The following is a 55677-nucleotide window of genomic DNA, read 5'->3' as shown; positions in this document are numbered from 1 at the left end:
GAACGCTAAGAAATGATCTTGACCGTGAATGGTTCCTGATCTGGTGCTCTTCACGGTACCCACCGCCACCAGCGTGGCCGAGGTGGGTAGCCCGCCGGTCATGATGTAGGAAAACCCGTAGGTTCCACTCAGCTTCAGCCTGTCCGCATACCCTCTGATCAGGTGGTTTGCGGTCCTTGCCAGCACTTCCGAAAGATGATCCTGACGGTTCTTCAGGATGCCTGAAGTGGCTGGCTGTCCGTTGCTGGCTGTGAGGAGCGGAGATCAGGGCGAACCCACGGGATATCCCACATCCAGCCGACCGCGCGGGCGTGGTGGGCGGCGTCCCTCTCATGTCACGGCGCCGCGTGTCCGGCCGGCGTGCGGTGCACCGTGCGGGCCCGACCCCTGCCGTCGGGCCGGGGTTTCCGGGGGGACCCCGTATGTGACGCGGATCACGCCGTAGGGAAAACCTGCCGGCTGTGCCCCGCGTCTTGCGGGTGTGAGATCAGTGAGGAAGGCACCGGGCGAGCCGGACGAGGAGCGTCTTGTCCGGCTGGTGGCCAGGGGCGACCGCGCGGCGTTCGAGGAGCTGTACCGGCGCACCGCGCCGTGGATGGCGGTCCGGCTGCGCCGTCGCTGCGCCGACGAGCAGATCGTCGCCGAGGTCATGCAGGAGACGTACCTGGCGGTGTGGCGTGCGGCGGGCGCGTTCGCGGGCTCCTCGGTGGGCGGGACGGCCGTCGGATGGCTGTGGACGATCGCGGCACGCCGCCTCGTCGACGCCTTCCGGCGCAGGGCCCACCATGCCGAGCCGCCGCCGGCCGCTGCTCTCCCCGACGCGGCGCCCGCCACCGAGGAGGAGGCGCTCGCGGCGACCATCGACGGGGACGTCGGCGACGCGCTGCGGCGCCTGGCGCCGGAGCTCAGACAGGTACTGCAGGCCATGGTGCTCGACGGGCTGTCCGTCCGGGAGACCGCGGTCCTGCTCGGGCTGCCCGAGGGCACGGTCAAGACCCGTGCCCGCCGGGCCAGGATCGCGATGCGGGAGGCGCTGGCATGAGCGTGGAACACGCGTCGATGCGGATCATCGACGGCTACACGCGCGGCGACACGGACATCGCCGCCGACGAGGTGTGGGCCCTGGAAGCCCATCTGGAGGGGTGCGGGGCGTGCCGCGACCGGCTGTCGGCGGCCGTCACGGCCGAGGCGCCCGCTGTCGCGTCGCTCGTCGACACCGTCTGGTCCGGCCTGGAACCCCAGCTGGCCGCGGCCGCCCCGACGCCGCCACGGCGGCGCTGGTCGGCGCCGCTGTCGGCGTGGATGACGCCGGTGATGGTGCCGTGGCTGGCCATGGCCACGGGCGTGACGCTGATCGCGCTGCTGCTGGACGTGGTCGGCTCCGATCCGGGCTCGGGCTGGGGCTCCGGTGACGTGTCGCTGGTGCTGCTGCTCGCCCCGGTGCTGCCCGTGTGCGGCGTCGCGGCGTCCTGGTCACGCGGCCTGGACCCGGCCTACGAGTTGACGGCCTCCACGCCGAGGGCGGGCCTGTACTTGGTGCTGCGGCGCACCGCGTCCGTGCTCGCCGTCGTCGTCCCCGCGCTGCTGCTGGGGGGATGGGTGACGGGGGTGACGGCCGTGCAGTGGCTGCTGCCCTGTCTGGCCTTCACCTCGACGACCCTGGCGCTCGGCGGTGCCGTCGGCGTGACCCGCGCCGCCGTCGCGCTGGTGGCGGTGTGGGCCGCCGTGGTCGTGGCGCCGACCCTGGCCGCCGGCCGTACGAGCTTCGCCCTGCGGACGGGCGTGTCGCCCGTGTGGGTGCTGATCATCGGGCTCGGCATCGGTGTCGTGATCGCCCGCAGGGGCGCGTACTCCGTGCTGGGAGCCCATCGTTGACAGTCGGAAAGGACCACCACATGATGTCCGCGGTGAGCGCGGCCGACATCGCACCCACGCCGTACGCCTGGGAGATCCGGGCCACCGGGCTGAAGGTCAGGGTCGGCAGGTACCGGATGGCCGTCGACGGGCTCGACCTGTCGCTGGGCACCGGCGTGCACGGCCTCCTCGGCCCCAACGGGGCGGGCAAGACCACCCTCATCCGGGCGCTGGCCACCGTGCTGCGCCCCGCCGGGGGCACCCTGGAACTGCTCGGCGAGTCCGCGGGCGGCCCGGGCGAGCACCGCGCGCTGCGCCGCCGGATCGGTTACCTGCCGCAGGAGTTCGGCTACTACAAGCGGTTCACGGTGCGCGAGTTCGTCGAGTACATGGCGTGGCTGAAGGAGGTGCCCAAGGCGGACATCCCCGCGGCGGTGCAGCGCGCCGTGGAGCGGGTGGGCCTGGCGGACCGCGTCGACGAGCGGATGAAGGCCCTGTCGGGCGGCATGGTGCGGCGGGTGGGCATCGCCCAGGCCATCGTCAACGACCCGTCGATCCTGCTGCTGGACGAGCCGACGGTCGGCCTGGACCCGGCGCAGCGGCTGCGCTTCCGCGAGCTGCTGCAGGAGCTGGGCACGGACACCTGCGTGGTCGTCTCGACCCATCTGGTGGAGGACGTGGCCGCCGCCTGCACCGACGTGGTGCTTTTCGCCGAGGGCCGGCTGGTCTTCCAGGGCACCCCGGACGAGCTGGCCGCGGCGGGCGGCCCCGAGCACGTGGGCGACAGCCCGCTGGAGCGCGGCTACTCGGCGCTGCTGCTCCACCGCGAGGACGGCGAGCGGGGAAGGGGCACCTGGTGAACGTCCGTGTCCTGCGCATCGAGCTGAAGCGCTCCGTCGCCCCGTGGGCCGGTGCCGTGGTCCTGACGAGCGCACTGGCGTTCCTGTACCTGCTGGACGCTGCGTGGTGGAGGGGCACCACGGCGTGGACGGCCCAGTGGACGTCCCTGGCGCTGTGGACCCGCTCCCTGCTGTTCTACCTGTGGCCGCTGGCCGTGGGGCTCGGGGCGCTGCAGGGCCTGCGTGACCACCGCTCGAAGATGTACGAGCTGCTGACGAGCACGCCGCGGCCGGTCTGGCACCGCGCGGCCACGGGGGCGGGCACGACGGCGTTCACGCTGGCCTCGGCCTTTGCGCTCCTCGTCCTCGTGGGCGGGGTCCAGGTGCTCGCCAACAACGGGTACCCGCACCTCGGGTGGCTGCCGATCTCACTGGTGGGGGCACTCTCTCTCGTCGCGGGGGCCGTGCTGGGCATGGGGGCCGGGCGGGCCCTGCCGTCCGCGCTCACCCCGGCCGCTCTGGCCATGGGCGCCTTCGTGTTCACGGCCCTCATGCACATGTCGTTGGGCCGGACGGAGACGACCACGACGATGGGAATCACGAACTCGGAACCGAACCGGGTCTCCCTGCTGTCACCGGCGGTGCAGGAGGTGCGCGATGTGCTCATCACGCTCTCCGCCTCCGTGCACGTCGGGCAGACGATCTGGCTGCTCGGCATGGCCGCGACGGGCTTCGCTCTGCTGGTCGCCGCGACCTGGCGCGCTCGGCTGATCGCCCTGACGCCCGTCCTGGCGGGCGCGGCGCTCGCCCTGCTCGTCCTGCCCTCCGACCCGCGCCGGATGTATGTCCTCGATGAGGCCGCCGCGGAGTTGGTGTGCGACGGCCCGGTGTGCGTGACCAAGACGCACCAGGCACGACTCGCCGACCTCGCGGGTCCCGGTAAGGCGGCGCTGCGCCTGCTGCACGGCGCCCTAGGCGGCCAGGCGCCGGTCTCGGTCCGGGAGAACACCGCCGTACTGCCGGAAGGCTCTACGCCGCGGTGGTCCCGCGAGACCGTGCTCTTCGACTTCGACGACGAGATCATCGCCGCCGCGAAGGGCGAGGAGCTGACCTGGGCCCTGATCGCCAAAGGCATGGTGCCGGGGTGCTCCCCCGTCGGCTGGCACGGCACGGGGGGAGATGTATGGGCGCAGACCGTCGCGGTGGGCTGGGTCCTCGGGGACCTCAGGCCGCTTCCCGGCACAGAGCCGGGAAGTGCGCGCGGCGATGCCGAGACCGGCCCGGTGTGGAAGGAACTCAAGGCGCTTCCGCGGGCCGAGCAGCTCTCGCGGATCAAGGCGATGCGCGCCGCCGCGTTCTCCTGCAAGGGCGACGCGTTCGACGCGCTGAAGGGCGGTGCGTCCCGGTGAGGTGGCTGACGCTGTATGCGCGCTCGCGGCAGGTGCCCGCGTCGCTCGCCGCCATGGTGATCAGCGCCGTGGCGGTGTGGGCGCTCGCCCGGGACGGCGGGGAGGGGCCCGGTGATCCGCGGCCGGCCGTGCTCGTCCTCGCTGCGGCGGCGATGGCGGTCTCGATCGGGCTCAGCGGGCAGGACCTCGCGCTGGACCGGACCGCCGCGATCCGCTGGGTGCCCCGCAGGGCAGCGCACGTGCTGCTCGGCGGCACGGTCGTCGGCGCCGTGCTGCTGACCGTGCAGGCGATGGGCGAGGACCTGGCCACGACCGCGTTCGTCGTCCGGGACAGCGCGGGCCTGATGGGGCTGGTCGCCCTGGGCGCGACGCTCTCGGGCGGGCAGTTCGGGTGGACACTGCCGTTCGCCTGGCTGTCGTTCTCGTTCTTCGCCCCGCCTGCTACGGGTGTGCCGATGCAGGTGGCGACCTGGATGCTGCTGCCGCACGGCACGGCGGCGGGCACCTGGACGGCCCTAGTTCTCATGGTTGCCGGCACCGTGGCCTACGCCGTCGCGGGACCGAGGCGGTAGCCGGTCCGGGCTACCGGAGGCCCACCGTCCGGCCATCTCCCGGAAGACCTCAGGACTGAACCCAGCGCAAGCGGCGGATGTTCGCCGTTCTCGCTGGCTTCTGCTTCGGGCCGGGGCTGATCCAGCGTCATCGTTTTACTCGTCTGACGTCTGTATGCAAGGAGCGCGGTGCGCAGTCCGGCCCTTCAGCGGACCCACGCCTTCATGGGGTCACTGATCCAAGACTTTGTCATCAACGCGCTAAGCGGCGTACTGATCAGCATCTCGGGTCTGACGATACGGCGACTGCGCCAACGTCATGTCCGTCGGCGCAGCGAGCCAGCAGCAACGACAGACAGCACCGGCAACGAGTAGGCAGGCCGCACGCCACGGTGCGTGTCTAACCTTGTCATTTATCCGGTGCGGCGCGGATTTGTGCCACCTTGTGGTGGGCCGGTCGGCTGTACGCCTCACCAGTTGCGAGGACTCTGCCCACGTCATGACGGGTGGCCGAGCGCCGGTTCTTCGAACCTGGTGGTCGGCCGGCCCCGGGACGAGACGGTTTTGGTGCACGGGCCGGAGAGCCAGTCTTCGTACAGAGGTTCCTGAACCCCCTGCGAACACGGGCGGGTGAAGGGCGGTCCCGAGCTGGCGGTCCGCACCGAGGACCACCCTGTCGGAGGCGAGACGGCCCGGCAGGTCGAGAAGTACTTCGTGGCCGTCGTGGACCCGGAAACGGTCAACCCGGCCCAGGCCAGCCAGCCCGACGACATCCGCGCCTGGCAATGGTGGAGTCTGCACGAGATGCAGGAGACGGCCCAGACGATCTATCCGCTCGGCCTCGCAGTCCTCATCACCGACTATCTCCTCTGACGGCCAGGGAGCTGTGTTAGGTGTGTGGAGGGGAGAAAGCTCTTTGAGTGTGTGACGGAGGGTGATCACGTGCCCGCGTCAGTCCACGGAATGGCCGGTCTCGGTGCGGGAGGTGGCGGATGCGGGGCGCCATGAGTGGGTCAGAGCCGTGACGGTGAGCGCGGCGACTCCGGCCAGGCAGAGCCAGGCGAAGAGATCACCGGTCCGGTCGTAGATCGAGGTCACGCCGTGCGTGGGAACGTAGGCCACCACGGTTTGTCGGCCGGTTGTGAAGTAGTCGGTGGTGGCGAGGGCCTGGCCTTTGTTGTCGTAAGCGGTCGAGACGCCCTCCGCGTCCTGACGCACCAGCGAGTAGCCGCCCTCGATGGCTCGCAGGCTCGCCTTCTTGGTGTGCGCGCCGCCGTACGCCTTCCAGTCGTGGGAGGGAACGAGCATGATGTCGGCCCTGGTCCGCATCATGGCGGGGAAGTCGGCGTCGTAGCAGATGACATTGGCGATACGGCCGTACGGGGTGTCGGCGACGGGCACGTGGCCGTCACCGGGGGTGAACTTCTCCGAGCCGGGGATGGGATGCGCCTTCTGATAGGTCCACAGCACCTTTCCGTGGGGGTCGATGAGGATCGCCTCGTCCCTGCCGTAGGCGGGGGCGGTCGTGTTGTAGACACGGAGGCCGATCTCCAGATAGACCCCTGACCGACGGGCCTGCTCCTGCGCGTCCGTGATGGCGGCGGACTCGTGGGCCTCCTGGGTCTTGACGCCCTCCTCGGGCCAGACCACGATCTTCGCTCCGGCGGCGGCCTCGCGTCGGGTGGAGGCGAGCAGGTCGTTCTCGACGGCGGTCATCGCGGGCTGCACTGTCGAAGCGGGAGCGGCGGCGATACCTGCCGACCCGCCGGTGATCCGACCGAGCGTGTTCTTGAGGTGATCGGTCACGGTCCGGTCAGGGCTCACCCCGGCGATCCGCACGGTCGTACTCGCGGACGGACTGAAGGCGAGCCGGGCACTGCCCGTGAGCACGACGGTCAGCAGGACCGCCCCGTAGACCAAGCCGCCGCGCCACGAAGGCCGTTCCCAGATCCGGTTGACGGTGCTGGCGAAGTACGCGATCAGGAATCCGATCCCCCATGAGCCGGTGACCGAGATGATCTGCAGGAGTGGGAGGTTACCGTACTGGGTGACGGCCAGCGAACCGTAGGCCGTCCCGAATGGCGACAGCACGGTGATCAGGAACTCGCCGCCCGCGACAGCAGCGGGGAAGGCCAGGGCCGCCACCGCGGGACCCAGCCGGTTGACCAGCAGTCTGTCGGCCAGGAACGGCAGCGTCTGCAAGGCGGCGAGGGCAGCCGCGCCCGCCGCGGTCACCGGGTTGAGGCCGATCGCCGACTCCTGGATCCAGAAGACGGCGGCGGCGATGTGCGCCAGCCAGATCCACAACGCCCCGGTCCATGCGCGACTGAGGCGGGTGAAACGCAGCAGGAGCACGGGGAAGATCCAGGCCGCGGCAGCGATATCCCACCGGCCGCCCACCGCGAACAACATCGTTCCGGTGCCGAGCAGCAGGAGGAGCGGCCGCACGGCGGGCGCCGAACCTCTCTGATTCTTGGGAGCGTTGCTCGCGTTCGTCGCGCCGCGCTGAGGCCGTGCCGTTGGACTGGTCCGCCCGACAGGGGGGTTTGACACCGGGAAGTTCGTCATGGAAAAGACGCTAGGAGGGCGCATGCGCCGGCGCCTCGGTCCCGATGGCGATCTCACGAGCGGCCGCGCAACTATCGATGCACCCCTGACGGATGATCCGCCGAGCCATCGTCTTCCTCTAACCTGACGAACCGAAATGAGCACTCTCATGTATGCCGTGCCACGAGCCGTGCGGCGATGGGCAGCCGACCGGCCGCGTCTGACGGACGTGGCTCTGGGCGGTGGCATCACGCTGTTCGATGTGGCCACGGTGTTAGACCGCACACCGGAGCCGGACGGCTGGGGAGTGGCCCTGTGGGGCATGCAGACCGCTCCGCTGCTGTGGAGGCGGACGCGTCCATGCGCCGTCCTGGCGGCGATGACCGTCCTCTACGTGGTCTTCCAGATACTCAGCCCGATCCACGGCCGGATACCCGGCCCGTTCCTGCTCATGATCGGCGTGTATGGCGTGGCCCGCTACGCGACGGCCTTGGCGAGCCTGCCGGGGACGCTGCTGTGCCTCGCGTCGGCCACCGCCGCCGACGCCCTCACCGGGCACTGGCAGAGCCCGCGTCTCGGATCGCTGGAGCCGATCAGCGCCACGACGTTCGTCTTCTTCTTCACCCTTGCCTGGACCCTGGGGTACGGCAGGCGCAGGATCGGCGCCGACGCCGCACGCCTGCGTGACCTCAATCAGCGTCTCAGGGCCGAGCAGGAGCGCAACGCCCGGCAAGCGGTGGTCACCGAACGGGCCCGCATCGCGCGGGACCTGCATGACGTGGTCGCCCACCATGTGAGTGCGATCGCCGTTCTGGCGCGAGCCGCCGAGGAGGGCATGGCGAGCGGCGTTCCACCCTCCGTGGAAGCTGCAGAAGACGCGGAAGCCATGAAGAGCGTCGGTCTCATTGCGCGGACAGCTGACACAGCGCTCATTGAGATGCGCCGCCTCCTCGGATTGCTTTCGTTCCGGGAACAAGGGCTCGCGCCCGAACCGTCCTTGTCTTCGGAGCATCTTGAGCCCCTCATCGGCGCCGCGACGTCGGCGGGGTGCCGGGTGACATACGTGTCGGACCTCCGGGCGCGGACCGATCCGTCCACCGGCATGCTGATCTCGGCCTACCGGATCATCCAGGAGGCACTGACGAACGTGATCAAGCACGCTGGGCCTGTCAGCGTGCGGGTCACCGTACACGGTGACGAATCCCGCCTCACGATCGAGGTTGAGAACGACCCGGCACCACCGGGCCACCGGTCCGTTCCCGGCAGCGGCCTTGGGCTCATCGGCATGCGCGAACGTGTGGCGGCCTTCGACGGCGTGCTGCGGGCCGGCTCGCGCGAGGACGGCGGCTGGCGACTGTGCGCTGTCCTGTCCACGAAGGCGTCTCAACCGGCGGAGGAGAGCGTATGAACGTACGAGTGCTTCTTGCCGACGATCAGGAGATGGTCCGGACCGCGCTCCGGCTGGTCATCAACCGCCGTGAGGACTTGTCCGTCGTCGGCGAGTCAGCCGACGGGGAGCAGGCCGTCGCTCGCGCGATCGAACTCCAGCCGGACGTCGTGCTGATGGACGTCCGTATGCCCGGCATGACCGGGGTCGAAGCCACGCGGCGCATCGTCGCCAACTGGCCCGGACCGGGCGAGGCTCCGCGTGTCCTCGTGCTCACCACATTCGATCTGGACGAGTACGTGCACGCGGCGCTGCGGGCCGGAGCCGCCGGATTCCTGCTGAAGAACAGCCCTCCCGACCAGCTCGCCCAGGCCATTCGCGCGGTAGCAGGCGGGGAGGCCGTACTCGCCCCGAGCGTTACGCGCCGCCTCATCGACACCGTCACCGCCTTGCCTGCCGCTCTGCTGCCCAACGCCCCCGTTCACCTCGACCCCGCACCGCGCGAGGGCGGGCCTGAAGAGGCGCTGGACGGGCTGAACGCGCTGACCGAACGCGAACTTCAGGTTCTTGTCCTGGTCGCCCGAGGCATGTCCAACGCCCAGATCGCCACGGCCCTCGGCCTCAGCGAGGGGAACGTGAAGAGTCGCGTCAACCGCATCCTCACCCGTCTGGGACTGGAGAACCGTGTTCAGGCCGCACTGTTCGCCCACCAGGAGGGCCTTACCGGAAACATCCGGATGGCGATAACGCCCAGCTCTCAGCAAGCCGTAGCAGGCGGAACCGGTGACTAGTCGACTTCCTCTTGACCGCCAACTCCAGCAAGGACCACCTGGTGGGTGGGCGGGAAGGCAGGCAGGTGGAGCGGTACTTCCTCGCACGTGTCTCCGCAGCCGATGTCCACCCGGCTCGCGCCACGCAGCCCGACAACGTCCGCGAATTCCGCTGGTGGAGCGTTGCCGAACTGCGTGCCACGGCCGAGACGGTCTACCCGCTTGGCCTCGCCGATCTGGTCACCGAATTCCTCGAGCGACGGTGCACCGTGCGCCCCGTCGTCCTGACCGGATGAGCGCTTCCCACGCTGTGCGGGTGAGCAGACCGCGGTCATACTGGAAACTGCCAGGGCAGATCACTAGCTAGTTGTGTATGCCGCCGTGCTCTGCGACGTCGACGGCGTACTACGGCACTTGCCCGCTGACATGAGATCGAGCAGGTCCATGGACTGCCCGTCGGTGCGCTCGCGGCTCAGCTTACGACTGACCACGCTCTATTTGCGGAGCTGGCTGGCTCCTAGTCTGCTGGAATGCAGTGGACGACCCTGGTGGCCGCGCTCGTCGGCGCGGTCATCGCGATGGCTTCGACCATCCTCGTCGAAATGCGCAGGGACCTTGTGTAGTGCTGTGCGCGTACTGGTTGCGGCCCAGCGCGAGGCGGCGGCGCGGACCTGTGAGGGGGTGCCTGGTCTGCTGGTCCGTCGGGGCCGCAGTCCGCGTCCTTGTCAGGCTGAGGGCTTCGATTGGGGCTGGCCGCCTTGGGTGCGCAGTTGCTCGTTGATGCGCTGAGCTTCTTCGAGCTGGTCTTCGAGGATGACGATGCGGCAGGCGGCCTCTATGGCGGTGCCCTGGTCGACGAGTTCGCGGGCACGGGCGGCGATGCGCAGCTGGTAGCGAGAGTAGCGGCGGTGGCCGCCTTCGGAGCGCAAGGGAGTGATCAGGCGGTGTTCGCCGAGGGCGCGGAGGAAGGCGGGCGTGGTGCCGAGCATCTCGGCGGCCCGGCCCATGGTGTAGGCGGGGTAGTCGTCGTCGTCGAGGATGTCGGCGGGCCGGGTACTGCGAGGGGGCATAGACCTCTTCTTTCGGGGGATGCGTCGGGGGGCCCGGGTGCCGTACTGGCACCCGGGCCCCGAGCTTTCAACACCATCTACCGGCCGACTGCGCCGGCCTTCTTTGTCCGCAGGTTCCGCCTGGGAGGGCTGGACTGCAGGGATCGCGGATGCGTGACCGGGGACCACCTTCCAATCCGGGGCCTTGCGGTACCCGGGCGGACTGCTTCCTCGCCCGGGCGATCCTGATGGCGTTCTGCTCCTTACCTTCGGTTACTCGGTTGTACTGCTGGATAACGGGGGTATTGCTCGCGACCCCTTCGGGGCGCGCCCTGCTTGACCTGCATGCACGGCAGTTCCTGTCTGCCGTGCCCACTTCGACTTCCTGGGTACAGGAGAAACGGTAGCCCTGTGAATGGCCATTGTCTACCTCGGCCATGACAGATTTCCTCCGTTGCGCCTCGAAGAGTGCTTCACGGCAGGTTGTGGCTTCAGGCTCGGCTGTCTTGGTGGTTGGACCGTGCCAGCAGGCCGCGGATGGGCAGGTGGGCCGACTGAGCGTTGCGCAGCGGCCACCTGGCGCCATGGGCGGGCTCGGGGGGCGCGGGAGCTGGGCACTTCGTACATTGAAGGAGGGATCGACTGGCTGGAACACGTGTGACACCGCAGATCGACTACGTGGCGCTGTTCGCCGCCCTTCCGAGCCCGTGTCTGGCGCTCGGCACGGACCTGGTGATCGTCGATGCCAACCCGGCGTTCTGCGAGGTGACCGGACGCAGGCGGGCCGAGCTGCTCGGGCAGTACCTCTTCGACGCCTTCCCGGACCACCCCGCCGATCCGGAGGCCGACGGGGTGGCGACGCTGAAAGCCTCCCTGCACAGGGTGCTGTCCAGCGGCCAGACCGATCACATGGCGTTGCAGAAGTACGACATTCCGGTCGCCGGCAGCCCCGGGGTGTTCAAGGAGCGTTGGTGGTCCGCGATCAACGTGCCCGTGCTGGGGGCGGACGGGCAGGTCGCCTGGATCATCCACCGGTCCGAGGACATGACCGACGTCGTCCGCGCCCGCCGCGCGGCGTACCTGCCGTCGGTCAGCCCTGGCCGGGAAGCCGCCATGGAGGCCTTCGAGCCGTACGTGCCCCGGTCGACAGGATCCGGACCTGTCAGGTCCCCCTTCTCGGCGGTGCGGCGCATGCTCGCGACCTGGGTCTGAGCCGGCGGGGCGAGTACCACAAGGTGCCCAGGACGAGGACCGGCCCCGGTCGGTGGGGGTGGGCAGAGTGCGCAGTGCGGCCGCGATGCGCTCGCCGACCTGCGACTGGCGGAGGTAGTGCTGGACCTCGTTGAGCTACGCCACCGTGCGGGGCCGCACCCGGTCGAGGTCGGCGAGCGCGGCCTCGGCCCGGGTCGGATTGTAGGGGGTGCCATAGCCGCCACCCCTCGGCCGCGAGCGGCTGGACCGCCTCCCAGCACGCCCGCGTCTTGCCGGTCGAGGACGATCCGACCAGCACCAGCATCCGACTGTGGCCCCCGCTGCCTCACCGACCACCTCGGCCAGAACCTGTTCATGGGCGCGCCGCACACAGCCGGGCAGCGCCCGCTTGCGCCCGCTTGCGCCCGAGCGCCCAAGCCGGCCGAGACGGTGGGGGTTCCGGCGGGATGGACTTCCAAGTCGTGAGGATCCCACTGCCTGATCGGTTGGCCGACCCTCTCCTCGCGCACCGCACAGGATCGATCTCGCCTGCCGCGGCCCGTCGCAGCTGAAGTAGCTCCCGCGTCTGCTTGGCGGGCAGGCCCTGATTCCCGGCCGGCGCCGCCACCGTCGCGGCGAACGGAACAGGCCCGCCGGTCTGGAAAGCCGCCTGGACGGTCGTGCGCGACAGTCCCGTCCGGGCGGCGAGCTGGATCTTGTTCAGCTCGCGTGGGCCAGGGCGTCTTCCAGCCGCTTGTGCAGCACGGAGTCTCCTCTCGGCTTCAAACGCCCCGCCTTACGAGGAGCGCGGAACAGTGCTTGTGGAATGTGCTTCTCGTTCAAAATCCCCTCTTCCCGAACGATCGCGGCGATGTCGGCGCGCGTCGACATCGTCGGCGGTATGCCGCCTGACCCGGACCACGGCCCGGACCGCCACGTACCGGGACATCCGAGTGGGTGAAGCACCCCTGGCCGTGGTTGTGCCACGAGCGGCCGGGTACTCGGGTGCACCCACCGTGAGGGGCGCCCGCAGGAGCCCAGGCCGTCACGGCTCGACGGCTGCGGGGCACCCGGCGTCCTACGTCCCCTCTGCGAGGCCTCCGATGAGCCGTCTGTTCTCGCCGCTCACCCTCCGCGGCACGACCTTTCCGAACCGGGCCTGGGTGGCCCCCATGTGCCAGTACAGCTCGGTCGACGGCTATCCGCAGGACTGGCATCTGGTCCATCTCGGTTCCCTGGCACGCGGCGGGTCCGGCCTGGTCATGCAAGAGGCCACGGCAGTGGAACCTGAGGGCCGGATCACCCCTTCCGACGCCGGCATCTGGGATGACGGGCAAGCCGCCGCGTACAAGCGGATCACCGACTTCGTCCATGGGCAGGGGGCCATTGCCGGCATCCAGATCTCCCATGCCGGCCGCAAGGCGTCGACGGCACCGCCCTGGGAGGGGGGCGGGTACGTCGAACCGGAGGCGGGAGGATGGCAGACGGTGGCACCGTCACCGCTGCCGTTCGGGGACTGGCCGGCCCCACGTGAGCTCGGCGCGGACGACATCCGCGCTCTGGTCCGGGCCTTCGGCGAGGCCGCCGCGCGGGCGCTGTCAGCCGGCTTCGAGGTCCTGGAGATCCACGCCGCGCACGGCTATCTGCTGCACCAATTCCTGTCACCGCTGTCCAACCACCGCGGCGACGAGTACGGAGGCGGTCTCGACGGGCGCAGCCGTTTCCTCGTCCAGGTCACCGACGCCGTACGGGCGCAGTGGCCGGAGGACCGCCCGCTGTTCGTACGCTTTTCGGCCACGGACTGGGCCGACGGCGGCTGGACGCCGGAGGAGACGGTCGAGCTGTCGCGGCACCTGGTGGCCCACGGCGTCGATCTGGTGGATGTCACCAGCGGCGGCCTCGTCCACAACGCCCGTATCGAAGTGGAGCCCGGCTACCAGGTTCCCTTCGCCCGAGCCGTCCGCGAGGGCGCGGCCCTGCCCGTCTCCGCAGTCGGCCTGATCACCGCACCGGAGCAGGCCGACCAAATCCTCGTGGATCGCTCGGCTGACGCGATCATGCTCGCGCGCGAACTTCTGCGCAACCCGACCTGGCCGCTCCGCGCGGCCCACGTGCTCCGTGACGACGTCCCGTGGCCGAAGCAGTACGAGCGTGGCCGCCCACGTCACCGCTTAGGCACCCGGGAATTGGACCCAAGGCGAAGAGGTTTCCTCTCATATGAGCGATCCATGCACCAATGCCGCCTTTCCCGCACCCCCCAGCGAGTCGATGCGTGCGTTGCTCGCGGCCGACCGTGTCGGCACACTGCAGCGGATATCCGCCCTGAGCCGTGAGTTCGAAGGGATCGTCGAGGCGAACGCACTGGTGGCCATTGACGACGAGCACGACCCGGAGGGGGCGAGCACGGCCTTCGAGCGGGCGCACGTCGCCGCCCTGCTGGCCCAGGCGCGCGAGCATCTGAACGATCTCGATCACGCCCTGGAGCGATTGGAAAGAGGCGACTACGGGCGCTGCGAGCAATGTGGTGAGCCGATTGCGACGGGGCGCCTCGAAGTTCGCCCGGCGGCGAAAACCTGCGTGCGCTGCGCGTCCGTAGCTCGTTGAAGCGTGCCACAGAGGGCGCGACATGTCGTGCTGCCCCAAACTCGACGTGTTCGTTCAGCGCCTGACGCGGGCTGTTGGGAGGTGCGCTTCGCATCCCAGGATGGAGCGGCGAGGCGAGCCGGAGCAGGCCGGCTGGTGGATGCGAACGGCGTGTGAACCGTCCACGTTTTGTAGGGAGCGTTCCATTCATGGAGTTCCGTGTCTACTGGCCGGAAGAAGGAATGACCGGATAGAGATGGAACCCCGCATGGAGGTGGAAGTGGCGCTCAGAGCCTGTGCAACTGACCAGTTCGGCGGTCGCGGCGGACGACAGCGGCGGTGACGCAGGCCACGAGGGCGTGCTGTTCACGCTTGTTGCACTCCCAGTCGATGTCGCGCTGGGCAAGGATCCGCCCTTCACCCGGAACGCCTGGCCGCCCACACCTTGGCGCATGCTGCATGACGGGGTGGTGTCGGGCGCCGAGGTGGGACCAGGGCCATTGCCTTTCGTGCCTGCAACCGGTGGCCGACCGTCCGCCCGCGGCGCGCCACCCAGGTGAGACGGAGAAGTGATCAATTCTCACTGCCTTCCCTCCCTGTCCTGAGACATCGCGGGAGCGAAAGAATCATTGCGCGCAAGGGAGGTCGATCCGTGGGGTGTGAGCAGTGGTCGGCCCGTATCGAGATGCAACCATCGGCTCGCACGCCGAGGCCTCCGCGCCGTCCCGGTCGTCAACGACCCTTCTGCCAGAGTTACATACCTCACTATTCAGTCACCGACTGAGCACTCATTCGATCCGCTCCGTTGACCCCAGTAACCGGTGACCCGCCCGTGGACCGGTAAGTGAGGTTCGCAGATGCCAAAGATCGGCCCGGAACAAACCATGCGGTGTTTCCTCGTCGCTGACTGCTGCCTGGCTTGGGCGCATCTCTCCTCCCGCCACTGCAAGGACTGAGAACGGTCGCTTCATGGACTACTGCATCCCGTGCAGCCGCACGCTTAACGGCGCCGTAACCTGTCCGGAGTGCGGGGCACACGACCCCGGCATGGCACAGTTGAGCGATCGGACGGACGGCGCTCCAGCCGTGGGCGCAGAGATGCCGGAGGTCCGCTGCAGCGAGGGACAGGACACCTCCGGGTCCCCCCTTCCTGGGGCAGCAACTCCCATGCAGGACTTGCCGACAGACCGATGCGACCGACCGTCGCGGTTGAAGAAGTATGCCGTGAGGTCGCTTGCCGCAGCCGCGTTCACCGTCCTCGGAGGCGTGGCCACTGCTTCGGTGCTTTCCCAGCCGACAGCCCCACGAGCAGCCCCGATCCCGGAACAGCCCTCCCCCGAAGAGTCTGGCGTCCGCGTCACCGACGCACCCGACTCATCGGAGCGTGTGACCACGCACCCAGCAAGACGGGGCGTCCAGGACCGGAACAGTGACGGGATCCGGCGTCCTCTGCCGACGGCAACGCGTAGTAAATCACCGGTCTCTCGGCCTCCCGCCACCACCAGTGCACCGCCACCAGTGAAGGCCACGCCGACCGCCCGAAGCTCCAGTAGCCGCCGTCCCAGCGCGCCCTCGCAAACAGCGACTCCTTCCACCAGGCCCTCCGCCAGTCCTTCCGGCAGCATCAGCGCCTCTCCTGGCAGTAGTGGCTCACCGAGCAGCACGGGGGAAACCGGTGGCTGAGACACCGGCTGGGCTCCCCAGCGCAGAAACCTCCACCTGGTCGGCGCGCGGCATCCGCCTGATCGGCGGCGGGCTTGCCAGTGCCCGCGGAAGGCAATTGCAGCGGTCGCCCAGCCCCGCGGCGTCACCGACCAGGGCGACTCGCGTGACTACCCCGTGATTTCCTCGCCCTCGGCCGATTCCCCGCCGACGGCTCCGTCACGTTCGACGTCGAACGGAAGCAAGGCATGTGCCTGCAGGGCGACGGCAACCGCTCCGCTGCCGCGCAGTCTTTCTCGCCTATGCAACCGCCCGCGGACGCACGCTGATCGACAGACGGCTGTATCTGCCCACAGCCAAGGTCGTAGGCGGGGACCTGTCCGAGCCGGATACCCTGGAGAGGGCGCTGACCGGGAGCGACACAGTGTTCCTGATCTGGCCTTTCCTCACGGCCGAGGGCGCGCCCGCCGTGCTGGAGGCGATTGCACGCCATGCCCGCCGCATCGTCTATCTCTCATCTTCGGGTGTGAACGAGGACGCCGAACCGCAGACCGACCCGATCAAACAGCTCCACGCCGACATGGAGCGCCTGATCGAAAAGTCCGGCCTGGAGTGGACCGTCCTGCGGTCGAACACCATCGCCTCCAACTCGCGCGGGTGGGCCGAGCAGATCCGCACCACGCACGTCGTCCGCGGTCCCGATATCGCCGCCACGGCGGTGATCCACGAACGCGACATCGCGGCCGTGGCGGTACATGCGCTGACCGATGACGCGCATGCGGGCGCCAAACACGTCCTGACCGGCCCGCAGGTCCTGAGCAGAGCCGAGCAGGTACACGCGATCGGGGAAGCGATCGGCCGCACGACCCGCTTCGAGAAGGTCCCCGTGCAGGTCGCACGACAGCAGATGCTCGCCGACGGCAGGCCACCCGCTCTCGTGGAGGCCCTGCTGGCCAGCGCTGAAACGCGGCACGAATCGAACTTGATCACCTCCACGGTGGAAGACATCACCGGCGCGCCGGCGCGTACGTTCCGCTCGTGGGCGGAAGAGCACGCGGACGACTTCCGCTAGGTTCGCCGTTCAGAGTCCCGGCCCGAAATCATCCTCGAACTGTGTCGCTCACACACTGGTGGACCTGGCGCTCGCGCCGGAACACCGCCGTGGCCACGGCGCCTTGTATGACGGCTTGAACAAGGGGCGCAGCCCGGGCCGCGAAGGGTGCAGCTCCGGCTCCGGGGTCGCGGAATACTCGGCTGCAACTGAGGCTGGCCCGCTCATAGGATCCTCGTTCGAGGCGCTGACACGGCGCCCTGCCGACCGTTGGCACTCAACGGACCGAGGATGCGTGGGGCAATGAGCAGCCGACTCTTCGCAATCTCCTTCGACGCGCACCAGCCCGAGCGCCTAGCGCATTTCTGGTCCGGCGTCCTGGGCTTGGAGAGAGCCGACGATTCTTACGATGGCGTCGCCCTGCTGTCCGGGAATGTCGCCGGCTACCGCCTCGGCTTCCGTCCCTCCCAAACGCAGAAGTCCGCCCAGAACCGGCTGCACTTCGACCTGACCAGCTCCTCCCTGGAGGACCAGCAGGAGACCGTGGCCAGGGCGCTCGACTTTGGTGCGCAGCACGCTGACGTCGGCCAGGGACCGGACGCGTCCCATGTGGTACTCGCCGACCCCGAGGGCAACGAATTCTGTGTCATCGAGCCGGGCAACGATTTCCTTGCCGGCTGCGGCTTCATCGGAGCGCTCGCCTGTGATGGTTCGCAGACCGTGGGCTACTTCTGGAGCGAGGCGCTGGGCTGGCCGCTGGTCTGGGACCAGGACGAGGAGACCGCCATCCAGTCACCGAACGGCGGTACGAAGATCACCTGGGGTGGTCCGCCACTCATGCCGGCCCCCGGCAAGGACCTGTACTTCGACCTCGCACCGGACGACGATCAGCAAGCGGAGGTCGAGCGCCTGCTCTCCCTCGGGGCGAAGCGTCTCGACCCCGCCCACGGCGGGGAGGGCGCAGTGCTGCTGGCCGACCCCGACGGCAACGAGTTCCGCGTGTACACGCGCCGGTGAAGCGGGAGCCGCGGTAGGCGGTTGCTGCTGCGAGGAGCGCAACAGAGAGTCGGGCAGGCCCCCGTCACCCAACGAGCAGCTCAACGCCTCCCGCGAGGAGAGAGAGCCACACCCAACCCTGTCGAGCAGCTGCCGCTCGCCCAGGACCCCGACCTCATCCTCAGCGCGCTCACCACCGGCGCGCCGAGCCCAGTGCTGGACGACCAGCCGTCAGTGTGACAGGGAGAGGACGTAGAACTCATCACCCTTCGGGCCGATCAGACACGTCCACGGGACGTCGCCCTGCCCAACGTCGAGGTCGGTGGCGCCGAGGGTCCGCAGCCGAGCCACCTCCGCTGCTATCTCGTCACCGGGGCATGACAGCAGGTCAAGATGGACGGCATGTGGCTGCCGGAATCGACCTCGGCGACGAGCGGACTGTACGGACGCACCTGCTGACGATGTTCGACGGCTGGGACGAGAGCTTGCGCTACATCCTGCGCAACAGCGACAGCGGGTTCATCAACCGGTCCCTCTTCGTCCTGCCCGCCCCGCACACCTGGGAGCACGTTCCCGGCGTCACGCTGCTGGGCGACGCCGCGCACCTGATGCCCCCGGTCGGGCTGGGCGCCAATCTCGCTATGCTCGACGGCTCCGACCTCGCCCACGCCCTCGTCACCGAATCCAGCGTCGACGACGCCGTCCGCGCCTACGAGAGCATCATGCTGCCGCGCTCGATCGAGGCCGTGACGGGCAGTGCGCAGGGACTCGACCACCTCGTTCCCACAGCGACTGCCTGAGCCGACTCCACCGCCCCCGGCCCCGCTGCCGCGCCCGCGTCGATCGTGTGCACCTTTCCGGCGGTGGCATCCGCCCCAGGGCGGCGTCGTCAGAGAGTCTGTCCGGTTTGATCACGCGATGCCGAGGGCGGCCTGTGGCTGGGTGGCGTCTCGGCAGCACCTCTTCGAAGAGATCAAGACCCTCGGGTTCGCCGGCTGCCTGAACCTCCTGCACAAGTACATCAACCAGGGCCGCGCGGACGCCGACCGCAGCCACATCTCCCCGCGCCGGCTCGCCCGGATGATCCTCACCAGGCCCGACAACCTCAAGGCCGAACATCACGATCTTCTGGCACGGCTCACCGCCGCCTGCCCCGAGATGACCCAACTGGCCGCCGTTGTCCGGAGCTTCGCGAAACTCCTGACGCCCTGCGCAGGAATTGCCGACGGGCTCTCGCGTTGGATCGTCGAGGTTCGCTCAGCCGATCTGCCTCATCTGCACGCCTTCACCCGGGGCCTGGACCGAGACCGCGACGCCGTGGATGCCGCACTCACACTTCCGTACAGCAACGGCCCCACCGAAGGCGTCAACACCAAGACCAAGTGAATCGCGCGCCAGATGCACGGCCGAGCAGGCTTCTCCCTCCTCCGCCACCGCATCCTCCTCGGATAGCGCCACCCTCCGTCACCACCGAGAGTGAGGCAGGGCCGAACGATTTACAGTCCCGGGCACCGCCGAGGCCGAGCAGGTCCTGCGCCGCTTCACCCGCGGCGGCCCCAAGCACCCCACCTACCAGGCGATCGAGGAGCTGGGGCGCGCGGTTCGGACAGCCTTCATCTGTGACTACCTCGCCGACGTCGAACTGCGCCAGGAGATTCACGAGGGCTTGCAGGTGGTGGAGAACTGGAATTCTGCGAACAAGGACCTTTTCTACGGCAAGGACGGTGACCTGGCCGGACAGGACAAGGAGTCCCAGGAGGTGTCCATGCTCGCGCTGCATCTACTCCAGTCCGCCCTGGTCCACGTCAACACGCTGCTGATGCAGCAGGTCCTCGCCGGTCCGAAGTGGGCTGACACCCTCACTGACGCGGACCGGCGGGCGCTCTCCCCGCTGTTCTGGACCCACGTGAATCCCTACGGCCGGTTCGAGCTGGATAGGAACAGACATCTCGACCTGGACCTGACCGCCCGGGACACCGTACCCGTGCCGCGCGCCCCCGAGGGCAGACCGGCGGCGGCCCTGGGGTGAGGAGCTGGGGCTCCGATCGCCTGCGAACAGCATCTGGTCACCAGCACCCTCGCCGCATAACGACGCGAACAGGTGTCCACTTCACGAGGGCAAGGCTCGACCCGGACTTCATGGTTCCGCGCCTCACCGCGTCCATGGCAGATACCTCACCTGATCAGGCCGGCGCTGGTCAGCCAGATGTGTTCGCATGTCGCCGACGCCTCTTCGAGCTTCTCGCGGGATTCCTGTGAAGCGTGGTAGAAGGTCCGCTCGATCATCCAGCACAGGGCGCGTGCCATCGCCGAGGCCTGGTCCGGTGCCGCGCCGGCCTGGATGCCGGCGCGTTCCAGGACGGCGGTGATGGCCGCGATGAACAGGTCAGCCGTGTGCTTCCACAGTTCACCGATCTCCGGCACGGTCAACGACAGGTCGATCGCCGTGCGCATGACCGGGCCGTGTTCGTTCCACAGCTCGACCGTGCGCTGCATGGCTGCTGCGATGGCCTGGCGTGGCTCGTCGGTCTGCGCGGTGCCCCGGGACCGTTCCCACAGGTGCTCGACGGTCCGGGCCACGAGTGCCGTGACCACTTCTTGCTTTGAGCCGAAGTAGAAGTACAGGGCCCCGCGTGTGATGCCGGCGCCCTGGGCGATGTCGCCGACGGTCATGGCGTCGTAGCCCTTGTGCGCCAGCAGGGCTTCGCAGGTGTCGAGGATGGCCCGCTCCCGGACATCCCCCTTGCGCTCGATGGTGCGACGGCTGCGCGCGGAATGGTGGCCGGGCATCAGAGCTGAGCGCCCTCGGCGAAGTCGGTCGTACGCGAGAGTGTCTCCCACGCGCGGATGTCCTCGTCCACGGCCGTGCGTGCGGCGGTGACCAGCCGCAGCGCGTCCGAGCCCAGGACGAGGTGGGCCGGCGGCTGCTCGACCGTCGTGATGTGCACGACCGCTTCCCCCGCCATGGCCGGATTGCCCAGCTGGTTCCCGCTGGCCTTCTGCCGCGCTTCGCGGATGGGGGTGAACAACTCGTCGTAGTCGTCGACGGTCCGCGCGGCACGTGCCATGGACCGTCCGGCCCAGTCGGTGCGGAAGGAGCCGGGCTCGATCGCCGTCACATGGATTCCGAACTGCGCGACTTCCTTGCCCAGCGCCTCCAGGATTCCCTCCAGGGCGAACTTGCTGCCGCAGTAGGCGGACATGCCGGGCACGGCCATGAGCCCGCCCATGGAGGTAACGGCCATCAGGTGTCCGCGGCGGCGGCGGCGCATGTGGGGCAGCGCCGCCTGCAGGGTGGCCACCGCCCCGAACACGTTCACCTCGAACTGCCGTCGCACCTCGGCCAGCGGGGTTTCCTCGAAGGTCCCCTCCAGGCCGTAGCCGGCGTTGGCGACGACGACGTCCAGAGGGCCGACGCTCCGCTCGACCTCCGCGACTGCGCCGGAGACGGCGTCACCATCCGTCACGTCCAGGATACGGCCGTGAGCGTGCCCGGGCCTGAGCTCTTCGAAGGCCCGCAGGTCCTTCTCGGAGCGGACGGTGCCGATGACGGTGTGCCCGGCGGCCAGGGCGGCTTGGGCGAAAGCGCGCCCCAGGCCCGTGCTGACGCCGGTGATGAGCCAGTTCCGCTTCTCCATTGTTCCTCCAGAGAGGTCTCGCGAGGAGCCGGGGCGCCCTCTCCAGCAAAAGTCTACACCGTGTCGATTTTTATCGTTACCATGTCGATTCTGGTAGCGCTCACGGAATGGAACCCCCAGGTCATCCGCGTGCCGCGCACTGCCCGGATCAGCGCCGTCAAGGCCCAGCAGCCAGGCCGACAACCAGCACCGCACCCCGATCATCACGATCATCACAGGGACACCCAGCGAGGGCCTGAGAAGCCGTATCTCAACCGGTCTTGGAACGTGTGGATTGAACGGAGTCCTGGTCGGGTGATCTTCCGGCGGTACGCGCATGAAGGCAGGGCCTCCTGGTAGCTCGGGGGTGCGACCCCATTCCGAGCGGTTCCCGGAGGCCCTGTTGTCGTTGTTGTACGCGCTCGAGCCCGTTGACTTCAACTCGCCCGCCGGGTCGTGCGATTGCCTCGCGCACGTGTACGGCAACGCTGCCGATCATCCTGGTCGGGTTCGCCGGTATCCGTCGGACATGACGGACGCGGAGTGGGCGGAGGTCCGGCCGTTGTTGCCGGTGCCCGCCTGGCTTCAGGGGCGGGGCGGACGGCCCGAGGGTTACTGTCACCGGCAGCTGCTGGACGCGATCCGTTACCTGGTCGCGGGCGGGATCTCGTGGCGGGCGATGCCCGCGGACTTCCCCGGCTGGAGCCGGTTTTACGCCTTCTTCCGCCGCTAGCGCGAGCACGGGCTGATCGCCGAGTTCCACGACCGGCTGCGCGGGGAGGTCCGTGAGCGCGAGGACCGCGAGGCCGAGCCCATGGCGGGGATCATCGACGCGCAGTCGGTGCGGGCCGCCGCGACGGTGCCGGCGCACGCGGCTACGGCGGCGGGAAGAAGGTGCCGGGCCGCAAACGGCACATCGTGACCGACACCCTCGGTCTGCTCCTGGTCGTCACGCTCACCGCTGCGAACATCGGCGACCGGGACGCCGCGGCAGGCCTGCTGACCCGGCTGCGCCGCCTGCACCGCGACATCACCCTCGTCTGGGCCGACGGCGGCTACACCGGCGGCTGGTGCCGGGACGTCCTCGCCCTGACCTTGGAGATCGTCAAGCGCACCGACGACATGACAGGGTTCGTGGTGCTGCCGAGGCGGTGGGTGGCAGAGCGCGCGTTCGCATGGTTGATGAACTCCCGCCGTCTGGCCCGGACTACGAGGCCCTGCCCGCCACCAGCGAGGCGATGATCCGGTGGTCGATGGTCACGCGGATGAGCCGGCGTCTGGCAGCCACGGGCCGCCGACCGGCACTGAATGCCCCCGACGCCTCCAAGAGGAGCCACCCGCGCTCCGCGAGGCGCCGGGCTTTCGACCGCAGCCCCTAGACCTTCGCCGGCGTCGCCCCAAGGCCCAGTTCCACCGCGATCTCCTTGGCTCCCAGCGGCCCGTGACCCGTGGATCGCTGCTGTTCCAGCACGCCCAGAATCCGCTGATGGTCCGGCGTTAGAACCGTCACCGGCAGCCCTTCCCACCAGGGCGGCACCGTCGAGCCCGGCACCGGCGCGAGCGATGGCGCCGCTTCCTCCTCCGCCTCGGTCCCGGTCACGGCAGTGGACTCGGCCGCGGAGACGGCCAGGGCCTCGACCAGTTCCTCCCGCGCGATCACCCGCCGGTCCAGCTCGATCTCCGCGGCCTCCAACACCTCAGGCAACCGCGCGACTTCCTCCCGCAAGCCCTCCACCCGCACACGAGCAGACGCCTCTCGCTCCTGCAGCATTCCCAGCACCGACGCCACCGCACGCCCCTCGACCATGAAGCGGACACAAGATGTCGCGATGCCTCCCTCAACCCGAGCGAAACCATGCTTGACCAGCAGGAATCAAGGGATCACGTTCGGTTGAGACACGGCTTCTCAGTCATTTCCATCATCTGGGCCGCTTATCTCGTGGTTCTTCAGGTCGCCGACGATGACGCCGCCGAAGCGGGCGGGGGTGTAGAACGTGGCGGCCGCCTCCTTCACCTCGGCTGCGCTGACGTCCTGAAGGCGCCGCGTGAAGGCGACCAGCCAGTCCAGGGGCTGGCCGAGCGTGAGGTGGGACAGGAGAGTGGAGGCGAGGCTGCTTTGGGAGGCGAGGGAAAGGGCGGTGACCCGCGTCGTGTAGCGCAGTGCTGCGGCCGTCTCCTCCCTGGTCGGCCCTTCGTGCGCGAAGCGGTCCAGCTCACGGAGGAGCTGCTGCAGAGCGGGGCCGGTGGCGGCGGTGGCGGTGTCCAGAGCGTCGCAATTCCATGATCACCGGAACCTGTGCCTGCCTTGCTGCCAGGGCTCCCCGCGCAGCCTATCTGCGCGGCCTCTTAGATGAACACCGACTGCCTGGGCGCGGTGAACGACCGCCGCCGAGACCACGGGGAGAGGCAGGCAGGCTCGCTGACCAGCGCGTTTCTTTCAACAACCAAATGGGGGGCCGGGGTCCTGCTTGCCTTTTTCCTCGTGCCGCCCGTAAGCGTTGAGCAGTAGTTGCGCGGTGATGTTGATGTGCTGGCTGAGTGCCTCGACGACGCCTGGTACATCCCGGGCGATGGCGCGATCGCAGATCATCTTGTGTTCTGCGGCGACATCGCGGTGGCTGTGCTCGGCCGGTGTGCGGGCCCAGCAGCGGTAGACCTCAGCGGCATCGCGCAGCTGTGTGGCGATGTCCCGCAGCTGCCGGTTGGGACATCCCTCCAGCAGGACGCGGTGGAAGCGGGCGTGGGCGTTCAGCCAGCGTTCGCCGAGGGCTCCGTCGTCGCTGAAGTACGGAGTGCGGGCGAGATGGTGGTGTGCCGCGAGCAGATCGGACTCCCACTCGATGGTGCCGGCGGCGACGGACTCCTGGACCACGTGGGTTTCGATGAATACGCGGGCCTCGGTCAGCTCCTGCAGGCGCTCGGGGGAGACGGTGACGACCCGGAACCCTTGCTGCGGCGCGAAGGTCGCCAGTCCTTGGCCGACCAGCCGGGGCAGCGCCTCCCGTAGTACCCCGCTGCTGGCGCCATAGCTGTCCTTCAGGGCTTCCACGCGCAGACGTGAACCGGGCTCGTGCCGTCCGTTGAGGATGTCCGCGCGCAGCCGCTTGTAGATCTCCTCGGCGCGTGTCATGGAGCGGGTCGTGGTCATGTCGAAGATACTAGCCCCTCTAGGTATTTTATAAAAATCTCGAGATTTCATTGACGTATCGACGGAGAGGGCGTTGACTCCAGACATTCAGCAGCGAGAGCACCGGAGGCAGCGCACCATGAGGACGACGACCCGATCCGGACGGATGTGTCTGGTGACCGGAGAGGCGGTGATCGATGTCGAGCGAGCCAGTGCTGGTCGGTTTTCGGCTGATCCGCTGGCAGTGTTCGAGGAGTGGGACGCGTTCCGGTCGTGGGCTGCAAAGGTGGAGCCTGCAGGCGCCCACGGATCGACTGGGCCGGACGGCAGCGTTTCGCCGACGCCGCGGCAGGTGTTCGCGATCGGATTGAACTACCGTGGCCACGCCGAAGAGGCCAGCCTGGCGGCGCCTGAGTCCCCGTCGGTCTTCACCAAGTTCGCCACGGCCCTGACCGGCCCGGACACGCAGCTGAGGTTGCCCAGCGGCCGCGTCGACTGGGAAGCCGAGCTTGTGGTGGTGATGGGGCGCCGGGCGGAGCACGTGGCCGCCGGGGACGCCTGGTCCTACGTGGCCGGGCTGACCGCGGGGCAGGACTACTCCGAGCGCGAGGTGCAGTCCGTCGGCCCCGTCCCGCAGTTCTCCCTCGGCAAGTCCTTCCCCGGCTTCGCGCCGACCGGGCCGGTACTGGTTACGGCCGACGAGTTCGCGGATCCGGACGACCTGGCGATCGAATGCCTCGTCAACGGGGAGAGCGTCCAGAAGTCCCGCACCTCGTCGATGATCTTCCCGGTCGCCGAATTGATCGCAGGGCTGTCCGCGGTCTGCCCGTTGCTGCCGGGCGACCTGATCTTCACCGGCACTCCCGCAGGAGTCGGACACGCCCGCACCCCTCAGCGCTACCTGCGGCCAGGAGACGAGGTCATCACCCGCATCGAGGGCATAGGACAGCTCCGGCAGACCTGCGTCGCCGCCTGAGAGAAGGGCACCACCATGGCCTTGCACAGACTGCAGTCACTCACCGTCGGCGTGCCGAACGTGGCCGAGGCTGCCGACTACTACGTCGACTTCGGACTCGAACAGGTGGCACCCGGACGGTTCGTCACCGTCGAAGGCGGTGAACAGTTCTTCCTCGAACATTCCCCCGTCCGGCGCCTGCTGGCGATGACGGTCGCCGCCGACGACGGCGACGACCTGGACCGGATCGCCGCGAACCTGGAACGGCTCGAGCTGTCCTGCGAACCCGACGTCAACGCCCTGCGTACCAGGGAACCCATCGCCGGTATCTCGGTGGAAGTGCGCATCGCACCCCGGCTGACCCGGATCACCGTCCCGGCCACCCCGTACAACGGTCCCGGACGCCTGGACCGTGCCGGCACCCGAGCACCCGTACTCTCCCGCACCGACCCGGTCCGGCCCCTGGCCCTGGGCCACGTCGTCATCGGTTCGGTGGAACAGGAGTCGACACAGCGGTTCTTCACCGAAGGACTCGGATTCAAGGTCAGCGATGTTGTGCCCGGCTCAGCCGCGTTCCTGCGCTGCTCCACCGACCACCACAACGTCCTGGTGCAGCAGGCGCCGCTCAACTTCCTGCACCACACCTCCTGGCAGGTGACGGATGTCGACGAGGTGGGCCGGGGCGCCACGCGCATGCTCACCGAGCACCCGGAACGCCATGTGTGGGGGCTCGGCCGCCATCACATCGGCTCAAACTTCTTCTGGTACCTCAAGGATCCGGCCGGCAACTTCAGCGAGTACTACGCCGACATGGACTGCATCGTCGACGACCAGCTGTGGACGCCACGATCCTTCGAAGGAATGCAGGCGCTCTACACCTGGGGGCCTCCGCCGCCGCCGTCGTTTCTCGCTCCCGAAGACCTGGCCGCGCTGATGGCCGGCGCCCATAAGGCCAATAACTGAGAGCGCCCGACACCGTAAACCGCGACGAGGCGCGTTGCCCCGCCCGCATCACACGGATGGGGACCCGAGCCGCATTCCTGCGCCGACCCGCCGTCGGCGAGCCGCACACAGACACCTCCCCCCTTTCCCGCAGCGCCGCGGTCAGCAGTCGCGACGGGTGAGACTGCTGAAATCGGAGCCGGAACATTGAGCACACCAGCCTTCGTCCGTCGGCGCGGCCAACCGTCCCCGGGCCCTTCATCGCGGTCAGGCACCGCGCTCGCCGTGGGCCTGGCTGTGATGACACTGGAGGGCTTCGACCTCGTCGCCTACGGTGCGACCACTCCGCTGCTGCTGGGCTACCGTCCCTGGCACCTCTCCGTCGCCTTCGTCGGCCTGCTCGGCAGCCTCACTCCGATCGGCATGCTCGTCGGCTCCCTGCTGGTCGGCCAGTTCACCGACCGGTTTGGCCGGCGCCGCACGACCCTGATCAGTATCGCGGTGGTCAGTGCCGGGATGTTCGCCTGCGCCGTGGCACCCCTTCCATCACTGTTCGGCGCCGGCCGATTCGTCGTTGGGCTCGGTGTCGGTGCGATCTACCCGGCGATGGGCCCACTGATCTTCGAACTGGCCCCGGACAGGCGAAAGAACCTTTACTCGGGCATCGTCCAGTGTGGGACCGCCATCGGCGGTTCGTCCGCGGCCCTCGTCGCCAACACACTGCTGAGTGGGCACAGTTTCCACCAGGAGTACCTGGTCGGCGGCATCGCCGGTCTGCTTCTGCTGCCCATGGCCTTCGTCTGGCTGCCCGAGTCCACGGAGTACCGCCAGGCGGTCAGCGCGTCGACCCCCGACCTCGGCAACCGTGGTGTCCGGCTGGTGCTCAGACCGCCCTACCGCGGCACCACCCTGATGTTCTGCGCCATGGCGGCCCTGTCGTTCTTGCTCATCTTCGGCATGAACACCTGGCTGCCGCGGCTGATGCAGACGGCGGACTATCCGCTGCAGGACTCACAGACCTTCCTCGTGCTGCTGAACCTCGGTGCCACCGTCGGCGGGCTCGCGATGGCGCTGCTGGCTGACCGTGCCGGATCGAGGGGCCCGATCACGGCCAGTTTCGCCCTCGGAGCCGCCGCGATCGTCGCCATGAGCGCCCAACTGCCGCTGCCAGTGCTCTACGGCATCGTGATAGTCGGCGGCTGCGGCGCGGTCGGCGTCCAGGGACTGATCAACGTGTACATCTCACGTTCCTACCCGGTGACCGCAAGGGCCAGCGCGGTGGGTGTCGCGCTCGGGGTGGGCCGCACCGGCGCCATCGCCGGCCCCACGTTCGGCGGCTGGATCCTCGCGGCCGGCCTGGAACCCCGCTGGAACTTCGTCCTCTTCGCCGTCCCCGCCGTCCTCGGCGCAGCCCTCGCCCTGGCTGTCGGCGGACGGACATCCCAGAATCAGGGCCGTCTCGCCCCCGCGCCGCGCGCCAAAGAGCCGACGGCCGGACACACAAAATGAAAGAGCGCATCATGGACACCTACGACATCGCCGTCGTCGGCTGCGGCCCGGTCGGACTGGCTCTCGCACGACTGTTGGCCATGAAGGGGCTCCGGGTCGCCGCCATCGACCCCAACCGACTCGTCTGCCAGCATCCGCGCGCCACGCATCTCGACGACGAGACCATGCGCCTTCTGCAGACCCTCGGCGCGCAGGACATGGAACACCAGTTCCTGCGCCAAGCCTCCTGGACACTCCACCGGGAGGACGGGCAGGCCTTCCTCCAACAGACGCTGCCCGAGGAGGAGTCTGACCAGGGCTGGCGCACCGACTACCAGTTCCACCAGCCCGACTTCGAGTCGCGGCTGCGGGGTCTGCTGGCGGCCGACGCGAACGCGGACCTCTGGTTCGGCTGGACGGCCACCGCGATCGAGCAGGACGACAAAGCGGTGCGGCTCACGCTGCTCGACCGGTCGACCGGAGCCGAAACCACTCTCACGGCTGGCTACGCCGTCGGCTCCGACGGCGCCAACTCCTTCGTCCGGCAGGCGATGAACGCCGAAGTCGAGGACCTCCACGGCACTCAGCGTTCCCTCATCGTCGACATCCACCCCTTCGAACACCCTGCACAGCTCCCAGCGGACAGCGGATTCATCTGGTGCGAGGGGAAGCGGCCCGTGACCTACGTCCCGATCTTCCCGCCCATGCTCCGCTTCGAGTTCATGCTGCTCGACGAGGACGACGCGGCAGAGCTCGAACGACCGCAGTCGGTGTACGACCTGCTGAGCCGCTGGCTGGAACCGGGCAGCTACCGCATCATGCGTACGGACACCTACGAATGGCACGCCCGGCTCGTGCACGGCTGGCGGTCCGACCGCCTGCTGCTCGCCGGCGACGCCGCGCACGAAATGCCTCCCATGCTCGGCCAGGGCATGTGCTCCGGGCTGCGCGATGCCGCGAACGTGGCGTGGAAGCTCGCCGCCGTGGTCAAGGGCGAAAGTCCCCAAGCCCTGCTCGACACCTACGAAAGCGAGCGGGCTGCGCACGTGCGCCCTTACATTGAGGAATCCGCTCGGCAGTCCAACCTGATCGAAGCCCTCGGAATGGGCGCGTTCCCGGAGCTGAACGGAACGCAGACGATCGAGAGGTACCGGCCGCTGCTAGGGCCAGGCGTGGTTGCCCAGCCCGGCGGAGCCATCGGGCAACTGAGCCCGCAGCCACGCGGCGCGAACGGGGAGAAGCTGGACGATGTGAGCGGATACGGCTTCACCGTCGTGGGGAAGCGGGAGGTCACCTCCGAAGTGTCCGTGGACGTGCAGCAGCTATGGCGCCAACTCGGCGTAGTGGCCGTCCCGGAGACGGGGCCGGCCATCGACCGCTGGCTTGCCGAACACGAGGCGGCAGCGGCAATCATCCGTCCGGATCGCTACACCTTCGCGCTCGTCGCCGACACGGCAGAACTGGAGCGGGCCACCCGCGACCTGGCGCGGACGGCATCGGTACAGGAGGTGGGCGCGTGAAGGAGTACGCGGCCGGAATGACGTGGGGGGAGGGCCCCCGCTGGCAGCGCGGTGCACTGTGGCTGTCCGACACTCAGGGCGGAAAGCTGTGGACCGACCACGACGGCCCCTGGCGCGGAATTCCGCTGAATGCCATCCCCAACGGCCTTTGGTTCCTGCCGGACGGGCGGCTGGTCGGGGCCATGATGCATCAACGGCGTATCGGCGTGTGGACCGGTGAGCAATTCGACACCTACGCGGACCTGAGCGCGGTGGCCACCGGTCCGCTCGGCGACATGGTCGGCGACCCGCACGGCAACCTTTACGTGGATGACGTCGGCTTCGCCGCGCACGCCGGTGAGCCATTGCGACCGGGTCGGCTGCTGCGCGTTGCTGCAGACGGAGCGGTACAGGTGGCCGCCGAAGACGTTGAGTTCCCCAACGGGCTGGCCTTCGCCGGCGACGGCCGCACCCTGGTTGTCGCCGAGACCACCCGGCAACGACTGACCGCCTTCACCGTCGCAGACGACGGTGCCCTCACGGACCGTCGCACCTACGCCGACCTCGCCCACCTGATCGGCGACGACGTCCGGCCGGACGGAATCTGGGCGACACAGGACGGAGTCTGGGTGGCCACCACGACCGGACACGCCGTCGCCCTGGTGCGGGAGAACGAGCTGGTCACCTCGATCGGCACCGGGACGCTGCTGCCGATCGCATGCTGCAGCGACGGCGGGAACCGGCTCTTCGTCACCCTCGCCGATACCCATGGCCTCCCTCTGGGCGAGGCCATGGCCACAAAGGCAGTGCACACGACGGTCGCACTGCTCGAAGTAGCAAAGGCGGGGGACACCTCATGAGCACGAAGCCACCGGACTGGACCCCGACGACACAGGCTGTCGAAAACGCCCGGATCACCGACTTCACACGGTTCGCCTCACAGCACGCAGGACGTGACCTGAGCGGTGACTACCACAAGCTGTGGGCGTGGTCGGTTGACGACGTGAACGGCTTCTGGGCCGCGGTGTGGGACTACTTCCGTCTGCCCGAGCGCCCAGCGAGACCCGCGCTGGCGACCGAGGCCATGCCGGGAAGCGTGTGGTTCCCCGGCAGCACGCTGAACTACACGGCCGAGGTGTTCCGCGACCGGACCGGCACCGACACCGCCGTCATCACGGTGACCGAGGACACCGGTCCGGTGGCCATCACCTGGCACCAACTGCGTCGCCAGGTCGCCTCACTCGCGCAGGCACTCACCGGACTTGGCGTGCGCATGGGTGACCGGGTGGTGGGATACCTCCCCAACGGGGTACAGGCCATCGCGGCCTTCCTCGCCACCGCCAGCCTGGGCGCGACCTGGGCGGTGTGCGGGCAGGACTACACCGCGGCCGCGGCCGCGGCACGGTTCACACAACTCCGGCCGACCGTGCTGATCGCCGCGACCGGCTTCCTCCACGGCGGGAAGCACATCGACCGCTGCCCCGACGTACAAGCCCTGCGCGACGCACTGCCGACCCTGGCGGCGACCATCGTTGTAGGGGACGCGACACGGGTGCCCGACGCCCTTGGGTGGTCCGCGCTCACCGAGCACGACGCCGACTTCGCACCCCGCCCCGTCCCGTTCGACCATCCGCTGTGGGTCGTGTTCTCCTCGGGCACGACCGGACGGCCGAAGGGCATCGTGCACGGGCACGGCGGGGTCGTGCTCGAGCACCTCAAAAACCTGGGCCTGCAGCTTGGCCTGCGCGCCGGGGACCGCCTGCTGTGGCACACCACGCCGAGCTGGATGATGTGGAACGTCCTGGTCGCTGGTCTGCTGCTGGGTGCCACAGCCGTGTGTTACGAGGGCAGCCCGACGTATCCCGATACCGATGCGCTCTGGCAGCTCGCGGCCGGCCTGGAGGTGAAGGTCCTGGGTACCAGCCCCGGCTACCTGGCGGCGTGTCGCAAGGCCGGCGTGCGGATCACCGACCACTGTCCGGCTTCGCTCGAGCGCCTGGGCGTCACCGGCTCGACGTTCCCCGGCGACCTGCAGCACTGGGTCGCCGACGAGCTCGGGCCCCGGGCACAGGTGGTGTGTACCAGCGGCGGCACCGACGTGGTCACCGCGTTCCTCGGTGCCACCCCCACCACTCCGGTCTGGGCCGGGAAGCTGTCCGCCCCCTGCCTGGGCGTGTCCGTGGAAGCCTTCGGCCCGGACGGGAAGCCGGTGCGGGGCGAGGTGGGGGAACTGGTCGTACTCCGGCCAATGCCGTCGATGCCGCTCTTCTTCTGGGACGATCCGGACGGCTCCCGCTACCGCAACGCCTACTTCGACGTATACCCGGGAGTGTGGCGGCACGGCGACTGGATCACCATCACCGATCAGGGCTCGGTGATCATGCATGGCCGGTCCGACGCGACCCTGAACCGCCACGGCATACGCATGGGCAGCAGCGACATATACGGCCCGGTGGAGGGGCTCGAGGAGATCGCAGAAGCTCTCGTCGTCGGGATCGAGCAGGACGGCGGCGACTACTGGATGCCGTTGTTCGTCACCACCGCCGACGGCACCGACGTCGACGACGTGCTGCGCGAGAAGATCCGCAACGCCATACGCCACGGAGCCTCCCCCCGCCACGTACCCGACGAGATCATCCAAGCCCCCGGTATCCCGCACACCCGCACCGGCAAGAAACTCGAAGTCCCCGTGAAACGTCTGCTGCGCGGAGACGCTCAGGACACCGTGGTCGACCCCGGCAGCGTCGACAGACCAGAACTCATCGACTGGTACGCACGGATCGGCGCCGCTCACCGTACGCGACGCGGCACCGCTCTCGGTTCCGCTCCGTCCCGATCAGCGAACGGCAGATCCTAGAGCATCGAACGCTGCCCCGGGCTGCCCGAGGCCGAGGCCAGCAGCATCGCTCCTGATAGCGGGGCCAGTCTGTCCGAGACCTGCCTACCGCCTCCGATCACCGCCACACCACCACAAGGCACGACGAAGGAGCCCTGCCATGACCTACATCGCGTTGGAAGAGGCCTTCATCATCCCGGAGTTGTTCTCGCGCCAACCCTCGTCGCCCCAGAAGATCCAGGTCAGCGACCAGTACGTCAAGGACTGGGGACGACGCCTGGGTGACTTTGAGGAGCACCGTCTTCCCGACATGGACGCACACGGCATCGACATTCAGGTCCTGTCGCTTAGCGTCCCCGGCATCCAAGCCGACACCGACGCCGGCGCCGCCGTCGACAACGCCCAGTTCGCCAACGACTTCCTCGCCCAGACCATCGCCCGCCACCCCACCCGCTTCAGGGGGTTCGCCGCCCTGCCCCTGCAGGACCCTGCCGCCGCCGTGACCGAACTCCAACGCTGCGTCGAGCAGCTCGGATTCAAAGGTGCCTTGGTCAACGACCACACGCAGGGCCGATACCTGGACGACCCCGCATATGAGGAACTGTGGAGCGCGCTGGAAGAGCTCCGTGTGCCGTTGTACCTGCATCCCGGCTCGCTGCCCTGCGACGACTGGCACGTGATGCGCGGACGGCCCGAGATGTACGGGGCCAGCTGGAGCTGGCAGGCCGAAACCGGCGGCCACGCCATGCGGCTGATCTATGCCGGGGTGTTCGACCGGCACCCCGCCGCAACCCTCATCCTCGGGCACCTCGGCGAGTTCCTGCCGTTCCAACGCTCCCGCATCGACTCGCGCTACCGCTCGCTCCGGGTCGAGGAACCGCTCCAGCGGATGCCGTCGCAGTACTTCGGGAGCAACATCCTGATCACCACGAGCGGGGTACTGGCCCCGGAGGCCGTACAAGCCGCCGTGCTGACCATCGGGGCCGACGCGGTCATGTTCGCGGTCGACTACCCGTACGAGGTGACGGCCGACGCGGTGGCCTCGATCGAGAAGGCTGACCTTCCGTCCCAGGTGAAGGAGAAGATTGCCCATCTGAACGCCAGACGTGTGCTGCGCATCTGACCGCAGCGCCTCGTCGGCAAGGTCGCCCAGCTCGGGCAGGGGGTCCGGTCCGGAGAAGACGGCGTGGCGGGCGGCCGCTCGGCAGCCGTGGGATCTCGCCGAACAGGAGCGCCGGACCCCGCCGGTGCGAGTCCCTGTTCTGCTGCTTCGGCTGGGCATCGGAGTCAGCGGACAGCCGCACCATGTTCTGCCGCCCCCTATTTGTCCTGCTCGCAATCGTCGCGCCGACCTTCGGCGCGACGGTTGCGAGCGGCGGCGCCGCCGGGAGAGGAGGCGGACACGCGCATCGCACCCTCCCCGGCGCGTGATCAGCTGTCAGACGGAGTCCGGGGCCAAGCCCGGGGCATCCCCGCACTGGGACAGGAGGGCCGCGATCTCGTCTGCCGGGCGGGCTGTGTGCAGGCTGAGCAGGTCGGCGATCAGGTCGTCCAGGGGTGGCCAGGGAATGTTCCCGTGGTCGTTGTAGAGGCTGACCAGACCGTGCAGGGCGGTCCAGAGCATGAGGCCGGCCTGCCACTGCTGCTCCGCCGAGGGCTGCCTGCGCTCTCCCTCGGCGGCGGCCGCCAGGGAGGTCACGACGGCCTCGAGCAGTTCGGCCCCGGCGCCGTGCGCTGATCCGGGGACAAGGTCGTCCGGCATCCGTCCGCCGAAGAGAGTGCGGTAATGGCCGGGCTGGCCGACTCCCCAGCGCACGTAGGCCGCGCACCGGGCGACGAGGTCGGCCAGTGGATCTGTGGCTGACTGCGCGGCCTGGTCCATCAAACGGGCCAGTTCCTCATAGCGCAGCCGCAGCACGTGCTGGATCAATGCGCTCAGGTCGGGGAAGTGGCTGTAAATGCTGGCAGGTGCCACCCCGACCTCACGCGCTACCTGCCGCAGCGTCAGCGTCTCCGGCTGATCAAGGGTGGACAGCAGCTTCGCCGCGGCGTCTACGAGCTGGGCCTTGAGAACCTGCCCCTGCCCGCGTGGATTGCGGCGACGGGGAGCGGAGCGCTCCTGAGACGACATCTTCGCCCCCTTCTGAGCGGTGCGAACAGTTGAGCAACAGATGTTCACCGTACAGGCAGCTCACGCCTTGACATCACTAACCAACGGTTGTTTACTGAAGTAACCAACAGTTGTTCAGTTAAAGGGTGAATGATCATGCGCATAGCCGTACTCGGAGCGTCAGGGCGGACCGGCAGCGCGCTCGTCGATAAAGCGCTGGAACGGGGACACGAGGTCGTGGCCCTGGTTCGCACGCCGGCCAAGGTCACCGTGCCTGCGTCGCGGCAGGTCGAGGTCCGGAAGGCGGATGTCACCGTCCCGCAGAGCTTCCCCGACCTGACCGACGTCGACGTGGCCGTCTCTGCCATCGGTATCGGTAAGGGCGACGGCCCGGGCGCACTGGTCGCCGGGGCCAGGGTGCTCGCCGCGGCGAACGTTCGCGCGACGGTATGGCTCGGCGCACTGGGCTCGGGTGTGTCGAGTCGATCGGGTGGGCTGATCTATGCGGGGGTGATGCGGATGTTCGTCGGCTCGGAGCTGGCCGAGAAGGTCGAGGCCGACCAGATCGCCCTGGATGCCGGCGCTACGGTGTTCCACGCTCCGGACGTCACCGATGGCCCCCTCAGCCCTACCCGCCACATCGTGCCACTGGCGGACCTGCGGCGTCCGCTGCTGCCGCCCCGAATCTCCCGGGCCACGCTGGCCTCCTTGTTGCTGGACGAGGCCGAGACGGGCCGGCACGGTACCGGAATCGTCGTACCCCTGAGTTAGTCATCGGTTGACGCGGCAGCCCCTGTTGTCCCCAGGGCGGGAGCGAACCACCATCGGCAACCGCGATCGCGGTTGAGTAGACGGCCGTGCCCGGCACCGACGCGTGACGGGGGGCTGCCCCTCGTCCGGCACACGCCGAGGCCACCGGGCACCGGCCGTCGCGGTACCCCGAACAAGGTCACCTGGGCGAATCAGGCATCGCCTGGTGCGAGTAACTGCATCGGAAGGTCATCATGAGCAACTTCTCAGGAAAAATCGGACTCGTGACGGGTGCTGGAAGCGGAATCGGCCGCGCGACGGCGATCGAGCTGGCCCGGCAGGGCGCCACCGTCACCGTCACCGACATCAACGAGGCAACAGCCGTCGAGACCACCGAAATGATCAGGAAGGACGGCGGAGAGGCACTGGCACTCAGCGTCGACATCGCCGACGAGGACGCGGTGCGGACGGCCGTCGAACGCACGGTCGAGACGTACGGCGGCCTCGACTTCGCCGTGAACAACGCCGGCCTGGACTCACACCACCGGCAGCTCGACCAGATGCCCCTGGAGGAGTTCGAGCGCGTGACCCACGTCAACCTGGGCGGGACCTTCCTCTGCATGAAGTACGAGCTGCCCGCCCTGCGCAGCCGTGGCGGCGGCGCGATCGTCAACGTCGCCTCCAACGGCGGCCTGTACGCGATCCCGACCGCCCCCGCCTACGTGGCGGCCAAGCACGGCATCGTCGGCCTCACCAAGGTCGCCGCCGTGGACTACGCGCCGCACAACATCCGCGTCAACGCGGTCTGCCCCGGCCCGACCCGTACACCCGGCTTCGAAAGGGTGGCGGCCGGCACCGACTTGATCGCGATGCAGGAGGCGATAACCCCACTCGGCCGGATGGCCACATCGGAAGAGGCCGCCGCAGCCGCAGTCTGGCTCTGCTCGGACGCCGCGTCCTACATCACCGGGATCGCGCTGTCGGTCGACGGCGGACGGCGGGCATAAGGGCCATCGCGGTCGGGGAGTGCACGGCCGGCGAAGCCCTCAGCCTGCCCCGGCCTCGGAACATCCGCACCACACAAGGACGGAGTCGTCAGCGACCCGACGACGGCTCATGAACGATCGAGGCTAACGCTTGTCGCAACATTCCTTGATCATTAGAGGTGTGTTGATGGCGAGGCTGGTGCAGGCATCAGGCGCTGAGGGCGGCAGCAGTCGCCCCGCCATGACCACGGCCGCCGGTGGACGAGGCGGGCTGTACGCCGGGTTCTGTGCCAGGGACCTCGGTGGCCGTCGGGGCGGTGGCCATCCATCCCGTGTGCTGCCCCGGAAGCCCTGAGGCTGCGTCGGTGGGTGAGGACGCGAAGGGCGCGTTCTCGTCGACGATCGGGGAGCGTTGTCCGAGGCGGGGTGCCGGCGTCGGGTGTTGCAGCGGCTGGCGCAGCGGAACGCAGCGTGGCGAGCGGTGTCCGCACTGCTGCCGACCGTGTTGGTACTCCTTCCCCGGCTCGTTCGCAGGCGTCGGCGAACGCACCGCGCCGTCTCGCCCGAACCGTCAAGGAACCGTCAAGCGCAGGGGGAGTCGGCCGTCAAGTGCCCCGACCAGCATCAGTCATGTCACTTCCACCACCTGATGAGAGATTTGGTCATGGCTACGTTCCTGTACCGGCTGGGCGCTTTCGGTGCCCGCCGGTGGCGCACGATGCTGATCGGATGGCTGGTCGCCCTGGCAGCCATTGTCGGCCTGGGGCTGCTGTTCCCCGGCTCATTCCAGAACACCGATTCCATCCCCGGTTCCCCGGCGCAGACCGCGCTGACGAAGATGGACCAGCACTGGCCGGACCCGGACAAGCAGTCCGCGCAGGTCGTCTTCCAGGCGCCGCCCGGTCACAAGCTGACCGAGCCCGCGCTGCGGCAACCGTTGCAGAGCGGCCTCACGGCGGCCGGTCACGTCAGCGGTGTGACCTCGGTCGGCGATCCCTTCAAGGTCGGTCCGGTCTCGGCGGACGGCCGGACCGCGGTCGCCGATGTGACCTTCACGACGGCCAAGGACAGCGACGTCCCGGCCGGCACGCTGGACGCTCTGAAGGCCACCGGGGCCTCCGCGGAGAAGGCCGGTCTGACGGTGGTGTACGGCGGTGACGCCTTCGCGCCGTCGACGTCCCCGGCGACCGAGTTGATCGGCATCCTCGTCGCCCTGGCGATCCTGTTCATCACCTTCGGTTCGATGCTGGCGGCCGGGATGCCGCTGCTAACCGCTGTCTTCGGCGTGGTCGGCAGCATGATGGCGATCTTGGGCCTGTCCTCAGTGGTCGGAATCTCCGAGAACGCCCCCACCCTGGCGATCATGCTCGGTCTTGCGGTCGGCATCGACTACGCGCTGTTCATCGTCTCGCGTCACCGGTCGCAGCTCGCGGTGGGCATGCCCGTCAGGGAATCGGTGGCGAGGGCCACCGCGACCGCGGGCAGCGCGGTCGTGTTCGCAGGGGCGACCGTACTCGTCGCCCTGGCCGGGCTGTCGGTCGCCGGTGTGCCGATGCTGACCTCCATGGGCCTGGCCTCGGCGGGCGCCGTCGCGATGGCCGTGATCATGGCGCTGACACTGCTGCCCGCCCTGCTGGCCGCCTTCGGGCGCAGGCTCATTCCCAAGCCGGGCTCACGGGCGGCCCGTACCGCCCGCCCGGACAAGGCGACCATGGGCACGAGGTGGGTGGGCGGTGTTCTGCGGCACCCGGTGCGCAGCCTGATCGTCGTGACCGTCGGGCTCCTGGCGATCGCCGCCCCCGCTGTGCAACTGGAGACGGCCCTGACCGACGACGGGTCGTGGTCGAAGTCGACGTCCACCCGCCAGGCGTACGACACGATCAGCGGTGCCTTCGGCCCCGGCGCCAACGGCCCGCTGATTGTCCTGGTCGAGGGCGACAACGCCACGGCCACAGCCACGGCAGTGGAGAAGAAACTCCATGACGTACAAGGCATCGCGGACATCAGCGGGATCGAAATCGCGAAGGACCGGGCGGCCGCACGTATCCAGGTCACCCCGACCACCAGCCCGCGCAGTCAGGCCACCAGCGATCTGGTCTCCCGTCTGAACACGGCCACCGCGCCCATCGCCCGGCAGGACGGCAGCTATGTTGCTGTCACCGGCCAGACCGCCGTCAGTATCGATGTCTCCACCAAGCTCAGCGGCGCGCTGATCCCGTTCGCAGTCGTCGTCGTGGGCCTGTCCCTGCTGCTGTTGATGATCGCCTTCCGGTCCATCGCCATCCCCGTCAAGGCCACCGTCGGATTCCTGCTCTCGGTCGGCGCGGCCTTCGGCGCGACCGTCGCCGTCTTCCAGTGGGGGTGGCTGTCCGGACTGCTGGGCGTGCCCAGTCTCGGTCCGGTCGCCAGCTTCGCCCCCATCATCGTCATGGCAGTGCTCTTCGGCCTGGCCATGGACTACGAGGTGTTCCTCGTTTCCGCGATGCGCGAGGACTACGGCCATCGCAAGGACGCCCTCCGTGCGATCGCCGTCGGAGCACGCAACGCCTCACGGGTGGTCACCTCCGCCGCCCTGATCATGATCACGGTCTTCGTCGCCTTCTTGTTCGGCGAGGACCCCGACGTCATGCCGATCGCCTTCGCACTCGCTTTCGGCGTCCTGGTCGACGCGTTCCTGGTCCGGATGACCCTCGTGCCCGCGGTCCTCGCTCTGCTCGGCGACCGCGCCTGGCGGATCCCGCGCCGCCTGGACCGCATCCTGCCGCACCTGGACGTCGAAGGCGACAACGTCAAGCTCGACCAGGCGCCCGCGACAGCACTCGACGGGCCCCATCGGGAGAGCGAGTCCGTGGCACGGTGAACAATTCCGCCGATATTGGGGAGCGGGAGGCCGCCGTCCCAACTCAAGGAGCACAGATGAGTGTCAGGGATGTCCCTGCCGACGCCGGCCAAGGCCCCGACAGCGTCCTGGTCATCGACGACGACCCTGGTATCCGGCAGTTGCTGATCTCCGCACTCACTTTCGCCGGATTCACCGTGGACGTGGCGGGCGACCTGACCGAGGCGCTGGCCCAGGTCGCCCGCCGCTCGCCCGACGTCATCGTCCTGGACGTCATGCTCCCCGGGGCGGACGGCTTCGAGATCCTTCAGCTTCTGCGGGAACAGGGCATCACGGTCCCCGTGCTGTTCCTCACCGCACGTGACGCGGTGGAGGACCGGGTTCGCGGCCTGCGCCTGGGCGGCGACGACTACGTCACCAAGCCGTTCAGCGTCGTCGAGGTCGGCGCCCGCCTCCAGGCACTGCTCCGCCGGGCCCGAGGCGGCCCGCCCACCGCGGAGGAGTCGACACTGTGCTGCGCCGACCTGGAGATCGACGACCTGCGCCACGAGGTGCGCCGCGGCGGCGACGTCATCGACCTGTCGCCCACCGAGTACCGGCTCCTGCACCACCTCATGTCCCACCAGGGCCAGGTGCTGTCCCGATCGCAGATCCTCGAAGCCGTTTGGCAGTACGACTTCGGCGGCGACTCGGTCGTCGTCGAACGGTTCGTCTCCAACCTCCGCCGCAAGATCGACCACGGCCGCACCCCGCTGCTGCACACCGTGCGCGGCGTCGGCTACACCCTCCGACAGCAGGCCGCCCGATGAACCTCGCCGGCCTCCACGGCCGCCTGCACTTGTCCCGCGCCAGCGTCCGACTGCGCATCCTGGCCGGACTCGCCATCCTGCTCGTGGCCGGGCTGACGGCCAGCTCGGCGACCAGCGCGCTGCTGCTGGAGGACTTCCTCCACAAACGCTACGCCCGCACCCTGCAGGACACCGCTGCCCGTATGCGGGCCGTCATCGCGCAGGGCCCCCAGGTCGCCAACGGCGACCAGCTCTCCGCTCTGGTGGGCCCGCCGCTGGGCAGCATCGCTGTCGACGGGCACGGCCGGATCCTGCTGTCCACCGGAGCGGCCGACCTCGCCCCCCAAGCGCTGGTACGCGTCACCGCCGCCGTCCCCGTGGGTCGCGTCGTCGCTTACGACAACGTCGAGGGCCTGGACGACCTCAGCGCCATCCGCATCCCCAGCCCCGGCATCACCCTGGAGAAGGCGGGCGAATCAGTGAAGCCGGCCGCGTTCATCCTGGCCATCGACACCTCCGTCGACGACTCCACCACCGACGCCCTGATCGCCCGCCAACTGGCCATCGTCGCCGGCGCTCTGGTCCTGCTGCTCGCCCTCGCCGTCCTCGTGCTACGGCTGGGCATGCGGCCGCTGGCCAAGATGGCCGACAGCGCCGACGCCATCGCCGAAGGACACCTGACCGAACGCCTTCCCACTCGCGGAAACCGCAGCGAGACCGACCAGTTGGCCGAAGCTGTCAACCGGGCCTTCGACGCGCAGGCCCGCGCTGAGGCCACCGTCCGCTCGCTGGCCGCGGACACCTCGCACGAACTGCGCACTCCGCTGTCCACCATCTCCGGCTGGCTCGACCTGCACCGCCAGGGCGGACTCACCGGGCCGCGGCTGGAGACCGCCCTCGGCCACATCGAGAACGAGGTCGGCCGCATGCGGTTGCTGGTCGAGGACCTCTCGCTGCTCGCCCGCCTCGACGCCGGCAGGCCCATCGAGCAGGACCCTCTCGATCTGACCGCGCTGGCCGCCAGTGTGGTGGAGGACGCGCAGGTCATCTACCCCGACCGCAGCATCACGCTGACCGCCGGTGGACCCGCCCAGGTAACCGGCGATACAGCCCGCCTTCAGCAGGTGCTGCGCAACCTCGTCGGCAACGCTGTCCAGCACACCCCGGCACAGACCGCCGTGCAGGTCGCCGTCACCACCACCTTCGGACGCGTCCAGGTCGAGGTGGCCGACGACGGCCCCGGCATCGCACCCCAGGACCTGCCGCGCGTCTTCGAGCGCTTCTGGCGTGCCGAGGCCAGCCGCAGCCGCGCCTACGGCGGTTCCGGCCTGGGCCTGGCCATCGTGGAGGCGATCATCCATGCCCACCACGGTCAGGTCTCGGTGGAGTCCGCCGTGGGCGTCGGCACCACCGTCACCGTCCGACTCAACGCGCAGCGCACCGGTACCGCGCCGCGGGACTGACCATCAACCTCCGCCTGGCGGCGCGTCCATCAGTGGATTTTCGCTGCACTACGGCGTGCTCGTCTCCACGATGTTGCGGCCCTCGTAGTCCTCGGCACCGAAGCCGATGGGTCGCCTGGGGTGTATGCGGCGGTGGGCGCTCGAGGATGCTTGCCGGTGTAATCGCGGAATCAGCGGCCCACGCTGCGAGAGTGGCGTCGACGCACCCGAGCGCGGCCGCGATCAGCGAATGCGGCGCGGATCGGCGGCGTCAGACGCATCCGTCCCGAGTCGCCGCGCGATCTCCGGTCGAAGCAGCGGATACCAGCGAGCGTTCTTCTCGTGGTGCGCCGCGGCACGAGCAGAGTGGTTGGCGAGAAGCGTGACCAGCTTGTGCCCTCGGTCCGCGTCGTCGGTGTAGCGACGAGTGATGGTGCCGACTGCATGCCGCAACGATTCCCAGACGGATTCACCATTGGGCCTACGCTTCAGTGCCTCGAGAAGTTCGTCGCCGAAGACGCCTATCTTGTCGATGTCGTACAAGCCGTCCTCCCGAAACGGATGTCGTGCGTGCTGGCCTGCGCGTTGACGTCGTGCGCGCATCCACGTTTGTCGGCGACGGCTCAAAAGTGGTTCTGGCTCACTTTCCGGATGTTGTTGGTGATCTTCACTCGGTGGGGTGAAGTCTGCTGGCTGCACATGAGTTGATGTTCTTGTGATGCTGCTCTGGTGGGAGCGGCGCGGTTTCGGCGGTCGGAGGGGTGGCCGCGGTGGCGATGGGTTCGAGGTCAGGGCGGGTGATTCCGCCGTTGACGGTGTGGATGGCGCTGGCGAGTAATCCGCGGGGCACGGCCGCCATGTGGGCGCGCGATCGGCTGGACGCCCTGTTCACGGATGGCGACTTCGCCGAGTGGTATCCGGTTGACGGACGGCGTGGACTGTCGCCGGCTCAGCTGGCGCTGGTGTCGGTGCTGCAGTACGTGGAGAACCTCACCGACCGGCAGGCGGCGGACGCGGTGCGCTGTCGTCTGGACTGGAAGTACTGTCTCGGCCTCGAACTGCATGATCAGGGGTTCGACTTCACGGTGCTGAGCGAGTTCCGTGACCGGGTGGCCGAAGGCGACCGAGCGGACCGGCTATTGGCGCTGATCGTGGACCGGCTCGTTGAGGCGGGGCTGGTCCGGCGACGAGGACGGATCCGGACCGATTCCACACACGTACTGGCCGCGGTTCGGCGCCTGAACCGGGGTGAGCTGGTCGCCGAGACCCTGCGGTGTGCCCTGGAAGAACTCGCCCTGCAGGGCGAGCGGTGGCGGCCGATCTCGTCACCTCTGACTGGGCGGACCGCTATGGCCGACCGGTTCGCTATGACCGGCTTCCGCGTGGTGGCGAGGCGTTGATCGCCTGGGTGTTACAGGTGGGTAAGGACGGGATGCACATCCTGCGGGGCCGTCTATCGCGCCGATGCCCCTCCTGCTCTGCGGGAGTTGAGGTCGGTGCAGGTCCTGCGGCAGGTCTGGGTCCAGCAGTACTGGCACGACGAGTCCGGTCAACTGCGTTGGCGGGCAGCGAAGCCGACCCGCGACCGGGCCAGCCGGAGGGCGACCGGGCAGAGGAACACCGGCAAGTCTTCAGCTGACGGCCGGCCGGATCCCGCCTCGGCACGGGTGGACTGCACCTCGATCTCCGCGAAGGCGACCGGATGCTCTGGTACACCACGCCGAGCTGGATGATGTGGAACGCCCTGGTCGCCGGCCTGCTCGTCGGTACGACGATCGTCTGCCTCGACGGGAACCCCGGACACCCGGCCACCGACGCGCTGTTCCAGCACGCCGCGCGGCTGCGCGTCACCCTGCTCGGCACCAGCCCCGCCTACGTCGCGGCCTGCCGGAAGGCCGGCGTCGACCTCTCCCGGCACGATCTCTCGTTGTTCAGTCACGAGTTGGGCCGGGACCGCACCACGGTGGTCGGCGCGAAGGACCGGTCGTCGGCTCGTCGACTCCGCCCTGGACTCCGCGCCGGACCGCTCGCGGATCTACGACGCTCCGTCCTGTCGCCGCGCTCATGCCGGGCGCGGCGCGGGTTCTTTCGAGGACCGGTGCCGGAGCTCGGGGGTGATCCACGCGCTTCCCCGTCGGACGCCGGGATCGCTCCGGTCCCAGAGGCCGGAGCGTTCGTGACGTCGGGGCGGTACCGCACACGAAGGGCGCGACGGACCGTCAGACAACCGTCAAGCGCAGCGCGGGCCGGCCGTCAAGTGGGCCGGTGAGGATCGCTGTTGTCACTTCCACTATCTGAAAGGGATTGAGTCATGGCTACGCTCCTGTACCGGCTGGGCGCCTTCGGCGCTCAACGATGGCGGACGATGACGGTCGGCTGGCTGTTCGTCCTCGGGGCCGCCGTCGGCCTGGGAGTGGAGTTCCACGGATCGTTCCAGAACAGCGGATCCATCCCCGGCTCCCCGGCCCAGACCGCGCTGACGAGCATGGACCGGCACTGGCCGGACCCGAACGGCATCGGTGATCCGGACGCGAGGCGCTCGGGCGGGTCCCGCGCTCGATCCGCGTGGACGAAAGTCTGCTGACGGGCGATCACCCAGCCGAACACCGAAGGATCCCGCGGCCGCGGGTCGCCTTCCAGCGGATCACGTCCGTTGCCCGACGGCCGACAGACGTGATCCGCCACCGCACGGCCGAGCGCGTCTTCGGTATCGGCCAGGCCACACCATCGTCCCCCTGTGGACGTCACCGCTCGCTGTGTGCCCTTCTTACCAGCGACTGTGCAGAGAGAACGGATCATCATGCGTATTGCAGCGCCCGGCGCTCGGACATCTGCCGCCGCGTCCGCGGGACGGCTCGCCGCCAAGGTCCCGGAAATCACGGCCCTGTTCTGGGTCGTCAAGATCCTCACCACCGGGATGGGCGAGACCTTCTCGGATTTCCTTGTCGGCCACCTGAATCCGGGACTCGTCCTGGGCTCGGGCGCGACCGCGTTGGCGATCGCGTTGATCGTCCAGTTCCGCAGCGACCGCTACCACCTCTGGATCTACTGGTCGGCCGTGACCATGGTGGCCGTCTTCGGCACCATGGTGGCCGACGCCCTCACCTTCCTGGTCGGGCTTTCGTACCCGGTGACGACGGTGGGGTTCTCGATCGTGCTGGCCGTCATCTTCGTCCGGTGGTACGCCCGGGAGAAGACCCTGGATGTGCACAGCATCACCACGCCGCGCCGGGAACGCTTCTACTGGTCGATGGTGACGACCACCTTCGTCCTCGGCACCGTCGCCGGCGATCTGACAGCCGACATGCTGCACCTGGGGTACCTGGGTTCGACCGTGGTGTTCGCCATCGCCATCGCAGTCCCGGCCGCCGCGCACCGCTGGGCGGAGCTGGGCACCGTCACCGCGTTCTGGTCGGCCTACGTCATCACCCGCCCGCTCGGCGCGTCGATCACCGACTGGCTGTCCTCGTCCCGTCAGGACGGCCTGGGCCTGGGGGCCGGGTGGGTCAGCCTCGGCGCGACGATCGTCATCGTCGCGCTGCTCGGACTGCTGACGACGCGCGGCGACCGCCCGGCCGCCGGCCTGCGCTCCGACGCCGTCCGCCCCGGCGAGGCGGACGCCTCGCTGTAGGTGTCCATCGTGGTGGTGACGACGTGCCGTCGCGGTCGGTCGCGCGCCGGAAGGGACTCGGCATGGAGATGGCCGCGCCGCAGGAGCCGATCAGGCCGGGCGGCGGGCACGGGCCGACGCCTCGGTTGCTGGGGGAGGTCGGTGGAGCCGATATCGCCCGGCGTCGCCGCCGGCACCCGTCATACGGTGGCGGCTGGCGGCGGAGGCGGGGCAGGCGCCGGGGCGGGAGTCAGGCTCACGTCGGCGCCCTGGCGGCTCACCGGGGGAGACCGTCGCCTGGCGTGTCTCTCCCTCCGCTCCGCCTGTACTGCTTCGAACAGCGGTCGCGTGCTGAAGTCGACGTGCCGGCTGAGCGCCGCGACGGCACCCGGTACCCCGGGTGATGACCTACTCGCAGACGATCTTGCGCTCCGCGGCGGCACCGGGGGTCTGGACTTCACCGTGGCGCCGGCGCAGAACTGCTCCGGGCGCGTGGTACGGCCCGTCGGCGCGTGATCGTCCGGTTCGTCCGGCCGGTGGGTCCCCCTTTTTTCGCCCTGTCACGGCGGCGTGCTGGTGGGCGCGGACGATGGTGGAGTCGATCTGGACGAGCCGGTCGACATCGCCGGCCGCGTCCGCGCGGGCCTGGATCTGCTGGAGAGCTCGGGTGAACACACCATCCAGGGCGTAGCGGCGGAAGCGCGTGTAGACCGTCTGCCATGAGCCATAACGTTCCGGCAGGTCGCGCCAGGAGATCCCGGTGCGGATCCCGTTGACAACTTGCCGATCCTCCATGCGCGGACGACCTGTCGCGGCCCGCGGTATGAGGGGAGCGAGTAACTCCCACTCCTGATCGGTGAGTTCATGGCGAGGTATCACCTCACCATGATCCACCACCCGATGATCTTTGAAGACGGACCCTAGTCGGCGGAACCGTCGAACCGGGTGAGACCTTCGCGGAGGCCGCAGTCCGTGAGCTCCACGAGGAAGCCGGCCTGCTGGCGGTTCCTGATGAAGTGCAGGTGCTGGGCACTCTCTTGGGCCGGGTTGGCGATGTCGTCCGGGTGACGATTTCTGTCCTCGTCACCCGCTGGTCTGGCGTCCCGCACCAACGCGAGAAGGTCATTGGGTCCTGGCGGTTCTGGCCCTTGACGGCGCTACCCCAGCCGCTGTTTGTACCAAGCGCGCAGTGCCTGACTGCTTGGAACCCCGACCTTCCGCTCGACCATCCACCCGCTGTCTTCGTGGCCTCCTCGGACGTCGTCGGCAGAGAGAACGGCCGCTCGACCCCCCCCGGGACCATGTGACCCTGGATCCGCTCGGGATCGTAGGGCACCACACACACCGTCACCGGAACTTCCCGGCCGCTCGGCTGCCCGCGGTGCGTCACCGGTGCAGGGACTCGGCGACGGCCGGGTCCTCGAGCACGGTGACGCACCAGGCGAAGTGCTCGTCACCGCCGCCCGGCGCGAAGGCGTCGCTCGTGGCCATCGCATAGGCGGCCCGGTACAGCAGGAGGTCGTCGAGCGCGTAGCCGAACTCGTCGGCGAACCGCGTGGTGAGCTGCCGGGTGATCTCCGGGGCGTGCTCGGTGCCCGCCGGGAAGATGGCCGCGGCCACGGCGGCGTCGAACCGGGGGTCCCCGCCCGTGGACAGGAAGCCGTAGTCCACGAGGGCGAGCGGCCGCAGGTCGTCGTCCACCAGCACGGTCTCCGGGAAGACGTCACCGTGGACGACCGCCTCGTCGGTACGGGGCAGCGAGCGCAGCTTCCGAAGCAGCCGGGCGCGCGTGTCGTCGAAGTCGCGGACATGCGTGGAGAGCTGGTCCGCGCACCGGCTGACCCGCCGGTCCACCAGGTCCGCCAGGGCGGATCCGAACGTGGCGTGGTCTTCCCACAGCGGGCGTTCCTCGTCCAGCACCGGAAGGTGCTTGACCTCGTCGACGTCATGGGCGTCCGCGAGGGCGCGCAGCACGCCGACCAGGCAGTCGACCGCTTCGGGCAGCACCTCGTCCGGGTCGTCGGTGCGGATCCTGCCCGCCAAGGGCTCGCCGGTCAGCTCCCGCTCCACGGTCATGGGGACACCGTCGATGTCCTCGACGGCGAGGATCTCCGGGGCGCCGAACGGCAGGTGCGCCGCGGCATCGGCGTAGAAACGCTGCATCCGCCGCAGTTCGGATCCCCGTCGGCGCTCCCACACCTTGGCCACCGTTCCGTCCCCGAGTCGGTAGACGGCTCCCTCCACCGCCGCCTCGACGGGCCCGGCGTCGGGATATCCGGCGTCGACGAAATGTCGTACGCGCCGGGCCGTGGTGTCCCGTATCGCATCGGACATCTCGTGCCTCCTTCCGCCCCCGGCGTGAACGACCGGCCGGTCGGCGGGGCCGACGCCGGGACCATCTCCCACGGTAGGCCCCTCGCCCGCACGACACCCGGTGACGGAGGGCTGCCGGGCGCCGTGCGGTCCGCCACGCGTATACAGCGGAACAGTGCCGGCGGATCCTGCGTATCCGGAGCCGGCAGTGGCTGTTCCTTCGTACACTGGCGGCCGTCGCCCGCCGACGGCCGCGTCCGGCCACTGCTCGGCGACCCGCCGACGGGCAACCACGCACTGCGGCGTCCGTCGGCCGCAGCCCCCTACCGCTAATCCGGCCGTGCCCCGCCCGGGACGCAGGGCCGAACTCGACCTTGCAGGATCGTGGGCGGAGCGCGAGGCGGCCCTTGACCAGGGCGCACGGCGAAGGGCCGCCCGGGGCCCCGCAGCCCTGTCGTAGCAGGGCGTTCCCACCTTACTGATCATTTCAGAATGAGTTTGGCTCACAGGCTTGGCAGTGGGCTGGCGGGCGGCAGAGTTCTGCGGGTGTCGGATGATCTTGTGCCTAATGATTTGTGGGATCGTGTCGCTCCGCTGCTTCCGCCTCGGCCGCCGCGGCGTCGGCGGTACCCGGGTCGGCTGCCGGCGGATGACCGTGCGGCTCTGCGCGGGATCGTCTACGTGCTGCGCACGGGCGTGACCTGGGCACACGTGCCGACCGAGACGATCGGCTGCAGTGGGGTGACGTGCTGGCGGCGCCTGTGTGACTGGACCGAGGCCGGTGTCGGGCCCGCCTGCACGAGATCCTCCTCACGGAACTCCGCAAGGCCGGACTGTTGGACATGGAGGACGCCGCGGTCGACGGCTCGCACCTCCGGGCCCTCGAAGGGGGCTCACACCGGACCTTCGCCGGTCGACCGCGGCCGCCGGGGCAGCAAGCACCATGTGATCACCGACCGGCACGGCACGCCCCTTGCGGTGTCGGTGACGAGCGGAAACCGTCACGACGTCACCCAGCTCATGCCCCTGCTGGACGCGATCCCCCGCATCCGCGGCCTGGTGGGCAGGCCACGTCACCGACCACGGCGGCTGTTCGCCGACCGCGGCTACGACTACGACAAGTACCGTCGTCTGCTCCGCGCTCGCGGCATCACGCCGAAGATCGCCCGCAAGGGCACCGCCCACGGATCCGGCCTGGGCAAGACCAGGTGGGTTGTCGAGCGAACCTTCGCCTGGCTCCACCAGTTCAAACGTCTGCGGATCCGCTACGAGATACGAGCCGACCTCCACCTCGGACTACTCCAACTCGCCTGCAGCATCATCTGCTGGAGACGACTCCGAACCTCATTCTGAAATGATCAGTTACTGATCTTTTCGTAAGTTCGGTGGGTGTGTTGGGTGGATGGTCAGGCCGGTGTGGGTGAGAAAGGACCATGGCAGTTGTGGGTTGTGGTTGATGCGGTGGATGCCTTGTTCGGTGGCGTCGGCGACATCGGCGAGATGGTCGCCGGCGAGGTTGGCGAGTTCACGTTTCTTGAGCGAGGACCACAGCAGTTCCACCGGGTTCAGCTCGGGAGCATAGGCCGGTAATCGCTCCAGAGTGAGCCAGTCCTGCTCGGCGACCCAGGCGCGCATCCCCCGGCTCCAATGGGCCGACAGGCCGTCCCAGACCAGCACCACTCGCTCGCCGCGGTAGAACACCTTCATCTGCTCCAGGACCTCGATGAGGGCGGTGGTGTTGTAGCTGCCGGGCTTGAGGTGGAAGCACAGGCGAGCCCCGCGATCGGGATCGGTGGAGTGGTAGCCCAAGGCCCCGGCCATCGACGCACGCTTCCAGTTCAGGCGGTGCCGCAGCAGCGGAGTCCGCCCACGGGGCGAGTAGGTGCGGCGGATCTGAGGCAGCAGGGAGACACCTGATTCGTCGAGGAACACGATCCAGGCACGTGTGTTCACGGCCCCTTTTTGATGCGCGGCCACTCGTGCGCGATCCAGCGGGCGATCTCGGACTCGTCCCGCTCGACCGCCCTCCGCTCGGGCCGTTGCAGACTCCACCCGAGTCGGCCGGTCAGCAGTCGCCACACCGACGCCCTCGACAACGCCACCCCCGTTATCTGCTCCACGACGGCGCCGACTCGCTCCAGGGTCCACAGGTCGGCCTCGAAACCATGAGCCTGAGCTCCTCGCGCCAACGCGGCCCGGACGGTCTCGACCTGGGCGTCGTCCAGCTTGGGCGGGCGACCGGTGGCCGCACGCCGCCGCAGGGCCGAAACGCCGCCTTCCTCCCACACCCGACGCCAACGCCGGACACTCTCGGCACACACACCCACCGCCCGCGCGATCTCCGCATTCGAGGCGCCCTCCTCGAACAACTCGACCGCTCGCACACGCCGTGCCTCCGCCAACTGAGGCCGCGACAAAGGAGGAAGAGACGACCTGACAGCCGAAGGTGAGGGTTGATAAGCCACCCCGAAAGCCTCCCACTCGCAAGGCCAACACACCCACCGAACTTACGAAAAGATCAGTAGGGCTCGCAGATCAATAACCCGTGGCTTTGATCTTCGGTTAGGTGAGGTCTGGGGTAAGGAAGGCCGCGATGTCGGCAGGTGTGCGGAAGCGGGCGGTGGATGGGTCGACGTGGTGACCGTGTGCTTCCAGGAGCGGCCGGACTTCCTGGCATGCTCGGCTGATGGTCATGGCCGTGACTCCGGGGAGCTGGCCCAGGAGGTCCATGGTGGCGAGTTTGCGCAGGTGGAGCACGGTGGCCAGGATCCGGTCCGCTGGTGTGAGCTTGGCTTTGGCGCCTGTGCCGGCGGCCACCAGGCGCTCGTGACCGCGACGGGTACGGAGGATCCGCTCACGCTGTAGCTCCATCTCGGGGAGGAGTACGTCGGTCAGTTCGCCGAACTGCTGATGGGACATGCCGGTGAGTTCGGGGTGCCGCAGGCAATGTGCAGTCACAGGTGGCGGGTTGGGCACTGGCGGCTGGTCCGTCGTGCTGATGACCTTGGATTCTTCCAGTGATGGTTGCGGATGAAGGGTGTAGTTCCAGTCGCCGTGGAAGCGGTGCCGGGTGATCGGCAGAGCGGCGAGTTCGGCGTCGGTGACCTGGACACCCGTGGGATAGCGGTTGGTGTCGAGCTCGTTATGCCTGTGGCGACCGGCTAAGCGGATCCGGTGAAGTTGGTTGCGTAGGGGGTAGCCGTCCCTTGGTTCAAGAGCAGTCATAGCAGTGGGTCTGAAACCCGGGGACTGGGTCCCACATCCGTGACGTTAAGACCCCCGGCACCCCTCACCTCACCCTCGTTCCCACTTCCTGGGTCCGTTTCTCCGCCTACGCGGCTAACCTGGGGGCGTGACGGCGCAACCGGTAAGTGGCAAGCCTGGCGTGCGAGTTGAGACCGTAGAGCTCAACGGACACGGTGCCCGGCAGATCGGCAACAGGTCACGCCAGTCTGCATCGCTGGCCGATCGTTCAGACGAACTGCGCGAGGCCATCCTGCAGGCGTCGACCATCGCGCAGGACTCCCTGGCCGAGGTTCCCGAGCGGCACGGTTGGTCCGTCACCGGTATGGAGGTCACCTTCGGGATCACCCTGGCCGCCGAGGCCGGTGTCATTCTCTCTCGACGGCGTCGGCGGAGGCGTCCTTCGAGGTGACACTCACGGTGGAGCGGACCGCAGGGGCGGGATGACCGGCCACTGGGTACGGATCGCGGAGGCGGGCGTGCATCTGGGTGCCGGCCTCCAGGTCACGCAGGTCTACGTGCTGACGGCTTTGCACTGCCTGAGGGACATGTCATCCGAGGGCGCCGTCCTGGAACTCACCCTGTCCGACGGGCAGGCGTTGACCGGCCGGGTGTGCGACGAGGACAGTGACGTGGATTTGGCCGTCATCGTGATCGAGAGGGCAAGCCGGTACCGGCTGCCACTGCCGCCGCCCATGGACTGGCCGCGGCCGTCGGTGCGCTGGCAGGGAATGTACGAGCCGCCCGGCCGGGTGGCGAAGCTCAGCGGGATCGTGTCGCACGCTCCAATCGAGTACCGCAGTGCGTCGGGCGGTGTGTTTACCGGGCTCCAGCTGACGGCCGAGCAGGACCTGAGGGACTTCTCGGGGTACTCGGGCAGCCCTGTGGACACCGACCCGGTCGAAGAGACGGAAGAACGGCCCGTAGTGGGCATCCTCATGGAGCAGGTGTACGAACATGAGGACCCGAACAGGGGGAGCAACGTCCTCATCGCCGCCTCGGTCAGGTACGCGATGGGGCTGTTCCCGTCGTACTTCGGTGACGGCCGGCCACGCGACGGAGCCCCCGCCCGGCGGGCTCCGTGCCCCGACGACGGGGACCCCGCGGAGCCGACCGCGCGGAAGGCCGCGCGAGAGGCCGAGGTCGTCCTAACCGCGCTCAAGGAGTGGGAGCAGTCCGAACTCATCTCGTCGGCGCGGGCCGAGGAGGAACGAGGGCACACGCTGCGGCAGTTCCGCGAACGCGCCCTGGGGGACGATGCGGATGACTGATACCACATCACCATGGGAGGGCAGGCTCCAGACCGCCGTGGCCGCGGTGGAAGGGGCCGGACCCGCTCTGGCGTCGCTGCAGACCGTCGTCGACGAGATGAGCCGCGACGACCAGCTGCTGAGCACCCCGGCCGCGGCGAGCGAGATGTCCTACTTCCTGTCCTTGCTGCGTGACCTGGGGGCAAACGCACAGGAGCAGCACGACCAAGCCGTGGGCCAGGTCTACCAGTGGGTGCGGAAGAGTCTGGTCCCGCACGAGCACCGGTGCGCGGTATACAACCGGGTCGCCACCGTACTTGCCGAGAGCGGGCAGCCGGCCATGGCCCGTAAGGCCCTCATCGCGGCGTACCAGTCTGCCGTTACCGGACTGGAAAGGGCATACACGCTGGCCCAGTTCGCCCTGCTGAAGGCCCGCAGCGGCCACTGGGGACCGGCTCGGCTGGATGCCCAGGCAGCCCTCCGGTTGCATGCCCGGGAGGCCGCCCGGTCGGCCGCGGAGGCCGATGGCTCGGCCGCGTGGCTGGACGTACGCATGCGCGCCGCCCGGGCCCTGTTCCTCGCCGACTTCGCCAGCGGACAGCTGGACCGGAGCCGGGCCGCGGACCATGTGCGGGACCTCAAGGGCATTTGCGATCTCCAGATCCACCGATGGGGCAGCGGTCACCCCCGGGCACTGGAAGCCCTCATGGTCATGACCGAGGCGCAGCACTCGGAGGCCTGGGTACGAGGCGATACGGCGGCCATGGATGGGCTGACGGAGACCCTCGCCGTGGTGGCCCAGCGATCCGCGACGCTGCTGGGGGCACGTCATCCCCAAGCAAAGGCCGCCCGTGCCGCGCTTCTCCAGGCCCACCAGGCCACCGCGGATGTACGCACGGACCGATGGCGGCAGGAGCGGGAGCAGATACGGGAACGCGCACGAGAGCGAGATCGGGAGCAGACCAGGGCGGAGACGGCGCGCAACGAGCCGAGGCCGCCGCCGCAGGCACCCGAGCAGGGCGACACGGGCCAGGACACCGAGGCACTCCTTCAACGGGTGCTCACCATCGCGCGGGGCAGGGAGAGGGACAGCAGCTGGACGCCGCACGACCCGTTCGAGTCCCTGAGGGAGATGATCACCGCTGCCCGTGTGGTGCTCTGGGACCTCGACGGGCCGATCTGCCGTCTGTTCGCGGGCCACCACGCGGCGCTGGTCGCCGACGAACTGTTGCGATGGCTGGAGGCACGGGGGCTGCACGGTCTGCTGACGGAGTCGGAACGGGAGTCGCTCGACCCTCACGTTGTCCTGAGTGCAGTGGACCTTCGGCACCCGGGCAGTGACCTGGTGGCGGAACTGGAGGAGCGGCTCACCCAGGAGGAGCTGAAGGCCATGCCCTCGGCGATGCCCACCGCGTACGCGGACCCGCTGATCCGTACCTGGACCGCGCTCGGCGTCCGGCAGGCCGTCGCTACCAACAACTCCCCACGGGTGGTCCGCAAGTACTTGGAACAACGAGGCCTGGACTCCTGCTTCGTCCCTCACATCTACGGCCGTACGCAGGACCTGCACCTGCTCAAGCCGGATCCGCACGCCGTCAACCGGGCACTGAGCGCGCTGGGTGCCGAGGCTTCGTCCGCGTTGATGATCGGCGACAGTCCCGTGGACTACAGGGCGGCCCACGCGGCCGGGATCCCCTTCCTCGGGTACGCGCGCAACGAACGTAAGCTGAAGCTGTTGAGGGACGCCGGAGCCGGTCACCTCGTCGAGTCGTTGGAACAGGTGCTCCAAATTCTCCGTGTACGGCGCCCCTGAGAACTCGGTCGCGTGCCTCCTCTCCTTTGCCAGTGCCCGGCAGGTGTGCAGGCCGGGAGGCTCGCGGCACGATGTTGAGCAGGCGCGCGCACCGCTGCAGCGGGCGGAGACCCACTTCGCCGACATGCGCATCAGCCGCCCGAACACGGTCCGCGCACGCAGCGCCCTCGACGGCGCAGTGCATCAAGAACCTTCTCCGTCCGATGCGCCGGCCGCACGCGCCGCCCGGATCGCAGCGCAGTCCCGTGAACGCTCCAGGGCGACCGCGCCCGCCGCACCACGCACCAACCCCGCCGCGGATCAGGTTCGCCAGGCCCACGACTCCTCCGTGCAGCAGCAGCCGGGCGTACGCCCAGCCTGACCGCCCAGACGCGGCGGGGCCCCTTGGGTCGCGGGACACGCGCCGCCCGCACTGCGCGGGTCCTGCTGAACGGCGACCGCGCGGTAGAGCAACGCCGCGCCCTGGCCGCATTCATGGACGACTGGGGCGCGGGCGGGCGGGGGATCGACGTCTCAGCGCTGGCCGATTCCCCGGAGGCTGCACGCGGGTGCTGCCGCTGGAGCTGTGCGCAGTGACGCGAGTGGAGAGCGCCAGCCGCTCCGCCTGGGAACTGCCCTGCCCTCCCAAGGCGCGGGCCTTGGATGACGACTGATTTCCGTCCCCGGGGACATCTCACTGGCCCCGGGCATCCGCGTGCCCGACCACCTGCGATGCTGGCGGCCGCGTCGGCGGTGCTCTGCCTTCAGCCGGCGCCGTTGAAGCGGCTGCTGCGCGGGCAGCGCTTCGGCAGCCCGGCGGATACCGTCGATGCTGCTCTGCCGTGTCAGGACGACGGGGTTGGGGGCGGCCCTTTCGCATGCGCCCTGGTACGGGCCGCCCCGACAACCCAACCGCGCGCCGGCCGGCGGCGGTGAGGAGACGCCTCCGGTGCTCGCGCGGGAGTTCCTGCCGCGCTAGGCACCTTGCGTGCACCGGGGGATGGGCGCCTGGTTCCCGCCTCAGTCGGACAGTGAGCGCCCGCAGGCGGTCGCACGGGCGAGGACCGAGAAGGCGGGCTCCCCGCCCCGCAGGCGCTCCTTGACGCGCCTGCCGTCGAGGGACACGTTCATCGCGGACAGGGCGATGCCCGCTGTGCGGCAGTCCCGGGCGATGGCGGCGCCGTCCACTCCAACGGCGCCGATCCATGCCTCCATCTCCTGCGGCCACAGTCCCAACCGGACCCAGGCCTGCGCCCGGCTCCGCAACTCGGGCCCGCGCAGGTTCACGGCCTGGCGGCTGAGCATGGTGAAGGCCAGGGCTTGAAGCGAGCGACGGTCCTCGCGGCGGGCTGTGCGCTGCCGGGCTGCCGCCGCGGAGCGGGCGGTGCGCCGACGGACGGCAGCCAGGTCGGCCGCCAGGTTAAGGCCTTCGCGGGCGGCGATGGCTTCCGCGGTGTCGGCCGGTGCGCCGGTGTCGGCAGGGGCGAGGTAGTCGTAGGCGGCCTGCAGCGCGGGGTCGGTGAACCGGGGACGGGTCATGACCGGGCTCTTCAAGGGTGCGGGCATGACGAAGGCCCCGATGCCGAGAGGCATCGGGGCCTTCGAGGAATGCGGCTGTAGGTGAGGGGGGACAGTCCGTGCGCGCTGCTCTCAGCGGAGCAGGCAGGCGATGAGGCGAGCTCGGTGGCGGCGAGCAGCGTTGGTTGCGTGCCGCGTTGGCCGACTTGTAGCGATGGAGTACTCCGGCCTGTTCCTGCGTCGGCGTGGGTGCCTTACTCCCGGCCAGCTGTATGTGTTCGATGGCTGAGAGATTGCACCGTCGCTTGCCGAGGCGGCGGGCGCGGGGTCGAGTCCACCGAGTGTCCGGCCGCCGGCCTTACGGGGTTTCCCACCTTGAGGGCCGCACCGGCCCCGGAGCGACGCCCCTGGGACCCCCTTCGCCGACTGCGTGCCACCCGTCATAAGCGCCCTCAAACCCCCAGGCCGCCGCGCAATTCCGCCACTTCTGGCGCGCGAGCGACCCCAGTTCCCCCCTGTGCGACTAGGGTCCGTCTTCAAAGATCATCGGGTGGTGGATCATGGTGGGGTGATACGTCGCCATGAACTGGGGATCCACCGGCCGGACGAACCGGACGATCACGCCCTCGGCCGATCCCGAGGCGGACTGACCACCAAGATCCACCTCGCCTGCGACGGCAAGG

Annotated in this window: 52 protein-coding genes and 7 pseudogenes (1 of these 59 only partly in view); 41 read left to right on the top strand and 18 right to left on the bottom strand. The window is 69.0% G+C overall.

Going from position 1 to position 55677, the window contains the following annotated elements; genetic code table 11:
- From ABZ915_RS45650 to ABZ915_RS45625, 6 genes are all read left to right on the top strand, one after another.
- Nucleotides 1-2: a 2-nt sliver of a hypothetical protein gene (locus tag ABZ915_RS45650; RefSeq protein WP_361816389.1), read on the top strand. 178 nt of this gene lie to the left of the window's left edge; just 2 of its 180 coding nucleotides fall inside the window; the start codon falls outside the window, past its left edge; its stop codon straddles the left edge of the window (only 2 of its three bases are visible, at nt 1-2).
- 479 nt (nt 3-481) lie between these two features.
- Nucleotides 482-1042, top strand: coding sequence for an RNA polymerase sigma factor (locus ABZ915_RS45645; RefSeq protein WP_361816386.1), 561 nt, complete (start codon nt 482-484; stop codon nt 1040-1042).
- Complete coding sequence (locus ABZ915_RS45640) at nt 1039-1875, top strand: zf-HC2 domain-containing protein (protein ID WP_361816383.1); 837 nt, start codon at nt 1039-1041, stop codon at nt 1873-1875. Before ABZ915_RS45645 ends, ABZ915_RS45640 begins: the two co-directional genes overlap by 4 nt.
- Nucleotides 1876-1895: 20 nt before the next feature.
- Complete coding sequence (locus tag ABZ915_RS45635; RefSeq protein ID WP_361816427.1) at nt 1896-2714, top strand: ABC transporter ATP-binding protein; 819 nt, start codon at nt 1896-1898, stop codon at nt 2712-2714.
- Entirely contained in the window at nt 2711-4102 is a 1392-nt protein-coding gene (locus ABZ915_RS45630) for a hypothetical protein (RefSeq protein ID WP_361816381.1), read from the top strand. Before ABZ915_RS45635 ends, ABZ915_RS45630 begins: the two co-directional genes overlap by 4 nt.
- Nucleotides 4099-4674 carry a hypothetical protein gene (locus ABZ915_RS45625; RefSeq protein ID WP_361816378.1) on the top strand — a complete coding sequence of 192 codons (576 nt, stop codon included), beginning with the start codon at nt 4099-4101 and terminating at the stop codon, nt 4672-4674. Before ABZ915_RS45630 ends, ABZ915_RS45625 begins: the two co-directional genes overlap by 4 nt.
- A 388-nt stretch (nt 4675-5062) precedes the next feature.
- On the opposite strand, the pseudogene ABZ915_RS45620 reads toward ABZ915_RS45625, so the two are convergent.
- A pseudogene (locus ABZ915_RS45620) lies at nt 5063-5293 on the bottom strand (hypothetical protein); the annotation flags it as partial.
- Between ABZ915_RS45620 and ABZ915_RS45615 the strand changes: the two are divergent.
- A complete protein-coding gene (locus ABZ915_RS45615) occupies nt 5284-5526 on the top strand; it encodes a hypothetical protein (protein WP_361816375.1) in 243 nt (80 codons plus the stop codon). The pseudogene ABZ915_RS45620 and the gene ABZ915_RS45615 overlap by 10 nt on opposite strands.
- Before the next feature lie 78 nt (nt 5527-5604).
- Here ABZ915_RS45615 and ABZ915_RS45610 read toward each other — a convergent pair whose 3' ends face one another.
- On the bottom strand, nt 5605-7101 hold the full coding sequence (locus ABZ915_RS45610; protein ID WP_361816372.1) for a nitrilase-related carbon-nitrogen hydrolase: 1497 nt from the start codon (nt 7099-7101) through the stop codon (nt 5605-5607).
- Between the two features lie 268 nt (nt 7102-7369).
- On the opposite strand from ABZ915_RS45610, the gene ABZ915_RS45605 reads away from it, so the two are divergent.
- Genes ABZ915_RS45605 through ABZ915_RS45595 form a run of 3 tightly spaced genes read left to right on the top strand, consistent with a single transcriptional unit; the run spans nt 7370 to nt 9653 of the window.
- Nucleotides 7370-8608 carry a histidine kinase gene (locus ABZ915_RS45605; protein WP_361816369.1) on the top strand — a complete coding sequence of 413 codons (1239 nt, stop codon included), beginning with the start codon at nt 7370-7372 and terminating at the stop codon, nt 8606-8608.
- Nucleotides 8605-9378 carry a response regulator transcription factor gene (locus tag ABZ915_RS45600; RefSeq protein WP_361816365.1) on the top strand — a complete coding sequence of 258 codons (774 nt, stop codon included), beginning with the start codon at nt 8605-8607 and terminating at the stop codon, nt 9376-9378. Before ABZ915_RS45605 ends, ABZ915_RS45600 begins: the two co-directional genes overlap by 4 nt.
- 11 nt (nt 9379-9389) lie before the next feature.
- Nucleotides 9390-9653 carry an NUDIX hydrolase gene (locus tag ABZ915_RS45595; protein WP_361816363.1) on the top strand — a complete coding sequence of 88 codons (264 nt, stop codon included), beginning with the start codon at nt 9390-9392 and terminating at the stop codon, nt 9651-9653.
- Between the two features lie 429 nt (nt 9654-10082).
- On the opposite strand, the gene ABZ915_RS45590 is transcribed toward ABZ915_RS45595, so the two are convergent.
- Nucleotides 10083-10427, bottom strand: a complete 345-nt coding sequence (locus ABZ915_RS45590) for a MerR family transcriptional regulator (protein WP_361816360.1) — start codon at nt 10425-10427, stop codon at nt 10083-10085.
- A 636-nt stretch (nt 10428-11063) separates the two neighbouring features.
- Between ABZ915_RS45590 and ABZ915_RS45585 the strand changes: the two genes are divergently transcribed.
- The gene (locus ABZ915_RS45585) at nt 11064-11618 is read left to right on the top strand and encodes a PAS domain-containing protein (RefSeq protein ID WP_361816357.1); all 555 of its coding nucleotides are present in this window, start codon (nt 11064-11066) and stop codon (nt 11616-11618) included.
- Between the two features lie 699 nt (nt 11619-12317).
- Here the strand turns inward: ABZ915_RS45585 and ABZ915_RS45580 are convergent.
- Nucleotides 12318-12488, bottom strand: coding sequence for a hypothetical protein (locus ABZ915_RS45580; RefSeq protein WP_361816354.1), 171 nt, complete (start codon nt 12486-12488; stop codon nt 12318-12320).
- Between the two features lie 212 nt (nt 12489-12700).
- On the opposite strand from ABZ915_RS45580, the gene ABZ915_RS45575 reads away from it, so the two are divergent.
- The 4 genes from ABZ915_RS45575 to ABZ915_RS45560 all read left to right on the top strand — a co-directional run bounded on the left by ABZ915_RS45575 (nt 12701) and on the right by ABZ915_RS45560 (nt 17910).
- The gene (locus ABZ915_RS45575) at nt 12701-13930 is read left to right on the top strand and encodes an NADH:flavin oxidoreductase/NADH oxidase (protein ID WP_361816351.1); all 1230 of its coding nucleotides are present in this window, start codon (nt 12701-12703) and stop codon (nt 13928-13930) included.
- Complete coding sequence (locus ABZ915_RS45570; RefSeq protein ID WP_361816348.1) at nt 13866-14201, top strand: TraR/DksA C4-type zinc finger protein; 336 nt, start codon at nt 13866-13868, stop codon at nt 14199-14201. The genes ABZ915_RS45575 and ABZ915_RS45570 overlap by 65 nt, the downstream gene beginning before the upstream one ends.
- Before the next feature lie 1969 nt (nt 14202-16170).
- Nucleotides 16171-16914, top strand: coding sequence for an NAD(P)H-binding protein (locus tag ABZ915_RS45565; protein ID WP_361816424.1), 744 nt, complete (start codon nt 16171-16173; stop codon nt 16912-16914).
- A gap of 282 nt (nt 16915-17196) precedes the next feature.
- A complete protein-coding gene (locus ABZ915_RS45560; protein ID WP_361816345.1) occupies nt 17197-17910 on the top strand; it encodes a VOC family protein in 714 nt (237 codons plus the stop codon).
- A 210-nt stretch (nt 17911-18120) separates the two neighbouring features.
- On the opposite strand, the pseudogene ABZ915_RS45555 reads toward ABZ915_RS45560, so the two are convergent.
- Nucleotides 18121-18294 (bottom strand): annotated as a pseudogene (locus ABZ915_RS45555) (VOC family protein); the annotation flags it as partial.
- Here ABZ915_RS45555 and ABZ915_RS45550 point away from each other — a divergent pair.
- The 3 genes and pseudogenes from ABZ915_RS45550 to ABZ915_RS45540 all read left to right on the top strand — a co-directional run.
- Nucleotides 18294-18689, top strand: coding sequence for an FAD-dependent monooxygenase (locus ABZ915_RS45550; RefSeq protein WP_361816342.1), 396 nt, complete (start codon nt 18294-18296; stop codon nt 18687-18689). The pseudogene ABZ915_RS45555 and the gene ABZ915_RS45550 sit on opposite strands and share 1 nt — an antisense overlap.
- Before the next feature lie 154 nt (nt 18690-18843).
- Nucleotides 18844-19341: pseudogene (locus ABZ915_RS45545) on the top strand (transposase); the annotation flags it as partial.
- A gap of 67 nt (nt 19342-19408) precedes the next feature.
- Nucleotides 19409-19918: pseudogene (locus ABZ915_RS45540) on the top strand (Tn3 family transposase); the annotation flags it as partial.
- 146 nt (nt 19919-20064) lie between these two features.
- Here ABZ915_RS45540 and ABZ915_RS45535 read toward each other — a convergent pair.
- Together ABZ915_RS45535 and ABZ915_RS45530 are read right to left on the bottom strand one after the other, a co-directional pair.
- Nucleotides 20065-20679 (bottom strand): TetR/AcrR family transcriptional regulator, encoded by a 615-nt coding sequence (locus ABZ915_RS45535; protein WP_361816340.1) that lies wholly within the window; start codon nt 20677-20679, stop codon nt 20065-20067.
- Nucleotides 20679-21527: an oxidoreductase gene (locus ABZ915_RS45530; RefSeq protein WP_361816337.1), complete on the bottom strand. Its 849-nt coding sequence runs from the start codon at nt 21525-21527 to the stop codon at nt 20679-20681. The genes ABZ915_RS45535 and ABZ915_RS45530 overlap by 1 nt, the downstream gene beginning before the upstream one ends.
- A gap of 508 nt (nt 21528-22035) precedes the next feature.
- Between ABZ915_RS45530 and ABZ915_RS45525 the strand changes: the two genes are divergently transcribed.
- Nucleotides 22036-22239 (top strand): transposase, encoded by a 204-nt coding sequence (locus ABZ915_RS45525; protein ID WP_361816334.1) that lies wholly within the window; start codon nt 22036-22038, stop codon nt 22237-22239.
- Nucleotides 22240-22424: 185 nt separating this feature from the next.
- The gene (locus tag ABZ915_RS45520; protein ID WP_361816331.1) at nt 22425-22748 is read left to right on the top strand and encodes a transposase; all 324 of its coding nucleotides are present in this window, start codon (nt 22425-22427) and stop codon (nt 22746-22748) included.
- 133 nt (nt 22749-22881) lie between these two features.
- Here ABZ915_RS45520 and ABZ915_RS45515 read toward each other — a convergent pair whose 3' ends face one another.
- Both ABZ915_RS45515 and ABZ915_RS45510 read right to left on the bottom strand, forming a co-directional pair.
- Entirely contained in the window at nt 22882-23313 is a 432-nt protein-coding gene (locus tag ABZ915_RS45515; protein ID WP_361816329.1) for a hypothetical protein, read from the bottom strand.
- A gap of 630 nt (nt 23314-23943) precedes the next feature.
- The gene (locus ABZ915_RS45510; protein ID WP_361816326.1) at nt 23944-24654 is read right to left on the bottom strand and encodes a GntR family transcriptional regulator; all 711 of its coding nucleotides are present in this window, start codon (nt 24652-24654) and stop codon (nt 23944-23946) included.
- A gap of 118 nt (nt 24655-24772) precedes the next feature.
- Here ABZ915_RS45510 and ABZ915_RS45505 point away from each other — a divergent pair, with 118 nt between their 5' ends.
- From ABZ915_RS45505 to ABZ915_RS45475, 7 genes are all read left to right on the top strand, one after another.
- Nucleotides 24773-25609: a fumarylacetoacetate hydrolase family protein gene (locus tag ABZ915_RS45505; RefSeq protein ID WP_361816323.1), complete on the top strand. Its 837-nt coding sequence runs from the start codon at nt 24773-24775 to the stop codon at nt 25607-25609.
- A 15-nt stretch (nt 25610-25624) separates the two neighbouring features.
- Complete coding sequence (locus ABZ915_RS45500; protein ID WP_361816321.1) at nt 25625-26551, top strand: VOC family protein; 927 nt, start codon at nt 25625-25627, stop codon at nt 26549-26551.
- A 264-nt stretch (nt 26552-26815) separates the two neighbouring features.
- Nucleotides 26816-28039, top strand: coding sequence for an MFS transporter (locus tag ABZ915_RS45495; RefSeq protein ID WP_361816318.1), 1224 nt, complete (start codon nt 26816-26818; stop codon nt 28037-28039).
- An 11-nt stretch (nt 28040-28050) separates the two neighbouring features.
- Nucleotides 28051-29538, top strand: a complete 1488-nt coding sequence (locus ABZ915_RS45490; RefSeq protein WP_361816315.1) for a bifunctional 3-(3-hydroxy-phenyl)propionate/3-hydroxycinnamic acid hydroxylase — start codon at nt 28051-28053, stop codon at nt 29536-29538.
- A complete protein-coding gene (locus tag ABZ915_RS45485) occupies nt 29535-30377 on the top strand; it encodes an SMP-30/gluconolactonase/LRE family protein (RefSeq protein WP_361816312.1) in 843 nt (280 codons plus the stop codon). The genes ABZ915_RS45490 and ABZ915_RS45485 overlap by 4 nt, the downstream gene beginning before the upstream one ends.
- The gene (locus ABZ915_RS45480; RefSeq protein WP_361816309.1) at nt 30374-32374 is read left to right on the top strand and encodes an acetoacetate--CoA ligase; all 2001 of its coding nucleotides are present in this window, start codon (nt 30374-30376) and stop codon (nt 32372-32374) included. Before ABZ915_RS45485 ends, ABZ915_RS45480 begins: the two co-directional genes overlap by 4 nt.
- Nucleotides 32375-32426: 52 nt before the next feature.
- Nucleotides 32427-33476 carry an amidohydrolase family protein gene (locus ABZ915_RS45475; RefSeq protein ID WP_361816421.1) on the top strand — a complete coding sequence of 350 codons (1050 nt, stop codon included), beginning with the start codon at nt 32427-32429 and terminating at the stop codon, nt 33474-33476.
- Between the two features lie 315 nt (nt 33477-33791).
- On the opposite strand, the gene ABZ915_RS45470 is transcribed toward ABZ915_RS45475, so the two are convergent.
- A complete protein-coding gene (locus ABZ915_RS45470) occupies nt 33792-34484 on the bottom strand; it encodes a TetR/AcrR family transcriptional regulator (RefSeq protein WP_361816306.1) in 693 nt (230 codons plus the stop codon).
- 135 nt (nt 34485-34619) lie between these two features.
- Between ABZ915_RS45470 and ABZ915_RS45465 the strand changes: the two genes are divergently transcribed.
- The 5 genes from ABZ915_RS45465 to ABZ915_RS45445 all read left to right on the top strand — a co-directional run bounded on the left by ABZ915_RS45465 (nt 34620) and on the right by ABZ915_RS45445 (nt 41289).
- The gene (locus ABZ915_RS45465; RefSeq protein ID WP_361816303.1) at nt 34620-35234 is read left to right on the top strand and encodes an NAD(P)H-binding protein; all 615 of its coding nucleotides are present in this window, start codon (nt 34620-34622) and stop codon (nt 35232-35234) included.
- A 233-nt stretch (nt 35235-35467) separates the two neighbouring features.
- Nucleotides 35468-36220: an SDR family oxidoreductase gene (locus ABZ915_RS45460; protein ID WP_138911891.1), complete on the top strand. Its 753-nt coding sequence runs from the start codon at nt 35468-35470 to the stop codon at nt 36218-36220.
- 643 nt (nt 36221-36863) lie between these two features.
- Nucleotides 36864-39059 carry an MMPL family transporter gene (locus tag ABZ915_RS45455; protein WP_361816301.1) on the top strand — a complete coding sequence of 732 codons (2196 nt, stop codon included), beginning with the start codon at nt 36864-36866 and terminating at the stop codon, nt 39057-39059.
- A 56-nt stretch (nt 39060-39115) separates the two neighbouring features.
- On the top strand, nt 39116-39847 hold the full coding sequence (locus ABZ915_RS45450) for a response regulator transcription factor (protein WP_361816298.1): 732 nt from the start codon (nt 39116-39118) through the stop codon (nt 39845-39847).
- A complete protein-coding gene (locus ABZ915_RS45445) occupies nt 39844-41289 on the top strand; it encodes an ATP-binding protein (protein ID WP_361816295.1) in 1446 nt (481 codons plus the stop codon). The genes ABZ915_RS45450 and ABZ915_RS45445 overlap by 4 nt, the downstream gene beginning before the upstream one ends.
- 222 nt (nt 41290-41511) lie before the next feature.
- Here ABZ915_RS45445 and ABZ915_RS45440 read toward each other — a convergent pair whose 3' ends face one another.
- On the bottom strand, nt 41512-41811 hold the full coding sequence (locus tag ABZ915_RS45440) for a hypothetical protein (protein ID WP_361816292.1): 300 nt from the start codon (nt 41809-41811) through the stop codon (nt 41512-41514).
- A 254-nt stretch (nt 41812-42065) separates the two neighbouring features.
- Between ABZ915_RS45440 and ABZ915_RS45435 the strand changes: the two genes are divergently transcribed.
- The 4 genes and pseudogenes from ABZ915_RS45435 (at nt 42066) to ABZ915_RS45420 (ending at nt 44899) form a co-directional block, all read left to right on the top strand.
- Nucleotides 42066-42668, top strand: coding sequence for a transposase (locus tag ABZ915_RS45435; protein WP_361816289.1), 603 nt, complete (start codon nt 42066-42068; stop codon nt 42666-42668).
- 269 nt (nt 42669-42937) lie between these two features.
- A pseudogene (locus ABZ915_RS45430) lies at nt 42938-43192 on the top strand (acetoacetate--CoA ligase); the annotation flags it as partial.
- 387 nt (nt 43193-43579) lie between these two features.
- Nucleotides 43580-43852, top strand: coding sequence for a hypothetical protein (locus ABZ915_RS45425; protein WP_361816286.1), 273 nt, complete (start codon nt 43580-43582; stop codon nt 43850-43852).
- A gap of 216 nt (nt 43853-44068) precedes the next feature.
- Nucleotides 44069-44899 (top strand): hypothetical protein, encoded by an 831-nt coding sequence (locus ABZ915_RS45420; protein ID WP_361816283.1) that lies wholly within the window; start codon nt 44069-44071, stop codon nt 44897-44899.
- A 387-nt stretch (nt 44900-45286) separates the two neighbouring features.
- Here the strand turns inward: ABZ915_RS45420 and ABZ915_RS45415 are convergent, their stop codons facing one another.
- Nucleotides 45287-45757: an IS5 family transposase gene (locus tag ABZ915_RS45415; RefSeq protein WP_361816280.1), complete on the bottom strand. Its 471-nt coding sequence runs from the start codon at nt 45755-45757 to the stop codon at nt 45287-45289.
- A gap of 101 nt (nt 45758-45858) precedes the next feature.
- Here ABZ915_RS45415 and ABZ915_RS45410 point away from each other — a divergent pair.
- Nucleotides 45859-46185: pseudogene (locus tag ABZ915_RS45410) on the top strand (methyltransferase); the annotation flags it as partial.
- A gap of 79 nt (nt 46186-46264) precedes the next feature.
- On the opposite strand, the gene ABZ915_RS45405 reads toward ABZ915_RS45410, so the two are convergent.
- A complete protein-coding gene (locus ABZ915_RS45405) occupies nt 46265-47212 on the bottom strand; it encodes a phosphotransferase (protein WP_361816277.1) in 948 nt (315 codons plus the stop codon).
- 471 nt (nt 47213-47683) lie between these two features.
- Here ABZ915_RS45405 and ABZ915_RS45400 point away from each other — a divergent pair, with 471 nt between their 5' ends.
- Nucleotides 47684-48544 (top strand): IS5 family transposase, encoded by an 861-nt coding sequence (locus ABZ915_RS45400; protein ID WP_361816274.1) that lies wholly within the window; start codon nt 47684-47686, stop codon nt 48542-48544.
- Between the two features lie 9 nt (nt 48545-48553).
- Here the strand turns inward: ABZ915_RS45400 and ABZ915_RS45395 are convergent, their stop codons facing one another.
- The 4 genes and pseudogenes from ABZ915_RS45395 to ABZ915_RS45380 form a co-directional block, all read right to left on the bottom strand.
- Entirely contained in the window at nt 48554-49144 is a 591-nt protein-coding gene (locus ABZ915_RS45395; RefSeq protein WP_361816271.1) for an IS630 family transposase, read from the bottom strand.
- Nucleotides 49141-49575 (bottom strand): winged helix-turn-helix domain-containing protein, encoded by a 435-nt coding sequence (locus ABZ915_RS45390; protein WP_361816267.1) that lies wholly within the window; start codon nt 49573-49575, stop codon nt 49141-49143. Before ABZ915_RS45390 ends, ABZ915_RS45395 begins: the two co-directional genes overlap by 4 nt.
- A gap of 178 nt (nt 49576-49753) precedes the next feature.
- On the bottom strand, nt 49754-50191 hold the full coding sequence (locus tag ABZ915_RS45385; RefSeq protein ID WP_361816418.1) for a transposase family protein: 438 nt from the start codon (nt 50189-50191) through the stop codon (nt 49754-49756).
- Nucleotides 50192-50206: 15 nt separating this feature from the next.
- Nucleotides 50207-50416 (bottom strand): annotated as a pseudogene (locus ABZ915_RS45380) (hypothetical protein); the annotation flags it as partial.
- Between the two features lie 127 nt (nt 50417-50543).
- Here ABZ915_RS45380 and ABZ915_RS45375 point away from each other — a divergent pair.
- The 3 genes from ABZ915_RS45375 to ABZ915_RS45365 all read left to right on the top strand — a co-directional run bounded on the left by ABZ915_RS45375 (nt 50544) and on the right by ABZ915_RS45365 (nt 53497).
- The gene (locus ABZ915_RS45375; protein ID WP_361816264.1) at nt 50544-50846 is read left to right on the top strand and encodes a CU044_2847 family protein; all 303 of its coding nucleotides are present in this window, start codon (nt 50544-50546) and stop codon (nt 50844-50846) included.
- A 31-nt stretch (nt 50847-50877) separates the two neighbouring features.
- Nucleotides 50878-51705: a hypothetical protein gene (locus ABZ915_RS45370; RefSeq protein ID WP_361816261.1), complete on the top strand. Its 828-nt coding sequence runs from the start codon at nt 50878-50880 to the stop codon at nt 51703-51705.
- A 1111-nt stretch (nt 51706-52816) separates the two neighbouring features.
- Nucleotides 52817-53497 carry an HAD family hydrolase gene (locus ABZ915_RS45365; protein WP_361816415.1) on the top strand — a complete coding sequence of 227 codons (681 nt, stop codon included), beginning with the start codon at nt 52817-52819 and terminating at the stop codon, nt 53495-53497.
- Between the two features lie 999 nt (nt 53498-54496).
- Here the strand turns inward: ABZ915_RS45365 and ABZ915_RS45360 are convergent.
- Nucleotides 54497-55015: a hypothetical protein gene (locus tag ABZ915_RS45360; RefSeq protein ID WP_361816258.1), complete on the bottom strand. Its 519-nt coding sequence runs from the start codon at nt 55013-55015 to the stop codon at nt 54497-54499.
- Nucleotides 55016-55677: the final 662 nt, after the last annotated feature.

The sequence above is a fragment of the Streptomyces sp. NPDC046915 genome (genome assembly GCF_040644935.1).
In the GTDB taxonomy this organism is placed as follows: domain Bacteria; phylum Actinomycetota; class Actinomycetes; order Streptomycetales; family Streptomycetaceae; genus Streptomyces.
The sequence above is the reverse complement of the archived record's forward strand: the minus strand, read 5'-3'. Positions and strand labels throughout refer to the sequence as shown.

What these genes read in the sequence shown, in the direction of transcription:
- ABZ915_RS45400 (WP_361816274.1), top strand. Translation starts at nt 47,684, where the DNA reads ATGAGTTTGGCTCACAGGCTTGGCAGTGGGCTGGCGGGCGGCAGAGTT.
- ABZ915_RS45480 (WP_361816309.1), top strand. Translation starts at nt 30,374, where the DNA reads ATGAGCACGAAGCCACCGGACTGGACCCCGACGACACAGGCTGTCGAA.
- ABZ915_RS45405 (WP_361816277.1), bottom strand. Translation starts at nt 47,212, where the DNA reads ATGTCCGATGCGATACGGGACACCACGGCCCGGCGCGTACGACATTTC.
- ABZ915_RS45570 (WP_361816348.1), top strand. Translation starts at nt 13,866, where the DNA reads ATGCGTGCGTTGCTCGCGGCCGACCGTGTCGGCACACTGCAGCGGATA.
- ABZ915_RS45455 (WP_361816301.1), top strand. Translation starts at nt 36,864, where the DNA reads ATGGCTACGTTCCTGTACCGGCTGGGCGCTTTCGGTGCCCGCCGGTGG.
- ABZ915_RS45370 (WP_361816261.1), top strand. Translation starts at nt 50,878, where the DNA reads ATGACCGGCCACTGGGTACGGATCGCGGAGGCGGGCGTGCATCTGGGT.
- ABZ915_RS45450 (WP_361816298.1), top strand. Translation starts at nt 39,116, where the DNA reads ATGAGTGTCAGGGATGTCCCTGCCGACGCCGGCCAAGGCCCCGACAGC.
- ABZ915_RS45500 (WP_361816321.1), top strand. Translation starts at nt 25,625, where the DNA reads ATGGCCTTGCACAGACTGCAGTCACTCACCGTCGGCGTGCCGAACGTG.
- ABZ915_RS45445 (WP_361816295.1), top strand. Translation starts at nt 39,844, where the DNA reads ATGAACCTCGCCGGCCTCCACGGCCGCCTGCACTTGTCCCGCGCCAGC.
- ABZ915_RS45510 (WP_361816326.1), bottom strand. Translation starts at nt 24,654, where the DNA reads ATGACCACGACCCGCTCCATGACACGCGCCGAGGAGATCTACAAGCGG.
- ABZ915_RS45635 (WP_361816427.1), top strand. Translation starts at nt 1,896, where the DNA reads ATGATGTCCGCGGTGAGCGCGGCCGACATCGCACCCACGCCGTACGCC.
- ABZ915_RS45530 (WP_361816337.1), bottom strand. Translation starts at nt 21,527, where the DNA reads ATGGAGAAGCGGAACTGGCTCATCACCGGCGTCAGCACGGGCCTGGGG.
- ABZ915_RS45525 (WP_361816334.1), top strand. Translation starts at nt 22,036, where the DNA reads ATGACGGACGCGGAGTGGGCGGAGGTCCGGCCGTTGTTGCCGGTGCCC.
- ABZ915_RS45580 (WP_361816354.1), bottom strand. Translation starts at nt 12,488, where the DNA reads ATGTCGACGCGCGCCGACATCGCCGCGATCGTTCGGGAAGAGGGGATT.
- ABZ915_RS45470 (WP_361816306.1), bottom strand. Translation starts at nt 34,484, where the DNA reads ATGTCGTCTCAGGAGCGCTCCGCTCCCCGTCGCCGCAATCCACGCGGG.
- ABZ915_RS45515 (WP_361816329.1), bottom strand. Translation starts at nt 23,313, where the DNA reads ATGGTCGAGGGGCGTGCGGTGGCGTCGGTGCTGGGAATGCTGCAGGAG.
- ABZ915_RS45360 (WP_361816258.1), bottom strand. Translation starts at nt 55,015, where the DNA reads ATGACCCGTCCCCGGTTCACCGACCCCGCGCTGCAGGCCGCCTACGAC.
- ABZ915_RS45425 (WP_361816286.1), top strand. Translation starts at nt 43,580, where the DNA reads ATGGCTACGCTCCTGTACCGGCTGGGCGCCTTCGGCGCTCAACGATGG.
- ABZ915_RS45590 (WP_361816360.1), bottom strand. Translation starts at nt 10,427, where the DNA reads ATGCCCCCTCGCAGTACCCGGCCCGCCGACATCCTCGACGACGACGAC.
- ABZ915_RS45465 (WP_361816303.1), top strand. Translation starts at nt 34,620, where the DNA reads ATGCGCATAGCCGTACTCGGAGCGTCAGGGCGGACCGGCAGCGCGCTC.
- ABZ915_RS45420 (WP_361816283.1), top strand. Translation starts at nt 44,069, where the DNA reads ATGCGTATTGCAGCGCCCGGCGCTCGGACATCTGCCGCCGCGTCCGCG.
- ABZ915_RS45365 (WP_361816415.1), top strand. Translation starts at nt 52,817, where the DNA reads ATGATCACCGCTGCCCGTGTGGTGCTCTGGGACCTCGACGGGCCGATC.
- ABZ915_RS45600 (WP_361816365.1), top strand. Translation starts at nt 8,605, where the DNA reads ATGAACGTACGAGTGCTTCTTGCCGACGATCAGGAGATGGTCCGGACC.
- ABZ915_RS45505 (WP_361816323.1), top strand. Translation starts at nt 24,773, where the DNA reads ATGAGGACGACGACCCGATCCGGACGGATGTGTCTGGTGACCGGAGAG.
- ABZ915_RS45460 (WP_138911891.1), top strand. Translation starts at nt 35,468, where the DNA reads ATGAGCAACTTCTCAGGAAAAATCGGACTCGTGACGGGTGCTGGAAGC.
- ABZ915_RS45535 (WP_361816340.1), bottom strand. Translation starts at nt 20,679, where the DNA reads ATGCCCGGCCACCATTCCGCGCGCAGCCGTCGCACCATCGAGCGCAAG.
- ABZ915_RS45560 (WP_361816345.1), top strand. Translation starts at nt 17,197, where the DNA reads ATGAGCAGCCGACTCTTCGCAATCTCCTTCGACGCGCACCAGCCCGAG.
- ABZ915_RS45575 (WP_361816351.1), top strand. Translation starts at nt 12,701, where the DNA reads ATGAGCCGTCTGTTCTCGCCGCTCACCCTCCGCGGCACGACCTTTCCG.
- ABZ915_RS45605 (WP_361816369.1), top strand. Translation starts at nt 7,370, where the DNA reads ATGTATGCCGTGCCACGAGCCGTGCGGCGATGGGCAGCCGACCGGCCG.
- ABZ915_RS45490 (WP_361816315.1), top strand. Translation starts at nt 28,051, where the DNA reads ATGGACACCTACGACATCGCCGTCGTCGGCTGCGGCCCGGTCGGACTG.
- ABZ915_RS45640 (WP_361816383.1), top strand. Translation starts at nt 1,039, where the DNA reads ATGAGCGTGGAACACGCGTCGATGCGGATCATCGACGGCTACACGCGC.